The 55612-nt window shown below is 54.3% G+C and carries 59 protein-coding genes, 1 other RNA gene and 1 other annotated feature (1 of these 61 cut by a window edge); of the genes, 39 read left to right on the forward strand and 21 right to left on the reverse strand.

Annotated elements, in window-relative coordinates:
• The 6 genes from EPE01S_RS11285 to EPE01S_RS11310 form a co-directional block, all read left to right on the forward strand.
• Positions 1–221: ClpB D2-like domain containing protein (locus tag EPE01S_RS11285; RefSeq protein ID WP_506256251.1), on the forward strand; the 221-nt coding region annotated here is incomplete at its 5' end.
• Between the two features lie 190 nt (positions 222–411).
• Positions 412–2766 carry an endopeptidase La gene (gene lon, locus EPE01S_RS11290; RefSeq protein WP_062744951.1) on the forward strand — a complete coding sequence of 785 codons (2355 nt, stop codon included), beginning with the start codon at positions 412–414 and terminating at the stop codon, positions 2764–2766.
• A 224-nt stretch (positions 2767–2990) separates the two neighbouring features.
• Entirely contained in the window at positions 2991–3263 is a 273-nt protein-coding gene (gene hupB / locus EPE01S_RS11295; protein ID WP_062744954.1) for a nucleoid-associated protein HU-beta, read from the forward strand.
• A gap of 221 nt (positions 3264–3484) precedes the next feature.
• Positions 3485–5356 (forward strand): peptidylprolyl isomerase, encoded by a 1872-nt coding sequence (gene ppiD, locus EPE01S_RS11300; RefSeq protein WP_062744957.1) that lies wholly within the window; start codon positions 3485–3487, stop codon positions 5354–5356.
• Between the two features lie 140 nt (positions 5357–5496).
• A complete protein-coding gene (locus EPE01S_RS11305; RefSeq protein ID WP_062744960.1) occupies positions 5497–5835 on the forward strand; it encodes a helix-hairpin-helix domain-containing protein in 339 nt (112 codons plus the stop codon).
• A 107-nt stretch (positions 5836–5942) separates the two neighbouring features.
• A complete protein-coding gene (locus EPE01S_RS11310) occupies positions 5943–6353 on the forward strand; it encodes an acyl-CoA thioesterase (protein ID WP_062744962.1) in 411 nt (136 codons plus the stop codon).
• Between the two features lie 16 nt (positions 6354–6369).
• On the opposite strand, the gene queC is transcribed toward EPE01S_RS11310, so the two are convergent.
• Both queC and EPE01S_RS11320 read right to left on the reverse strand, forming a co-directional pair.
• The gene (gene queC, locus EPE01S_RS11315; RefSeq protein ID WP_062744964.1) at positions 6370–7065 is read right to left on the reverse strand and encodes a 7-cyano-7-deazaguanine synthase QueC; all 696 of its coding nucleotides are present in this window, start codon (positions 7063–7065) and stop codon (positions 6370–6372) included.
• Between the two features lie 186 nt (positions 7066–7251).
• The gene (locus EPE01S_RS11320; protein ID WP_255210145.1) at positions 7252–8052 is read right to left on the reverse strand and encodes an AraC family transcriptional regulator; all 801 of its coding nucleotides are present in this window, start codon (positions 8050–8052) and stop codon (positions 7252–7254) included.
• Between the two features lie 91 nt (positions 8053–8143).
• Between EPE01S_RS11320 and EPE01S_RS11325 the strand changes: the two genes are divergently transcribed.
• The 4 genes from EPE01S_RS11325 to EPE01S_RS11340 all read left to right on the forward strand — a co-directional run bounded on the left by EPE01S_RS11325 (position 8144) and on the right by EPE01S_RS11340 (position 10528).
• The gene (locus EPE01S_RS11325; protein ID WP_062744967.1) at positions 8144–8869 is read left to right on the forward strand and encodes a type 1 glutamine amidotransferase; all 726 of its coding nucleotides are present in this window, start codon (positions 8144–8146) and stop codon (positions 8867–8869) included.
• A 55-nt stretch (positions 8870–8924) separates the two neighbouring features.
• A complete protein-coding gene (locus EPE01S_RS11330; protein WP_062744970.1) occupies positions 8925–9545 on the forward strand; it encodes a LysE family translocator in 621 nt (206 codons plus the stop codon).
• 56 nt (positions 9546–9601) lie between these two features.
• Positions 9602–9985 (forward strand): hypothetical protein, encoded by a 384-nt coding sequence (locus EPE01S_RS11335; protein ID WP_062744972.1) that lies wholly within the window; start codon positions 9602–9604, stop codon positions 9983–9985.
• A gap of 93 nt (positions 9986–10078) precedes the next feature.
• Complete coding sequence (locus EPE01S_RS11340) at positions 10079–10528, forward strand: right-handed parallel beta-helix repeat-containing protein (protein WP_062744975.1); 450 nt, start codon at positions 10079–10081, stop codon at positions 10526–10528.
• On the opposite strand, the gene EPE01S_RS11345 is transcribed toward EPE01S_RS11340, so the two are convergent.
• Positions 10521–12221: an SgrR family transcriptional regulator gene (locus EPE01S_RS11345; protein ID WP_062744978.1), complete on the reverse strand. Its 1701-nt coding sequence runs from the start codon at positions 12219–12221 to the stop codon at positions 10521–10523. The genes EPE01S_RS11340 and EPE01S_RS11345 overlap by 8 nt on opposite strands.
• A 102-nt stretch (positions 12222–12323) precedes the next feature.
• Here EPE01S_RS11345 and cof point away from each other — a divergent pair, with 102 nt between their 5' ends.
• Entirely contained in the window at positions 12324–13142 is an 819-nt protein-coding gene (cof, locus tag EPE01S_RS11350) for an HMP-PP phosphatase (protein WP_062745366.1), read from the forward strand.
• Positions 13143–13190: 48 nt separating this feature from the next.
• Here the strand turns inward: cof and EPE01S_RS11355 are convergent, their stop codons facing one another.
• Positions 13191–14120, reverse strand: a complete 930-nt coding sequence (locus EPE01S_RS11355) for a DMT family transporter (RefSeq protein WP_174522424.1) — start codon at positions 14118–14120, stop codon at positions 13191–13193.
• Positions 14121–14225: 105 nt separating this feature from the next.
• Between EPE01S_RS11355 and EPE01S_RS11360 the strand changes: the two genes are divergently transcribed.
• The 5 genes from EPE01S_RS11360 to amtB all read left to right on the forward strand — a co-directional run bounded on the left by EPE01S_RS11360 (position 14226) and on the right by amtB (position 20180).
• The gene (locus tag EPE01S_RS11360; RefSeq protein ID WP_275065371.1) at positions 14226–14699 is read left to right on the forward strand and encodes an Lrp/AsnC family transcriptional regulator; all 474 of its coding nucleotides are present in this window, start codon (positions 14226–14228) and stop codon (positions 14697–14699) included.
• Between the two features lie 24 nt (positions 14700–14723).
• The gene (locus EPE01S_RS11365) at positions 14724–16493 is read left to right on the forward strand and encodes a SmdA family multidrug ABC transporter permease/ATP-binding protein (protein WP_062744984.1); all 1770 of its coding nucleotides are present in this window, start codon (positions 14724–14726) and stop codon (positions 16491–16493) included.
• Positions 16486–18249: a SmdB family multidrug efflux ABC transporter permease/ATP-binding protein gene (locus EPE01S_RS11370; protein ID WP_062744986.1), complete on the forward strand. Its 1764-nt coding sequence runs from the start codon at positions 16486–16488 to the stop codon at positions 18247–18249. Before EPE01S_RS11365 ends, EPE01S_RS11370 begins: the two co-directional genes overlap by 8 nt.
• A gap of 271 nt (positions 18250–18520) precedes the next feature.
• Positions 18521–18859 (forward strand): P-II family nitrogen regulator, encoded by a 339-nt coding sequence (glnK, locus tag EPE01S_RS11375; RefSeq protein ID WP_007886947.1) that lies wholly within the window; start codon positions 18521–18523, stop codon positions 18857–18859.
• Positions 18860–18878: 19 nt separating this feature from the next.
• On the forward strand, positions 18879–20180 hold the full coding sequence (gene amtB, locus EPE01S_RS11380) for an ammonium transporter AmtB (RefSeq protein WP_062744988.1): 1302 nt from the start codon (positions 18879–18881) through the stop codon (positions 20178–20180).
• Positions 20181–20261: 81 nt separating this feature from the next.
• Here amtB and tesB read toward each other — a convergent pair whose 3' ends face one another.
• On the reverse strand, positions 20262–21122 hold the full coding sequence (gene tesB / locus EPE01S_RS11385; protein WP_062744990.1) for an acyl-CoA thioesterase II: 861 nt from the start codon (positions 21120–21122) through the stop codon (positions 20262–20264).
• Between the two features lie 227 nt (positions 21123–21349).
• Here tesB and EPE01S_RS11390 point away from each other — a divergent pair, with 227 nt between their 5' ends.
• Positions 21350–21907, forward strand: coding sequence for a YbaY family lipoprotein (locus tag EPE01S_RS11390; protein ID WP_062744992.1), 558 nt, complete (start codon positions 21350–21352; stop codon positions 21905–21907).
• A gap of 28 nt (positions 21908–21935) precedes the next feature.
• On the opposite strand, the gene EPE01S_RS11395 is transcribed toward EPE01S_RS11390, so the two are convergent.
• Complete coding sequence (locus EPE01S_RS11395) at positions 21936–22250, reverse strand: MGMT family protein (protein ID WP_062744994.1); 315 nt, start codon at positions 22248–22250, stop codon at positions 21936–21938.
• Positions 22251–22384: 134 nt separating this feature from the next.
• Between EPE01S_RS11395 and ffs the strand changes: the two genes are divergently transcribed.
• An RNA gene (gene ffs, locus EPE01S_RS11400) (signal recognition particle sRNA small type) lies at positions 22385–22481 on the forward strand.
• Between the two features lie 60 nt (positions 22482–22541).
• Here the strand turns inward: ffs and hha are convergent.
• From hha to EPE01S_RS23625, 3 genes are all read right to left on the reverse strand, one after another.
• The gene (gene hha, locus EPE01S_RS11405) at positions 22542–22760 is read right to left on the reverse strand and encodes a hemolysin expression-modulating protein Hha (RefSeq protein ID WP_004156337.1); all 219 of its coding nucleotides are present in this window, start codon (positions 22758–22760) and stop codon (positions 22542–22544) included.
• Positions 22761–22789: 29 nt separating this feature from the next.
• A complete protein-coding gene (gene tomB / locus EPE01S_RS11410; RefSeq protein WP_062744996.1) occupies positions 22790–23170 on the reverse strand; it encodes an Hha toxicity modulator TomB in 381 nt (126 codons plus the stop codon).
• 147 nt (positions 23171–23317) lie between these two features.
• Positions 23318–23671 carry a hypothetical protein gene (locus tag EPE01S_RS23625; RefSeq protein WP_062744998.1) on the reverse strand — a complete coding sequence of 118 codons (354 nt, stop codon included), beginning with the start codon at positions 23669–23671 and terminating at the stop codon, positions 23318–23320.
• A 412-nt stretch (positions 23672–24083) separates the two neighbouring features.
• On the opposite strand from EPE01S_RS23625, the gene EPE01S_RS11420 reads away from it, so the two are divergent.
• Genes EPE01S_RS11420 through EPE01S_RS11430 form a run of 3 tightly spaced genes read left to right on the forward strand, consistent with a single transcriptional unit; the run spans position 24084 to position 26514 of the window.
• Complete coding sequence (locus EPE01S_RS11420; RefSeq protein ID WP_062745368.1) at positions 24084–24773, forward strand: metal ABC transporter ATP-binding protein; 690 nt, start codon at positions 24084–24086, stop codon at positions 24771–24773.
• Positions 24770–25639 (forward strand): metal ABC transporter permease, encoded by an 870-nt coding sequence (locus tag EPE01S_RS11425; protein ID WP_062745000.1) that lies wholly within the window; start codon positions 24770–24772, stop codon positions 25637–25639. Before EPE01S_RS11420 ends, EPE01S_RS11425 begins: the two co-directional genes overlap by 4 nt.
• The gene (locus EPE01S_RS11430) at positions 25636–26514 is read left to right on the forward strand and encodes a metal ABC transporter substrate-binding protein (RefSeq protein ID WP_062745002.1); all 879 of its coding nucleotides are present in this window, start codon (positions 25636–25638) and stop codon (positions 26512–26514) included. The genes EPE01S_RS11425 and EPE01S_RS11430 overlap by 4 nt, the downstream gene beginning before the upstream one ends.
• 40 nt (positions 26515–26554) lie before the next feature.
• Here the strand turns inward: EPE01S_RS11430 and EPE01S_RS11435 are convergent, their stop codons facing one another.
• The 5 genes from EPE01S_RS11435 to EPE01S_RS11455 form a co-directional block, all read right to left on the reverse strand.
• Positions 26555–27586, reverse strand: a complete 1032-nt coding sequence (locus EPE01S_RS11435; RefSeq protein WP_062745004.1) for a hypothetical protein — start codon at positions 27584–27586, stop codon at positions 26555–26557.
• A 260-nt stretch (positions 27587–27846) separates the two neighbouring features.
• Positions 27847–27990, reverse strand: a complete 144-nt coding sequence (gene ykgO / locus EPE01S_RS11440; RefSeq protein ID WP_062745007.1) for a type B 50S ribosomal protein L36 — start codon at positions 27988–27990, stop codon at positions 27847–27849.
• A gap of 9 nt (positions 27991–27999) precedes the next feature.
• Positions 28000–28260 carry a type B 50S ribosomal protein L31 gene (locus tag EPE01S_RS11445; protein ID WP_062745010.1) on the reverse strand — a complete coding sequence of 87 codons (261 nt, stop codon included), beginning with the start codon at positions 28258–28260 and terminating at the stop codon, positions 28000–28002.
• Positions 28261–28411: 151 nt separating this feature from the next.
• Positions 28412–31564 carry a multidrug efflux RND transporter permease subunit AcrB gene (gene acrB / locus EPE01S_RS11450; RefSeq protein WP_062745012.1) on the reverse strand — a complete coding sequence of 1051 codons (3153 nt, stop codon included), beginning with the start codon at positions 31562–31564 and terminating at the stop codon, positions 28412–28414.
• A gap of 16 nt (positions 31565–31580) precedes the next feature.
• On the reverse strand, positions 31581–32780 hold the full coding sequence (locus EPE01S_RS11455) for an efflux RND transporter periplasmic adaptor subunit (RefSeq protein WP_062745014.1): 1200 nt from the start codon (positions 32778–32780) through the stop codon (positions 31581–31583).
• A 141-nt stretch (positions 32781–32921) separates the two neighbouring features.
• Between EPE01S_RS11455 and acrR the strand changes: the two genes are divergently transcribed.
• Positions 32922–33560 (forward strand): multidrug efflux transporter transcriptional repressor AcrR, encoded by a 639-nt coding sequence (gene acrR, locus EPE01S_RS11460; protein WP_062745016.1) that lies wholly within the window; start codon positions 32922–32924, stop codon positions 33558–33560.
• Between the two features lie 8 nt (positions 33561–33568).
• Here the strand turns inward: acrR and rsmS are convergent, their stop codons facing one another.
• The 3 genes from rsmS to priC form a co-directional block, all read right to left on the reverse strand.
• A complete protein-coding gene (gene rsmS, locus EPE01S_RS22890) occupies positions 33569–33718 on the reverse strand; it encodes a pleiotropic regulatory protein RsmS (RefSeq protein ID WP_072277442.1) in 150 nt (49 codons plus the stop codon).
• A 36-nt stretch (positions 33719–33754) separates the two neighbouring features.
• Complete coding sequence (locus EPE01S_RS11465) at positions 33755–34000, reverse strand: GlsB/YeaQ/YmgE family stress response membrane protein (RefSeq protein ID WP_062745019.1); 246 nt, start codon at positions 33998–34000, stop codon at positions 33755–33757.
• A gap of 69 nt (positions 34001–34069) precedes the next feature.
• Positions 34070–34606: a primosomal replication protein PriC gene (priC, locus tag EPE01S_RS11470; RefSeq protein WP_062745021.1), complete on the reverse strand. Its 537-nt coding sequence runs from the start codon at positions 34604–34606 to the stop codon at positions 34070–34072.
• Between the two features lie 66 nt (positions 34607–34672).
• Here priC and EPE01S_RS11475 point away from each other — a divergent pair, with 66 nt between their 5' ends.
• The 5 genes from EPE01S_RS11475 to EPE01S_RS11495 all read left to right on the forward strand — a co-directional run bounded on the left by EPE01S_RS11475 (position 34673) and on the right by EPE01S_RS11495 (position 39273).
• Complete coding sequence (locus EPE01S_RS11475) at positions 34673–35050, forward strand: DUF454 family protein (protein WP_062745023.1); 378 nt, start codon at positions 34673–34675, stop codon at positions 35048–35050.
• A gap of 156 nt (positions 35051–35206) precedes the next feature.
• Complete coding sequence (gene apt / locus EPE01S_RS11480; protein WP_062745025.1) at positions 35207–35758, forward strand: adenine phosphoribosyltransferase; 552 nt, start codon at positions 35207–35209, stop codon at positions 35756–35758.
• A gap of 179 nt (positions 35759–35937) precedes the next feature.
• Positions 35938–36540, forward strand: coding sequence for an Ail/Lom family outer membrane beta-barrel protein (locus tag EPE01S_RS11485; RefSeq protein WP_084344196.1), 603 nt, complete (start codon positions 35938–35940; stop codon positions 36538–36540).
• Between the two features lie 407 nt (positions 36541–36947).
• Positions 36948–38891, forward strand: coding sequence for a DNA polymerase III subunit gamma/tau (gene dnaX / locus EPE01S_RS11490; RefSeq protein WP_062745029.1), 1944 nt, complete (start codon positions 36948–36950; stop codon positions 38889–38891).
• Positions 38230–38291, forward strand: a sequence feature (DnaX frameshifting element). It overlaps the preceding gene by 62 nt.
• A 52-nt stretch (positions 38892–38943) precedes the next feature.
• Positions 38944–39273: a YbaB/EbfC family nucleoid-associated protein gene (locus EPE01S_RS11495; protein ID WP_017799391.1), complete on the forward strand. Its 330-nt coding sequence runs from the start codon at positions 38944–38946 to the stop codon at positions 39271–39273.
• 44 nt (positions 39274–39317) lie between these two features.
• Here EPE01S_RS11495 and EPE01S_RS11500 read toward each other — a convergent pair whose 3' ends face one another.
• Entirely contained in the window at positions 39318–40220 is a 903-nt protein-coding gene (locus EPE01S_RS11500; RefSeq protein WP_062745031.1) for a LysR family transcriptional regulator, read from the reverse strand.
• Between the two features lie 108 nt (positions 40221–40328).
• Between EPE01S_RS11500 and EPE01S_RS11505 the strand changes: the two genes are divergently transcribed.
• The 4 genes from EPE01S_RS11505 (at position 40329) to htpG (ending at position 44612) form a co-directional block, all read left to right on the forward strand.
• Positions 40329–41198 carry a pirin family protein gene (locus EPE01S_RS11505; RefSeq protein ID WP_062745033.1) on the forward strand — a complete coding sequence of 290 codons (870 nt, stop codon included), beginning with the start codon at positions 40329–40331 and terminating at the stop codon, positions 41196–41198.
• Between the two features lie 56 nt (positions 41199–41254).
• On the forward strand, positions 41255–41932 hold the full coding sequence (locus EPE01S_RS11510) for an isochorismatase family protein (RefSeq protein WP_062745036.1): 678 nt from the start codon (positions 41255–41257) through the stop codon (positions 41930–41932).
• 100 nt (positions 41933–42032) lie between these two features.
• On the forward strand, positions 42033–42638 hold the full coding sequence (gene recR, locus EPE01S_RS11515; RefSeq protein WP_062745039.1) for a recombination mediator RecR: 606 nt from the start codon (positions 42033–42035) through the stop codon (positions 42636–42638).
• A gap of 99 nt (positions 42639–42737) precedes the next feature.
• Positions 42738–44612 (forward strand): molecular chaperone HtpG, encoded by a 1875-nt coding sequence (htpG, locus tag EPE01S_RS11520; protein ID WP_062745041.1) that lies wholly within the window; start codon positions 42738–42740, stop codon positions 44610–44612.
• Positions 44613–44702: 90 nt separating this feature from the next.
• Here htpG and EPE01S_RS11525 read toward each other — a convergent pair whose 3' ends face one another.
• Positions 44703–45578, reverse strand: coding sequence for a LysR substrate-binding domain-containing protein (locus EPE01S_RS11525; RefSeq protein WP_062745043.1), 876 nt, complete (start codon positions 45576–45578; stop codon positions 44703–44705).
• Positions 45579–45785: 207 nt separating this feature from the next.
• Here EPE01S_RS11525 and EPE01S_RS11530 point away from each other — a divergent pair, with 207 nt between their 5' ends.
• The 7 genes from EPE01S_RS11530 to EPE01S_RS11560 all read left to right on the forward strand — a co-directional run bounded on the left by EPE01S_RS11530 (position 45786) and on the right by EPE01S_RS11560 (position 51926).
• The gene (locus EPE01S_RS11530) at positions 45786–46490 is read left to right on the forward strand and encodes a hypothetical protein (protein WP_062745046.1); all 705 of its coding nucleotides are present in this window, start codon (positions 45786–45788) and stop codon (positions 46488–46490) included.
• Between the two features lie 53 nt (positions 46491–46543).
• The gene (locus EPE01S_RS11535) at positions 46544–46942 is read left to right on the forward strand and encodes an NUDIX hydrolase (protein WP_062745050.1); all 399 of its coding nucleotides are present in this window, start codon (positions 46544–46546) and stop codon (positions 46940–46942) included.
• Entirely contained in the window at positions 46942–47817 is an 876-nt protein-coding gene (locus EPE01S_RS11540) for a DUF6024 family protein (protein ID WP_062745053.1), read from the forward strand. The genes EPE01S_RS11535 and EPE01S_RS11540 overlap by 1 nt, the downstream gene beginning before the upstream one ends.
• Positions 47814–48716: a DMT family transporter gene (locus EPE01S_RS11545; RefSeq protein WP_062745055.1), complete on the forward strand. Its 903-nt coding sequence runs from the start codon at positions 47814–47816 to the stop codon at positions 48714–48716. Before EPE01S_RS11540 ends, EPE01S_RS11545 begins: the two co-directional genes overlap by 4 nt.
• A gap of 93 nt (positions 48717–48809) precedes the next feature.
• Positions 48810–49454 (forward strand): adenylate kinase, encoded by a 645-nt coding sequence (adk, locus tag EPE01S_RS11550; RefSeq protein WP_062745057.1) that lies wholly within the window; start codon positions 48810–48812, stop codon positions 49452–49454.
• Positions 49455–49572: 118 nt separating this feature from the next.
• Positions 49573–50532 (forward strand): ferrochelatase, encoded by a 960-nt coding sequence (gene hemH / locus EPE01S_RS11555; RefSeq protein ID WP_062745061.1) that lies wholly within the window; start codon positions 49573–49575, stop codon positions 50530–50532.
• A gap of 89 nt (positions 50533–50621) precedes the next feature.
• Positions 50622–51926 (forward strand): inosine/guanosine kinase, encoded by a 1305-nt coding sequence (locus tag EPE01S_RS11560; protein ID WP_062745064.1) that lies wholly within the window; start codon positions 50622–50624, stop codon positions 51924–51926.
• A 70-nt stretch (positions 51927–51996) separates the two neighbouring features.
• Here EPE01S_RS11560 and ybaL read toward each other — a convergent pair whose 3' ends face one another.
• Entirely contained in the window at positions 51997–53679 is a 1683-nt protein-coding gene (ybaL, locus tag EPE01S_RS11565) for a YbaL family putative K(+) efflux transporter (RefSeq protein ID WP_062745066.1), read from the reverse strand.
• A gap of 336 nt (positions 53680–54015) precedes the next feature.
• A complete protein-coding gene (locus EPE01S_RS11570) occupies positions 54016–55215 on the reverse strand; it encodes an MFS transporter (protein ID WP_062745068.1) in 1200 nt (399 codons plus the stop codon).
• A gap of 173 nt (positions 55216–55388) precedes the next feature.
• Between EPE01S_RS11570 and ushA the strand changes: the two genes are divergently transcribed.
• Positions 55389–55612: the 5' portion of a bifunctional UDP-sugar hydrolase/5'-nucleotidase UshA gene (gene ushA, locus EPE01S_RS11575; RefSeq protein ID WP_072277443.1), read on the forward strand. Its footprint extends 1531 nt past the window's final position; 224 of the gene's 1755 nt are visible here — the first part of the coding sequence; its start codon is at positions 55389–55391; the stop codon falls past the right edge of the window.

A 55612-nucleotide genomic window follows, 5' to 3' on the forward strand; every position in this document is an offset into this window, starting at 1 on the left:
AAGAAGCGCTGAAGGCGATCGCCAAAAAGGCGATGTCGCGTAAAACCGGCGCCCGGGGCCTGCGCTCAATCGTGGAAGGCGCGCTGCTGAACACCATGTACGATCTGCCGTCGGTCGATGACGTGGAAAAAGTGGTGATTGACGAGTCGGTTATCAGCGGCGACAGTGAGCCATTACTGATTTATGGCAAGCCTGAAGCACAGCAGGCATCTGGCGAATAAATAACCAAACCATTCCAGTCAGTTATCCGAAAAGGGGGAAAATGTTCCCCCTTTAACTTTTCTCGTAACCCCGACATTGAATCTATTCCGTTCATCCCCATATACTCAGATACCTGTGGGTCAAACTGCACTTTTTCTGGATGATGCGGTTCCCCTTACCCTGGCGGAAATTAAACTAAGAGAGAGCTCTATGAATCCTGAGCGTTCTGAACGCATTGAAATCCCTGTGTTGCCGTTGCGTGACGTAGTGGTTTATCCGCACATGGTCATTCCGTTGTTTGTCGGTCGTGAAAAATCAATTCGCTGCCTTGAAGCCGCCATGGATCATGACAAAAAAATCATGCTGGTCGCTCAGAAAGAAGCTTCAACGGATGAACCTGGCATCAACGATCTCTTCTCAGTCGGGACGGTTGCCTCTATTTTGCAAATGCTGAAACTCCCTGATGGCACTGTCAAAGTGCTGGTGGAAGGTTTGCAGCGTGCCCATATCACGACGTTATCCGATAACGGCGACCATTTTACTGCCCAGGCCGAATACCTGGAGTCGCCTGAAATTGAAGAGCGCGAGCAGGAAGTACTGGTACGCACGGCGATCAATCAGTTTGAAGGCTACATCAAACTGAACAAGAAGATCCCGCCGGAGGTACTGACTTCGCTGAACAGCATTGACGATGCGGCACGTCTGGCTGATACCGTCGCTGCACATATGCCGTTGAAACTGGCTGATAAACAATCTGTGCTGGAAATGTCGGACATCAATGAACGTCTGGAATATCTGATGGCGATGATGGAGTCGGAGATTGACCTGCTGCAGGTTGAGAAACGCATCCGTAACCGCGTCAAAAAGCAGATGGAAAAAAGCCAGCGCGAGTACTATCTGAATGAGCAGATGAAGGCGATTCAGAAAGAACTCGGTGAGATGGATGATGCGCCGGACGAAAATGAAGCGCTGAAACGCAAAATCGATGCGGCAAAAATGCCGAAAGAGGCGCGTGACAAAACAGAAGCCGAACTGCAAAAGCTGAAAATGATGTCACCGATGTCCGCAGAGGCGACGGTGGTTCGTGGCTATATTGACTGGATGGTTCAGGTACCGTGGAATGCCCGCAGCAAGGTGAAAAAAGATCTGCTGAAAGCGCAGGAAACGCTGGATACCGATCACTTTGGCCTTGAGCGCGTCAAAGACCGTATCCTGGAGTATTTGGCAGTACAGAGCCGCGTCAGCAAAATTAAGGGCCCGATCCTCTGTCTGGTGGGGCCTCCTGGCGTGGGTAAAACCTCTCTGGGCCAGTCCATCGCCAAAGCCACCGGTCGTAAATACGTACGTATGGCGCTGGGTGGGGTACGTGATGAAGCGGAAATTCGTGGTCACCGACGTACCTACATCGGTTCAATGCCGGGCAAATTGATCCAGAAAATGGCAAAAGTCGGCGTGAAAAACCCGCTTTTCCTGTTGGATGAAATTGATAAGATGTCGTCGGATATGCGCGGCGATCCGGCCTCGGCGCTGCTGGAAGTGCTTGATCCCGAGCAGAACATTGCCTTTAACGATCACTACCTGGAAGTGGATTACGATCTCTCCGATGTGATGTTTGTGGCGACCTCCAACTCGATGAACATTCCGGCACCGCTGCTGGATCGTATGGAAGTAATCCGTCTGTCCGGCTACACCGAAGACGAAAAGCTTAACATTGCCAAACAGCACCTCTTGTCGAAGCAGATTGAGCGTAATGCGCTGAAGAAAAGTGAACTGACCGTGGACGACAGCGCCATCGTCGGGATCATCCGTTACTACACCCGTGAAGCGGGCGTGCGTAGCCTTGAGCGTGAACTGTCCAAACTGTGTCGTAAGGCGGTGAAAACGCTGCTGATGGATAAATCGATCAAACACATCGAGATCAACGGCGATAACCTCAAAGACTATCTCGGCGTGCAGCGTTTCGACTACGGCCGTGCTGACAGTGAGAACCGCGTGGGTCAGGTCACCGGGCTGGCGTGGACGGAAGTCGGGGGTGACCTGCTGACGATTGAAACAGCCTGCGTTCCGGGTAAAGGTAAGCTGACTTACACCGGTTCTCTGGGTGAAGTCATGCAGGAATCTATCCAGGCCGCACTGACCGTGGTACGTGCACGTGCTGAAAAACTGGGTATCAATGCAGACTTCTACGAGAAGCGCGATATCCACGTTCACGTACCTGAAGGTGCGACGCCGAAAGATGGTCCAAGCGCCGGTATTGCAATGTGTACTGCGCTGGTTTCCTGCCTGACCGGTAATCCGGTGCGTGCCGATGTGGCCATGACAGGTGAAATTACGCTGCGTGGCCAGGTTCTGCCGATTGGCGGTCTGAAAGAAAAACTGCTGGCCGCTCACCGTGGTGGTATTAAGACGGTACTGATCCCCGATGAGAACAAGCGCGATCTGGAAGAGATCCCGGACAACGTGATTGCTGATCTGGAGATCCATCCGGTGAAACGCATCGAGGAAGTATTAGCCCTCGCCCTGCAGAATGCCCCATCCGGGATGCAGGTCGTGACGGCGAAATAGTGATTTAAGGCAAACTCACTGTAAAACTAGGGCTGGCAAGTGAATTGGTGCTTGCCAGCCTTTTTTTGTGCCGCTAAGTTAGGGGGCTGTTAAGTCAGTGATGGCAGAGGCTGTCGGGCAGTAAGGCTCAACGGGTCCGGTTGAATGGCAATAACAAATGATGCACGCACGTGTCCGGCAGAAAGTCCGTTCACGATGTATAAAATAAAAGAGGGGATGATTGAGTGAATAAGTCACAGTTGATCGACAAAATTGCTGCAAACGCCGATATTTCCAAAGCTGCAGCGGGACGTGTATTAGATGCATTTATCGGTTCAGTCACTGAATCACTGCAGGCTGGCGATGAAGTGGCGCTGGTCGGCTTCGGTACCTTCTCTGTGCGTGAGCGCGCCGAGCGTACCGGGCGTAATCCGCAGACCGGCAAAGAAATTACCATTGCTGCGGGTAAAGTGCCGGGCTTCCGTGCCGGTAAAGCGCTGAAAGACTCTGTAAATTAAATGTATTAAGCCGTCGCAGAAGCAGATTTCTTCGGCGTATTGAGGATCGCCAACGCGTTCTCATGTAACATACGGGGCACATCAGCATCTTGATGTGCCTTTTTTATGTTTGATTGACAAACGCGTGCTGCGGTTGTCTAAAATGGCTGAGTGCGTCCTCGGGAACGCGGGACGGCAGCGCAAGGTTATACATTCACACTACAGCGGAGTGTTGTCACACCATGATGGACAATTTACGCGCGGCGTCGAACCATGTCGTGCTCAAGATTTTACTGGGCTTGATCATCCTTTCCTTTGTCCTTACCGGTGTAGGCGGGTATCTGACAGGTGGCAACGGTGATTACGCCGCGAAAGTAAACGGCCAGGAAATCAGCCGTGCGCAGCTTGAGCGTGCTTTCAGCAGCGAACGTGCGCGTCAGCAGCAGATGCTGGGCGAGCAGTTCTCGGCTCTGGCGGGTAACGAAGGTTACATGCAACAGATCCGTCAGCAGGCCCTGTCACAGCTGATTGACGAAGTGTTACTTGACCAGTATGCCAAAGATATTGGCCTGGCTATCAGTGACGATCAGATTAAACAGGCGATTTTCACCCAGCCGGCCTTCCAGACGGAGGGTAAATTTGATAACGCCAAGTACATGAGCATTATCAGCAACATGGGCTTCTCTGCCGATCAGTACGCCGAGGCTCTGCGCAAGCAGTTGACCACTCAGCAGCTGATTCAGTCTGTGACCGGTACGGATTTCGTGCTGGGTAACGAAACCGATTCTCTGGCCGCGCTGGTTTCTCAGCAGCGTCTGGTGCGTGATGTGACCATCAATGTTAATGCCCTGGTGGCAAAGCAGACCGTCACGCCGGAAGAGGTTAACAGCTACTATGAGCAGAATAAAAACAGCTTTATGTCACCTGAACAGTTTCGTGTGAGCTACATTAAGCTGGATGCTGCCGCGATGCAGCAACCGGTGAGCGAGAGTGACATTCAGGCCTGGTACGATCAGCATCAGCAGGATTACACCCAGCCGCAGCGTAATCGTTACAGCATCATTCAGACGAAAACTGAAGCGGAAGCGCAATCAGTTCTGGACGCGCTGAAACAGGGCGGCGACTTTGCAGCCCTGGCGAAAGAAAAATCTGCCGACCCGATCTCTGCCCGCAATGGCGGTGATATGGGATGGCTGGAGCCTGACACGACGCCAGACGAACTGAAAGACGCGGGGCTGAAAGACAAAGGCCAGCTTTCTGGCGTGATTAAATCCTCTGTTGGCTTTATTGTCGCCCGTCTTGATGATACTCAGGCAGAAAAAGTAAAAACGCTGGCTGAAGTACATGATGACATCGCTGCTAAAGTGAAGCAGGAAAAAGCGGTAGATGCTTACTATAAACTGCAGCAGAAAGTTAGCGATGCTGCCAGCAATGACAATGAGTCGCTGGCCAGTGCAGAGCAGGCTGCTGGGGTGAAAGCAGTAGAAACGGGCTGGTTTAATCATGACAACCTGCCTGCCGAGCTGAACTTTAAAGCCGTACAGGACGCGATCTTTAACGGTGGTCTGGTCGGGGAAAACGGTTCTCCGGGCAGTAACTCAGACGTGATCACCGTCGATGGCGACCGTGCTTTCGTGCTGCGTATCAGCGAACATAAGCCAGAAGCAGTTAAACCGCTAAATGAAGTGACTGCGCAGATCACAGATACGCTGAAACAGCAGAAAGCACAGCAGGAAGCGAAAGCCCAGGCTGACAAACTACTGGCTGCGCTGAAAGCGGGCAAAGGCGATGAGGCACTGAAGGCGGCGGGTCTGAGCTTCGGACCTCAGCAGACACTGTCCCGTACCGGACAGGACGCTCTGTCTCAGGCGGCCTTTACGCTGCCGTTGCCTTCTGAAGGTAAGCCTTCCTTTGGCATCAGCGAAGATGCACAGGGTAACGTCGTGGTCATGGCACTGGATAAAGTTCAAAAAGGGACCATGCCGGAAGCACAGAAGCAGGCGCTGGTCCAGGGCATAACTCAGAACAATGCCCAGCTGGCTTTTGCTGCCATGTTAAGCAATCTGCGCAAAGACGCTAAAATCAAATACGGTGCGGCTGCACAGGCACAGTAAGCCTCGCAAAGTCACTGCAACTGATTGCAACATTCAAAGGCCGCTTATGCGGCCTTTTCCAATTCTATAATCCGCCGTTTGCCGGGTTGCCGCCATCACGTTAGGGTGGCCGTGCTGTCTAACACATGGAGGAAAACAGCATGTTTAATCGCACTTTGCAGGCCCTGACATTTGTATTATCAGCCGGTCTGTTTTTGCCGGGAATCGCTGGTGCTGAACCGGTAGCGGAGAAGCCCGCGACTGTACAGGCGGTACCGGAAACAGACGCTATCAGCCCGTCAACGTCACAGGTCAGTATTAACAGTGCCAGCGCCGAGGAGCTGGCGGCGGCACTGAATGGGGTAGGAATTAAAAAAGCGGAGTCTATCGTCAGCTACCGTGAAAAATACGGCCCTTTTACTCAGCTTGAGCAGTTAAAAGAGGTGCCGGGGATGGGCAATAAGCTGGTTGAGCGCAATCTGTCATCGCTGAAATTGTGATCTATCTCCAGTCACGGCTATCTGCGCAGCACATTGTGCGGACAGACTGCTAATCTCTTAGAGGTCATACCAGTTGGTATGGCCTTTTCTATTTATGAGGATCCTTTATGCAGACCACCATCAAAGTTCGCGGCTATCATCTGGATGTTTATCAGCATGTGAATAATGCCCGCTATCTTGAGTTTCTTGAGGAGGCCCGGTGGGCCTGGCTGGAACAGAGTCGGGCATTTCACTGGATGAATGAGCGCGGTCTGGCCTTTGTGGTGGTGAATATTAATATTAATTATCGCCGCCCGGCGGTGATGGGGGATGTGCTGAATATCGACAGCCAGCTGATGACGCTTGGCGGAAAAAGCGGGGTGATTGACCAGCGGGTGTCACTGCAGTCCGATGGCAGTGCGATTTCCGATGCGCTGTTGACCTTTGTCTGCATCGATCTGAAATCGAAAAAAGCCCTGCCGCTGGAAGGTGAGCTGAAGGCCCACCTTGAAACCCTGAACGCCGGGGCAGGGGCCTGACCGGTTTCGCGATGGGTTACACCAACCCGGTTTTGGTTTTCATTGCCTGCATCACAGTGGCCGGATGCTGCTGATACGCCTGCAGGCCATTGGCACGGAGATGACATGCCGCACAGGTACCGCAACCGTCGCCCTGAATGCCGTTATAGCAGGTCAGCGTCTGATGACGGATTAGCGGAAGCTGCTGCCAGTAGTCGGCCAGCGCCCAGGTCTCTGCCTTATTCAGCCACATCAGCGGTGTTTCGAAGCGGATGTCTCGCGCCATACCGAGACTGACGGCGTGATTGAGCGCCTTCACAAACTCGTCGCGACAGTCCGGATAACCGGAAAAATCGGTTTCGCAGACACCGGTAATCACCGCCTCGGCTTCAATCTGCCAGGCATAAATGGCTGCAAGGGTTAAAAAGAGGATATTGCGACCCGGTACGAAGGTGCTGGGCAGGCCGCTGGCATCCGGTTCGTAGGCAGGCACCGGGATGTTATCACGCGTCAGACTGCTGACGGCCAGCTCGTTAAGCATGGTCACATCCAGCACTTTATGCGCCCGCGCGCCGAGCGCGTGCGAAAGTTCCCGGGCAACATCGATTTCCGCACGGTGACGCTGGCCATAATCGAAGGTGACGCAATGTACCTCGTCATACTGCTGTAACGCCTGAATCAGACAGGTTGTTGAGTCCTGACCACCGCTGAATACCACCACTGCACGTTTCATACTTTACCTTCCCGGTTAATTTCTGCTGGCTATGGTAATACCTTGCGGTTCAGAAAGGTATCCCTTGTGCCGCCCGGGCGGGTGTGCAGTTGTGTGATGTGTCAATCAGGGAAGGGAGGTGCCAGATATGCAGCGGCGGCAAATAAGGTGTATCTGCCAGGGGTAAAGACCAGGCATGGGCCAGGACTAAGGAAGAAAATCGCGCGGCGTTGAATGCAGAAGGGAACGAAATGCAGCAGTGAACGCCGCCGGGCATGAGAAACCAAGCTGGTAAGCGACCTGTTTAACGGAGAGGCCATTGGCGAGAAGATCTAACGAAGCACAAATTCTTGCTCTTTGCTTCCAGGTCCTGAAACTGAACCCCGTGTCCTTAATGAACAGCCGCGAAAAGGTACGTTCAGACATGTTAGCGATAAAGGCCAGATCGCTCAGAGAGGCTTCCCAGCGATGGCTGACCAGTAACTCTCTCGTGGCGCAAAATAAGCGCTCATCATTTGGCACAGGCAACTCGGTAGCGAGGGGAGTTGCCTCACTGAGAATTTCCAAAATCAACAGCGCCATTTTACGCTGACTCGGGCCACTGTAGTCAGCATCGAAAAGCCCGGCTATCAACTCTTTCACCAGTGCTGTGGCTGTAATGACATGCACATGGTTACTTTTCGTGAAGTTCGGGCATTCTGCGATAAGACTGCGGCTGAAATAAATGGCCCGTAAGTCAGTATGGGAGAGCAGGTTGTAGCTGTGAATCTGGAGAGGCGGAAGCCACAGTGCACGCTGAGGGGGGATCACCCAACGATTGCCTTCTGTTTCAACCAGCATAACGCCTCTGGTCGCAAATAAGAGTTGTCCTTCAATATGATGATGAGGAGGATCGGTCTCTCCACGTTGATAGCTTATGGAGGTGCCAGACCAGCCTGTCGCATCGTCATGTCTTGGCGCTTTATCTATGCTACCTGGCATTTTAAATTCTGTTCCTGCACTTATCATCATTAAGTCGGACTCATCCGATCGGTCAATATCCTGAAAGGGTGAGGCTTGAAAATTAAGGTTATCATAAGCATCAGAGGAGCATATTAAAATGCACGTACATTTCCTCATCCATGAAAGTTTTGAGGCACCGGGTGCCTGTGAGAGCTGGGCCAGGAACCAGGGCCATCACGTGACCTGTTCCCGGGTTTATGAAGGCGAGGCGCTACCGTCCAGCGTGGAGAACATTGATTTTTTGATCGTCATGGGCGGGCCACAGGATCCGGCCACCACGCCGGAAGAGTGCCCACATTTTGATGCGAAAGCGGAGCAGGCTCTCATCGCGGCCGCGATTCACGCCAGAAAAGCCGTTATCGGTATCTGCCTGGGTTCCCAGCTGATCGGTGAGGCGCTCAAGGCTCCTTTCGCACACAGCCCGGAAAAAGAGATCGGCAAATTTCCCGTCTCTCTGACGGAAGCCGGGCGACAGCACCCGCTGTTTACGCATTTCGGTCACTCGCTTGAGGTCGGGCACTGGCATAACGATATGCCAGGCCTGACACCCGATGCCACCCTTATCGCTTACAGCGAAGGATGCCCGCGCCAGATCGTCGCGTACAGCGATCTGGTTTACGGTTTTCAGTGCCACCTGGAGCTGACTGCGGAAGTGGTTGAACGACTGATTGCACATTCTGAAAAGGATCTGAGCCGGGCAGCTGAATTTCGCTTTGTGCAGACCCCAGCGGAGCTGCGAGCCCATGATTACCGGGAGATGAATCAGGCACTGTTCACATTCCTGGATAAGCTGGCCGAGCATTACTGCCAGAGCCGCCAGTAACCCACTCCCTGCGCAGGGAGAAACCCTACTTAATGATGACAGAGCAGGTAAAAAAATGACTGACTCACCCGTCGCCCTGATGACCATCGCCGGCGCTATTCTGCTGGGGGCCATGAGTCCCGGGCCCAGTTTCATCATGATAGCCCGGACGGCCGTGGTTTCCTCACGTCTCAGTGCGCTGGCTGCCGCCGCTGGCATGGGCGTAGGGTGCATGATTTTTTCAGTCATTGCACTGGCCGGGCTGCATTCGCTGCTGACACTGGTGCCCTGGCTGTATACCGTGCTTAAAACCGCCGGCGGCGTTTACCTTCTCTGGCTGGGCGGCAACATGCTTTTCAGGACGGGCGACAGGGTGGCCTCAAGTCTGGTGGGCAATAACGCCCGGGGCCCGGGCCGCGCGTTTCTTACCGGCATGGCGACTCAGCTCAGTAATCCGAATACGGCGATCGTGTTCGGCAGTATTTTTGCTGCCTTACTCAGTCAGCATATTTCGCCTTATCTGTATCTGGTGCTGCCCATCATGGCGTTCTGCATCGATGCGCTCTGGTATGGTTTGGTGGCATGGCTGCTGTCGGCTGAAAGGCCCCGTCAGGTCTACATGAAATACACATCCAGGCTGGATAAAGTGAGTGGACTGGTGATGGGATATCTGGGGCTACGGCTCATTATGCGATAATTTCTGTTAGTCCGGACTGTCTTCCCTGCCTGTTAGTAAAGTCACTGTGAGCGAAAATGACTGTGAAAGCCCTGTTCCGTTATGCCGGTGTGATTGCTTTCTTCACATTGGCCTGTTACGCCCCCGCAGGGGAGGCTGCAGGCCGTGTGGCATGTCCGGTTACGCACAGCCTGTCTGAATGCATTAAGCGGGTGGCCGATGCCGGTGGCGGCACGGTGCAGCTGGGCAACGGCACCTATTTTCAGGACCGCAGTCTGTTACTGAGCAGCAATGTGGCGCTTGAAGGCAGGGGGCCGGGTACCGTTATCACCTGGCGTCCTGCGGTCAGCAGCACCATTAATGCCCCGCTGCTCTATACCACTGCCGCCATCCACGTCACGATAAAAAATATCAAGCTGGTCGGCACCATTGACCAACGGCCTGACAGTCAGGATCGGTGAAACCATCAGATAGGACTCTTCTTTAACTGTAGTGGGGATCCGACGGCCGGTGAAAAAACCGGTTGCAGTGATATCACCCTGCAAAATGTTGAGGTGGAGAACAGCAGCGACGGGATCCACCTGAAAGGCGTCAGTCGTATAACGGCGACAGACCTGAAGCTGCATAACAACGGCAACACCGAAAAGGACTATTTTCATAATATCTACCTTCGGCGCGTAGCTGATGTTCGGCTGATCCAGAGCGGAAAAAACAGCGGCGGTTATTATGCCAGCCCCCGTGGACACGGCATTCGTGGATCGCACATGATCAACGTTTATATGAGCGATCTGACGGTGTATGACAACGCCGATTACGGCATCCATATGGACAGGGTATTTAATGTCAGACTGCATAACCTGCATGTTTATCACAACTGCCTGAGCGGCAAGCCAGGCTGCCAGCAGATCAAATGCTTTGGCCTTCAGTGCGATATCCATCCCAATGCGCCGGCTGAACCGGCGCCTGATAGCAGCAGGCCGCTGCAGGAGCCTGTTCTCAGATGATTGCGACGGGCGGGGCAATCCAGGCCCGGGAAAAATCAAACCAGCCCCAGGCGTTCAGGCGGATCCCTTCAACATCTGGGGGCGCGCTGACCTGATAACGATAGTTAAACAGTGGGGTGATCACGGCATCCGCCATCAGCTGCAGATATAACGCCCTGAGACATTGCTGGCGCTGTTCCAGTTCAGGATGAGCCTGTAAATCCTCCAGATGATGCAGCAGTTGCGCCCAGCCGTCCGCCCCGGTCAGTATCGGCCACAGGGGATCCTGGCGCAGCCAGCTCTCAAGGGTAAACACCGGCGCCTCACCGATCAGCCTGTCGCCCATCACCAGATCTGCCTCTGCCAGTGCGGGATAATCCTGCCAGTTCTTGGCTGGGTGGAAATGCAGCGTCAGCTGACAGCCCTGGGTGGCCAGCAGGTGCTGTAACGTTGTCGCCATGGCATGCAGTTCTACCGGCAGGTGGTAATGCAGGCTGAGTCGGGCAGGCAGAGAAACGTCCGGATCAGGCTGCCAGTCAGGAATATGCCAGCCCGGCAGCATTTCCCGGCTGGGAGTGATCAGGCCTTCTTCAAGAGGCAGCGCTTCGATAATGCCAGACTGATGCACCAGCGACATAATATGCCTGGCCTGACGCGCGGATAGTCCGGCACGCCGCCCTCGCGCCAGATAACAAAATCCAAGGCTGATACGCTGGCTGACGGGCTGCAGAGCCTTCAGATCGTGCTGTGCGCCGATGGCAATCTTCACCGGATGACGGCAGCTGGTGCCCAGCCCCGGGTCAAACAGCTGCGGTGCGATCCAGTATTCAATGGCCTGCATCAGGGGGTGTGTGCCGTGATACCAGCCATGGCTTTCCAGGCGCAGTAGCGCCGGGGAGTTCACCATCAAGCGCCAGGGGCCGGCTCCGATATCCGCATTTTCCGGGTGCGGCAGCAGACACGGGACGCTGGCCAGCCGGTGTGCCAGCCAGTAGTCCGGCGTCAGCAGGTCGATACGCAGGCAAAGGGCATGGGCCCGGCTGACCGTCTTAACGCTGGCCAGCAGGCGCTTCCCGCCAGCGCTGGCAAGGATCATCTCCAGCCGCTGTTGCAGTTGTTCAGCGGTGACAGCCTCGCCGTGATGCCAGCGTAACTGAGGGCGCAGAAAGAAGAACCAGCTCAGTCCATCTTCACTGACCTGCCAGTGGTGCGCCAGGTCGGGAACGGCCTCATCTCCTGCCAGACGGCTTAATCCGGCAAAAACCTGCTGGGCCAGATGCTGCTCTGCGCGACCTGGCTGCATCAGCGGACGCAAGGGGTCCAGGGGACGATAATAAGGAATACGCAGCGTAGGCTGGTTGTTCTGCCACTGTCCGCCCATAAACGGCTGAAGCAGCTGGCTGAGCTGCTCCGGAGCAAGCGGCACCATCTGCAGCGCATGCTGCGGCTGGCCGTTATCGAGTTGCTGTAGCATCAGTTCGCTGCGCAGGGTGGCGGGAGATTGCAAGAAGGTCAGACTGCCGCGCCTTCCGCGCCCTGACGTCGCCTGCCAGTTCAGCCATCCGCTCTCCTGCCACTGACGCAGCAGCGTTCGGGCGTGGCGCTCACTGCAAAAACAGCAGGCGGCAATCTCGGCCACGCTGGTCGACTGCGGCTGGCCTGCGCTGTGTTGCCACAGGCGCTGATACTGATTTAACCGATTCAGTTTTCTCATGTCATCCAAACCCGGAACAGTTTAAAAAAAGTATTCACTATTAGTTCCGTAAATGCCAGAGGATACTCAGTGCAGATGAAAACCCCTTCAAGCGGAGAGAAAATGGTGCGTCTTGCTGCATTTGATATGGATGGCACGCTGCTGATGCCAGACCATCAGTTAGGGCAACAAACCCTGCTCAGCCTTCGTGCGCTTCAGGCACATCCCGTGCAGCTGACCTTTGCCACCGGTCGCCATTATCTGGAGATGCAGCCACTGCTACGCAATTACGATCTGCCTGCTTTTCTGATCAGCGGCAACGGGACACGCATCCACGATCCCGCAGGTGAGTTACTGCATGCCAGCGATCTTCCTCCGGCCGTGGCAAGGCAGGTGATCCACAGCCACTGGCATACCCGCGCCAGTCTGCATGTTTTCAATGATAATGGCTGGTTTACGCAGTATGACGTTCCGGAGATTTTACAGGCGCATCAGCTGTCAAATTTCCGCTATCAACTGACCGATTTGCGTACGCTGTCGGAACATCAGGTGACGAAAGCCTGCTTTATTGCGGATTATGAGACGCTTTGTGCGCTGAAAATCCAGCTTCATGAAGCGCTGGGCGATAGCGCCCACCTCTGTTTTTCGGCGCAGGACTGCCTGGAGGTGTTGCCTCTCGACTGTAACAAGGGGGCGGCCCTGGCGCAGCTAACGGATCGGCTGGGTATTCACATGGCAGAGTGCATGGCCTTTGGCGATGCAATGAACGATCTGGAGATGCTGGGAGGCGTGGGGCAGGGTTTTGTGATGCGCAACGCCATGCGTGAACTGAAAGCGAAACTGCCGCATTTACCGGTTATTGGCGACTGTGCGACACAGGGCGTGTCTCATTATCTCAACCACTGGCTTTCCACACCACACCGGGTTTATTCCCCCGAATAATCCGTTTTATTGGTCAGTGTGCCGGACCTGGACGTCCGGCTATTTTCTTTAGCGGCGCAGCGCCGCTTTGGTTGTCACCGCAGGCTGTCGGCTGCGTGCACCGCGATACAGCGTCAGCAATATCCCCAGCAGGAAAGGCAACAACAGCAGTAAAGATTCACGGCTGATACTGCTGCCATTCAACTGACTCTCCAGCGCCACCGCAATAAGCGGAAAGACCAGAAAGACCAGTGAAGCCTGGAAAGGTTTTGCCGTCTGTTGCAGAGCAAAGTAAGCCAGAATACCGCCCACGCCGGCCACCACGCCAAGATAGGCAATCGCCATCAGCGCCTCGGGTGCGAAGGCATGGACATCAGGTGATTCCGCCAGCCCGGCTACCGTCAGGAGTATGCCCGCTCCCAGACAGGGCAGGGCGTTATAGCTCAACACGGAAATACCCGCACAGCGCTTTTTACACTGGACGTACATCACCGCGTGAATTAGCACGGCAGCGACCAGCGCCAGGATCCCCTGGATTTGACTCTCTCCGCTGTGGCGGGTTTCGTGCCACAGAATTGTGCTTAGCGCGCCAATACTGATGGCCAGGCCCAGCAGCTGCTGCAGCGATGTTTTTTCACGCAGAAACAGCAGGGAAGCGGCCAGCACTGCCGCAGGCATAGTGGCAAAAATAATGGCTGCCAGGCTGGATGAGGTGTAACGCTCACCGTAGATCATCAGCGTAAACGGAATCGCGAAATAGAACAGCATGACACAGAGCTGAAAACCACGCTGTCCTTGTGGAAACAGTAAAGGTGCCTTTTTATACCCTGCGAGCAACAGCAGCAGCGGGGCAGCACAGAGGAAACGCAGCCCGGTGGCAAAAACGGGTGGAACGGTAGCCACAGTAATTTTCATTGCCATCCAGGTTGTACCCCAGGTGAGGGCGACAGCCGTGAATAATCCAATGATCAACAGGTTACGGTAAGCAGAACGCGGCATTTTCGTCATCCTTGAGTGAGAGACTGCAGGAGAACCAGATTAACGAAATACCCGGGGAAAAGGTTGCTATAATACTACTGTGTTTCTGATGCTATGGAGAAAATTTTGCTACCTATGCCGCTGGATAAAAAAGACAGGTTGCTGTTAAACCTGCTTCAGCAGGATTGTACGCTCTCTCTGCAGGCGCTGGCGGATGCCGTCAGCCTGACCACTACCCCCTGTTGGAAGCGCTTGAAAAGGCTGGAGGATGAAGGCTATATTCGCGGCCGGGTGGCGTTACTCGATGGTGAAAAACTCGGCCTTGGTCTGACTGCTTTTGTCCTGATCAAAACCCAGCAGCACAGCAGCGAATGGTTTAACCAGTTTGTTGATGTGGTTCAGGCTATGCCGGAAGTGATGGGGTTCTACCGCATGGCCGGGGAATATGATTATTTGCTGCGCGTTCAGGTGGCCGATATGAAAAGCTACGATGGCTTTTATAAGCGTCTGGTCAACGGCGTGCCGGGCCTGATCGATGTCACTTCGAGTTTTGCGATGGAAGAGATAAAATACACCACCGCTTTGCCGGTGACGCTTTAACCGGTCGATAATCAGGATATTTTTGTGCGACTTTTTAGCCAACTTAGCTGGTACTTTTTGCGTGAATGGCGCCGTTATCTTGGGGCGGTTTTGCTGTTAATCGTGATTGCCATACTGCAACTCCTGCCACCACATGTGGTGGGCAGGATCGTCGACGGCGTCAGCCGCGACGGCATGACTCACGCTCAGCTGATGATGTGGGTTGGCGTCATGCTGGCCACGGCCATTGTCGTTTATCTGCTGCGCTATGTCTGGCGCGTGCTGCTGTTTGGTGCCTCCTATCAGCTGGCGGTGGAGCTGCGTGAAGATTTTTACCGTCAGCTCAGTCGCCAGCATCCCGGATTCTATTTACGCCACCGGACCGGCGACCTGATTGCACGGGCCACCAATGACGTTGACCGCGTGGTGTTCGCCGCCGGTGAAGGCGTGCTGACGCTGGTCGACTCGCTGGTCATGGGCATGGCAGTGCTGATTGTGATGAGCACGCAAATCAGCTGGCAGCTCACGCTGCTGGCCCTGTTGCCGATGCCGGTAATGGCGCTGGTGATCAAACGCTACGGTGACCAGCTCCATCAGCGCTTTAAGCTTGCCCAGGCGGCATTTTCCTCGCTGAACGATCAGACGCAGGAGAGCCTGAGCAGTATTCGTATGATCAAAGCGTTTGGCCTGGAAGACCACCAGTCCGGGCAGTTTGCTGCCATTGCCAAAGATACCGGAGAGAAAAACCTGCGGGTAGCCCGCGTTGATGCGCGCTTTGACCCTACTATCTATATCGCTATCGGCCTGTCGAATCTGTTGGCTATCGGCGGCGGCAGCTGGATGGTATGGCACGGTACTATGACCCTGGGTCAGCTCACCAGTTTTGTGATGTACCTTGGGCTGATGATCTGGCCGATGCTGGCGCTGGCCTGGATGTTTAACATTGTTGAACGCGGCAGCGCGGCCTGGACCCGAATTAAGGCGCTGCTGGCGGAAGCGCCGGCCGTCGTTGACGGCGATAAAGTGCTGCCGGAAGGCCGGGGCGTGCTGGCGATCTCGGTCAGCGAGTTCTGCTATCCGGGGGCGCAACAGCCTGCGCTGCGCAATCTGCACGTTCGCCTTCAGCCGGGACAGATGCTGGGACTGTGTGGCCCGACCGGTGCGGGGAAAAGTACCTTGCTGAGTCTTATCCAGCGCCACTTTGATATCGACCAGGGCGACATTTGTTATCACGATATTCCGCTGCCACAGCTACGTCTGGACAGCTGGCGCAGCCGTCTGGCCGTGGTCAGTCAGACCCCCTTCCTCTTCTCCGACAGCGTGGCCAGTAATATTGCACTGGGCCGTCCGGGGGCGACACAACGTGAAATTGAACAGGCCGCCCGTCTCGCTTTTGTCCATGACGATATTTTGCGTTTACCTGAAGGCTATGAGACGGAAGTCGGAGAGCGGGGGGTGATGCTGTCCGGCGGTCAGAAACAGCGGATTTCCATTGCGCGTGCCCTGCTGCTGGATGCGGAAATTCTGGTGCTGGACGACGCACTGTCCGCTGTGGATGGCCGCACCGAGCATCAGATCCTGCATAACCTGCGCAGCTGGGGGGAAGGGCGCACGGTGATCATCAGCGCCCACCGCCTTTCTGCGCTCACCGAAGCCAGTGAGATCCTGGTACTGCAGCACGGCCAGGTGGCGCAGCGCGGCGACCATGAGCAACTGGCGGCAGAACAGGGCTGGTATCGCGATATGTACCGTTATCAACAGCTGGAAGCTGCACTGGACGATGATGAAACAGAACAGGGAGCTGTGCATGGCTAATGTCATCCAACTGTGGCCGACGATCAAACGGCTGCTGTCCTACGGTGCGCCGTGGCGTAAATCCCTGAGCCTGGCGGTACTGATGCTGTGGGTGGCCGCCGCCGCCGAGGTGCTGGGGCCGGTGCTGGTCAGCTACTTTATCGACAACATGGTGGCGAAACACCGCATGCCGGTTGGGCTTGCTGCCGGCCTGGTCGTCAGTTTCCTGTTATTACAATTGCTGGCGGCAGCGCTGCACTACGCTCAGGCACTGCTGTTTAATCAGGCGGCGGTGGGCGTGGTTCAGCGTCTGCGAACTGACGTGATGGATGCGGCGCTGCGCCAGCCCCTGGGAGCGTTTGATACGCAGCCGGTGGGGCAGATTATTTCTCGCGTGACGAATGATACCGAGGTCGTGCGCGACCTGTATGTCACCGTTGTCGCCACCGTACTGCGCAGTGCGGCACTGGTCGGGGCAATGCTGGTAGCGATGTTCAGCCTTGACTGGCGTATGGCGCTGGTGGCGATCACTATTTTTCCGGCCGTGCTGGTGGTGATGCTGATTTATCAGCGTTACAGCACGCCAATTGTGCGCCGCGTCCGCAGCTATCTGGCCGAGATCAACAACGGCTTTAATGAAGTGATCAACGGGATGAGCGTTATCCAGCAATTCCGCCAGCAGGCACGCTTTGGCGAAAGGATGGGCGAGGCCAGCCGTTCACACTATCTGGCGCGGATGCAGACGCTGCGGCTGGACGGCTTCCTGCTGCGGCCGCTGCTCAGTCTTTTTTCAGCGATGATCCTCTGCGGCCTGATGATGCTGTTTGGCTTTACCTCCGTCGGCACGATTGAGGTGGGCGTCCTGTATGCCTTTATTAACTACCTCGGGCGATTAAATGAGCCGCTGATCGAACTGACCACCCAGCAGTCGATGTTACAGCAGGCGGTTGTGGCGGGAGAGCGTATTTTTGAACTGATGGACGCGCCGCGTCAGCCCTATGGTGAAGACAGTGAGCCGCTACGCAGCGGCAGCATTGAGATCCGTGATGTGACCTTTGCCTACCGCAGCGGTCGTCCGGTGTTAACCGATATCAACCTGTCGGTGCCCTCGCGCCATTTTGTGGCGCTGGTCGGCCATACCGGCAGCGGAAAAAGTACGCTGGCGAATCTGCTGATGGGCTATTATCCGCTCAGTCAGGGGGAGATTCTGCTGGACGGCCGTCCGCTCGCTTCCCTCAGCCATGCGGCGCTGCGGGGTAGCGTGGCGATGGTACAGCAGGATCCCGTCGTGCTGGCTGACACCTTCTTTGCTAACGTGACCCTGGGGCGCGATATTGGTGAGGACGCTGTATGGCAGGCGCTGGAAACGGTGCAACTGGCCTCTCTGGCGCGTGAACTGCCGGAGGGGATCCATACCCGGCTGGGAGAGCAGGGGAACACCCTCTCTGTCGGGCAGAAGCAACTGCTGGCGATGGCGCGGGTGCTGGTGGCATCGCCGCAAATCCTTATCCTGGATGAAGCCACCGCTAATATTGATTCCGGTACTGAGCAGGCCATTCAGAAAGCGCTGCGGGCGATACGCGAGCGAACGACGCTGGTGGTGATTGCGCACCGGCTCTCCACCATCACCGAGGCAGATACCATTCTGGTGCTGCATCGTGGGCAGGCAGTGGAGCGCGGCAGCCATCAGGCGCTACTGGCCGCCCAGGGGCGCTACTGGCAGATGTATCAGTTGCAGTTAGCGGGTGAGGAGCTGGCGGCCGCTGAAAACGGCTGAAAGCTTACCGCTGCGCTGCACCAAATACAGGCGATCAAACCCGCGATCATCCCCCAAATGCACTGACTTAACGCACAGCGCACCTTTCTGGTGCGTTTTTTCTATACTCCTCATTGTGCCTCCCTTTTCTGTGTGATCTGTGTCTCAGCTACGGCTCAGACCAGGACTGACTAATCGTCTGAAAAATGCAGATTTTTCAACTCTGGCACAGCGTTTGCTTTAATCATTTCGTGTCGGTGAAACAACCTATTTTTTTACTGGAGGGGATCGTATGAAGCTGGTTACCGTGGTAATCAAACCGTTCAAACTGGAAGACGTGCGTGAAGCACTGTCGTCAATCGGCATTCAGGGTCTTACGGTCACTGAAGTCAAAGGCTTCGGCCGCCAGAAAGGTCATGCAGAACTGTATCGCGGTGCTGAATACAGCGTGAACTTCCTGCCAAAAGTAAAAATTGATATCGCGATTGCAGACGACCAGCTTGATGAAGTGGTCGATGTGATTAGCAAAGCGGCCTACACAGGCAAGATTGGTGACGGGAAGATCTTTGTTGCAGAACTGCAACGGGTCATTCGTATTCGCACCGGCGAAACTGACGAAGCAGCACTGTAATTCGGGGCTCAGAATTATGATGGGATGGGACAAAATGAAAAAAATCGCTAAGTTTGGCCTCGCCGGTGCTGCTTTTTTACCGTCGCTGGCAATGGCCGCTGCGCCTGCAGTTGCTGATAAAGCCGATAATGCCTTTATGATGATCTGCACCGCGCTGGTGCTGTTTATGACAATCCCCGGCATTGCCCTGTTTTACGGCGGCTTGATCCGCGCTAAAAACGTGCTGTCGATGCTGACTCAGGTGGCAATGACCTTCGCCATGGTCTGTGTGCTGTGGATGGTCTACGGCTACTCACTGGCGTTCAGCGAAGGGAATGCGTTCTTCGGTAACTTTAACTGGGCGATGTTGAAAAATATCTCACCGACCGCCGTGATGGGGTCTTACTACCAGTACATTCACGTTGCCTTCCAGGCCTCCTTCGCCTGCATCACCGTGGGGCTGATTGTGGGGGCTATCGCTGAACGTATTCGCTTCTCTGCCTTGCTGATTTTTGTCGTCATCTGGCTGACCTTTGCCTACCTGCCGATTGCGCACATGGTATGGGCAGGTGGTTTCCTCGCTCAGGACGGCGCGCTGGACTTTGCGGGCGGTACGGTTGTACACATCAATGCGGCGGTGGCGGGTCTGGTCGGCGCTTACCTGGTCGGTAAACGAGCCGGTTTTGGTAAAGAGGCGTTCAAACCTCACAACCTGCCGATGGTATTTACCGGTACAGCTATTCTCTACTTTGGCTGGTTCGGCTTTAACGCGGGTTCAGCCAGTGCAGCTAACGAAATTGCCGGCCTGGCATTCCTCAACACCGTGATTGCGACAGCGGGAGCGATGTTAAGCTGGACCTTCGGTGAGTGGGCCTTGCGCGGTAAGCCTTCTCTGCTGGGCGTCAGCTCGGGTGTGATTGCCGGTCTGGTCGCCATCACGCCAGCCTGTGGCTATGTGGGCGTAGGCGGAGCACTGATTATTGGTCTGGCCGGGGGGCTCGCCGGTCTCTGGGGCGTCACCATTCTGAAAAAATGGCTGCGTGTTGACGATCCCTGCGATGTCTTCGGTGTTCACGGCGTCTGCGGTATTGTTGGCTGCATCCTGACCGGGATCTTCGCCTCTTCTTCTCTGGGCGGCGTAGGCTACGCAGAAGGCGTGACCATGGGACATCAGGTCTGGGTACAGCTGTTCAGCGTGGGCCTGACGATTGTCTGGACGGCGGTGGTGGCGTTCGTCGGCTTTAAAGTGGCGGATATGATTGTTGGTCTGCGTGTGCCGGAAGAGCACGAACGTGAAGGGCTGGACGTCAACAGCCACGGCGAGAATGCTTACAACCAGTAAGCGGCTGTCAGCCTGAAAAGGCGGTGCGCAGCAAGCCGAAGAAACAGCGGGCCATCAGGCCCGCTTTTTTTATGGAGCCGGTTAAGATCGCTGGCGGATCACACCTTCCTGCACGGTAGAGGCGACGAGGACGCCCTGCTGATTCCAGAACTCACCGCGTACAAAGCCACGCGCACTGGAGGCAGAGGTGCTCTCTACGCTGTACAGCAGCCATTCGTTCAGGTCGAAAGGGCGATGGAACCACATGGAGTGGTCAATCGTCGCCACCTGCATTCCCGGCTCCAGGAAGCCTTTCCCATGCGGCTGCAGTGAGACAGGCAAAAAGTTAAAGTCTGAAGCATAGCCCAGCAAATACTGATGAATGCGTTTATCTTCCGGCATGGTGCCGTTCGCCCGTAGCCAGGTATAGCGCGCCGGTTCGCTGACGTGGCCTTTTAACGGGTTATGAAACTCAACCGGGCGGATCTCAAAGGGTTTTTCAGAAAGAAATTTATCGCGTGCCTTCTCCGGAATGTAGTGTGCCAGCTGGCGGGCAATCTCCGTCTCGTTGGGCAGATTGTCCGGCCCCGGGACATCAGGCATCTGTTTTTGATGTTCGAAGCCGCTTTCAGGCCCCTGGAAGGAGGCGGTCATATAGAAAATAGGTTTGCCGTTCTGTACGGCTTTGACCCGTCGGGCGCTAAAGCTCTGGCCATCACGCAGGTTTTCAACATCATAAATAATGGCTTTCTGACTGTCGCCAGGACGCAGGAAGTAGCTGTGGAAGGAGTGAATAATACGTGCCTGCGGTACCGTCTGTTTCGCTGCATACAGTGCCTGTCCAACCACCTGTCCGCCAAAGACCTGGCGCAGGCCCAGATCTTCACTTTGCCCTCGAAACAGGCCTTCTTCCAGCGTTTCCAAATCCAGCAGATTTAACAAATTTTGCAGCGCCTGGCCCATATGCGGTTCCTCAATAATTTTTCCTTTTCCAGTTTGCGAGATCCGACCAGTTAGCGTCAACGTCTGTTTATGCGATCTGTGGGGGAGGGGGGCAAAAGCAGATTATCAGGGGGTTGCAGGAAAAAATCAGGAACGTGTGCCAGAATTAAAGCTACCCAGGCAGTAGAGAACTGTCTTTTTTGCGGCGTAGTGATGGCCGTAAGCGTTGATTGGAAGGAGAACTATCAATGAAATACTGGCATGTATTAAGTAGTGCGGCGCTGGCTGTAGCCATTTCAGGCTGTGCTGATAAAAGCAAAGATGTGCCGACGCCAACCCTGGGTTCCCAGGTGAACGGGCAGCAGGCGGTGATTAAGCAGCCTAACGTGAGCGGGACAGTCTGGATCCGTCAGAAAGTGGCCCTGCCACCGGATGCCGTGCTGACCGTGACCCTGTCTGATGCCTCTCTGGCAGATGCACCGTCTAAAGTGCTGTCGCAGCGTGCCGTGCGTACCGAAGGCAAGCAGGCTCCGTTCAAATTTACCCTGCCTTTCAACCCGGCAGATGTCCAACCCGGAGCCCGTATTCTGTTAAGCGCAGCGGTGACTGTTGACGGTAAAATGCTGTTCATTACCGACACCGTTAAGCAGGTTGTGACCACGGGCGGGACGGAACAGGATCTGACGCTGGTGCCTGTGCCTTCTATGGCTATGCCAACGCAGAACGGTGCAGCGACCACGTTACCCTCCACGTCACCGACGCAGGTGACTCCGTCTTCAGCCGTTCCGGCGCCGACGTCTCTGTAAAAGATACAGCGCCCCGGAAGGGGCGTTTTTAAGGCTGCCAGCGGTAGCGCTTAAGATCGATATTGCCTTCCGCTGACACTGCGATCCCTTCCTTCAACAGTGCGTTGCGCTGTCTGCTGAGATCGTCACCCGCTAATGAGATCGCCCCTTTCCGGTTAATGACGCGATGCCATGGCAGCTTACTGCCCGCTGGAAGGCGTTTTAACACGCCACCTACCTGACGGGCCGCGCGTGGGGAACCTGCCATATGGGCAATGTCACCGTAGGTGGCAACGGAACCAGGAGGGATCGCGGCGACAATCTGATAGATGCGTTGCTGAAAGCTATCGTTTTCGAAGGTCATGATTATCTCTGCCGAAAGAAATATGCGGCTAATCGTGCAAGAAACCAACGGTCATGAGGGGGTGGCTTGCAATTGGCAAGGGCATCATTGATAATGCCTGCGCTCTGGTTATCCAGGGCACTCAATGGGGGCCCGGTTGGTTCTCCCGCAATGCTAATTTGTGAACTCGGTCAGATCCGGAAGGAAGCAGCCGTAACAGATGACGCGTGTGCCGGGATGTAGCTGGCAGGGCCCCCACCCAATTCTGCCCCCAGCCTCTCTCCACTTCCTCCAGCTTCAGTTGTCACACGCTTAACGAACAAATTTCCATACTGCCACAGGCACTTTGTCATAGAGCTTATTCATTGTCAGCTCAGCCAGGCGATGATCCGCAGCCGAATAGAATACAGCCAGTTCGTCATCAGATAATTCGTATTTGTTTTTTTCGATTACACGCTCAAGCGTGTCGATTGAACGACAGCGTCTCAGGCGCATAAGATAATCAGTTTTCGTTAAAAGTTTGTCTGTCATTATTAAACCGTAGAAAGAGTAATGGGTTACTAAAAGGAATGACTGGCCTGTGTACGTGCCGTTGAACACTCTTCTGCAAAAATGTTGAACAGCCGCTTTGCACATTTCTGCCATCGCTGTAAGTCCTGAACATTAATGCCATAATTACTGAACAATGTGAAAGTGTCATCAAGGTATTCATCAACCTGGCTTATCAGGTCAACATCCTCAATGTGCTTAATTTTGTAATTCATAGTAAAGGCTGCAATATGCTCGATAAGATCATTAAGCTGAAGATTAGCAACAGAAGTAGGATCGTTAACCCAGCCATGATGGCTGTCACCTAATGTCGCCAGGCTTTCATCGTACAGGTTCTCGCATAAGAATTTAAGCTGTGCAATATCATGCCTTCTCGGTGAGTATTCGTCCATCTTTTTCCCCTCCATAGCTTGCGAAACGTGCCATATGACTGCACTTTTAAACAGGGTGTGCCAGGAAGTGATAAATACATCTCAACTATGAATAGTATATACAAAATATAACTTAATTTAATTAGGCGTTAAATGCCTGACTCAATATTACAATTCATCTGACATTTCATGGCGATGGTTATCAGCAAAATCAAACGCCGGAGCTCCTGGGTGATAGCTAAAATTGACTGAATGGTTAGACGTTTCAAAGGCGTCTATATCCAGACAGGCATTGAACGGCTTCCAGCGAAAACGATAGTTAAGTTTATAACGCGATTGCTGCAAATGTTCCAGGGAAATAATTCTGTCGTCGTCGGGAACATATCGCGCATTCTGTGAATACCATTCCAGAGCACCTACAGAATTATCTTCTATTTTGGGAATTATCTGTTGTTTCACACCCATTAATTCTAGTGGGTCAGGAGGAGTTTGACGATATTTTAACGTTATCGTTTTGCGCATTTTTTCCTCACAGAGTTAATTTTTACTAATCAGGGCTATTGTTTCTGACTGTTAATAAAAGCATCTGCTTAATCCAGTGTAGCCTATGGTGATGATTTGTCAGTTGATTATTTTCACCTGAAATGCGCCTTTTGTCACAGCCTTTACGGCTTGTTGAATTTTATTTATATAAAAACGGGCGACTAACCTCACGTACCGTGAAATACCTGGATACATTTTTACTGTGCCGATGAGGCGCTTTTTACGATATTTTAATTGTTATGTTATAACATTTTATCTGGTTTTTTATGAACACATCCCCCATTTTTTTACGTTTCGGTACGCTTATAACCTGCCCGGCATGGCTGCGCGTGGTGCTCACGGCCATTCTGGTAATGATGCTGGTTATGCTGACGTGGTGGGCGGCGAGCTGATGATCCTGTTGAATCAACTGGTGGTAGGCTACCAGCATCGTGCTGTAACCCCCCCGCTGTCAGGAACATTTAGCCACGGCAGCATGACGGCATTAGTGGGGGCCAATGGATGCGGTAAGTCAACACTGCTGAAAACGTTGTGTGGAATGCTTCCAGCCATCAGTGGCTCCTTTCGTTATTCCCTACCGCGTCCGACCGTGGCCTGGCTGCCACAGCATTCCGAACTTGAAAAGAGCTTTCCACTCACGGTGTTTGATCTGGTCGCGATGGGATTCTGGCGTCGCTGTGGCTGGTTTCGCGGCATTTCCAGGCCGCAGAGGGAGGAGGCTCTGGTCGCGCTGGAACGCGTCAACATGTTGCCTTTTGTCAATGCCGCACCCGGCACCCTGTCGGGCGGTCAGCTACAGCGCGTTTTATTTGCCCGTCTGCTGATTCAGGATGCCGGATTGCTGCTGCTTGATGAACCCTTCACTGGAGTCGACAGCGATACCACAGCGTTGCTGCTGGCGCTGCTGGCAGAGCGCCATCGTGCGGGATGTACATTGATTGTCGTTCTGCATGATATGGCGACGGTGGCGGAACATTTCCCACAGGTATTGCGCCTGAAGGATCAGCATTGTGAATGGTCGTGCCGCGACAGCGGCGTAACCGGACTGGATTTCGTTCGCAATGCAGGGAGCCGGATATGATGCTGATACAACCTTTCATCGAGTTCGGTTTTATGCGCCGTGCACTGATCGCCTGCGTGGCGTTGTCGCTCAGTGCTACACCGCTGGGAGTTTTTCTTCTGCTGCGCCGCATGAGTCTGGTCGGCGACGCATTATCACATGCCGTGCTGCCCGGTGCCGCTATAGGTTATCTGCTTTCCGGGCTCTCGCTGGTGGCGATGGGTATTGGTGGGGCAATTGCCGGACTGACGGTCGCCCTGTTGTCGGGCGCGGTAAGCCGCTATACGCCACTGCGTGAGGATGCCAGTTTTGCAGGTTTCTATCTCGGCTCGCTGGCGCTGGGCGTCACTCTGGTCTCCTTACGCGGTTCCAGCGTTGATCTGCTGCACGTTCTGTTTGGGTCGCTTCTGGCGGTCGATACTCCCTCTATTGTGCTGGTCAGTACCATCAGCAGCGTGTCTTTGCTGATTTTAGCTCTTATCTACCGACCGCTGGTGATCGATGCTTTCGACCCAACTTTTTTACGCGCCCAGAACCGCTGGACCTCGCCGCTGGTGCACGGCATTTTTCTTGTGCTGGTGGTGGTGAATCTGGTCGCCGGGTTTCAGGTGCTCGGCACGCTGATGAGTGTCGGCCTGATGATGCTACCGGCCGCCAGTGCGCGCTTCTGGAGTCGCCATCTTTCCGGCACGCTGGCCGCCGCAATGATTCTGGCGACTATCGCCAGCTTCAGTGGTCTCTATGCCTCTTTTTATCTCTCATTACCTGCCGGGCCCGCTGTGGTGCTCAGTGCTGCAATTTTGTTTTTTATTTCTATTTTAATCGGGCCTTGCGGCGGCATTTTTGCCGGACGCAAAACATTGTCTATGGCAAAGGAGTCAAAATGAAAAAATTACCTTTAGTGCTGGCAGTGTCAGCAGTAATGGCCACCCCGTTAGCGATGGCAAAGACCGTGGAAGCGGTAGCCAGCTTTACCGTGCTGGCTGATATCGTAAAGAATGTCGGCGGTGAGCATGTGGTGGTAAAAAGTCTGGTGGGGCCAAACGGCGATCCGCATAGCTTCGAACCCACACCGAAAGACAGTCAGGCGCTCGCAAAGGCTGATCTTGTTTTTGTCAGTGGACTGGGTATGGAAGGGTGGATGGACCGTCTGATTTCGGCATCCGGCTATAAAGGGCAGACGGTTGTGGCTTCCAGCGGCATTAATACCCGCACCATGGAAGAAGATGGCAAGACCATCACCGATCCCCATGCCTGGAACAGTATGCAGAACGGTGTGACTTATGCCACTAACGTGATGAATGCACTGATTGCCGCCGATCCGCAGGATGCAGATTACTTCCGTCAGCACGGAAATGCGTATATTGCACAGCTGAAGCAGTTGGATGGCTGGGCGCAAAAGGCGTTCAGTGTGATACCGGTGGAAAAACGGAAAGTGCTGACCAGTCACGATGCTTTTGGCTACTTTGGACATCGGTACGGTGTGAAATTCCTGTCACCGGTAGGTTTTTCAACGGAGTCTGAGGCCAGTGCCTCTGATGTCGCTGCACTGATCAGGCAGCTAAAGCATGAGAAAATCCATGCGTACTTTATTGAAAATCAGACTGATCCGCGACTGGTTCAACAAATTGCTGCCTCCGGTGGGGCAACCTCCGGTGGGGAGCTTTATCCGGAAGCCTTAACAGCCCGTGGGGGAGCGGCTGACAGTTATATCAACGCCTTTAAACATAATGTGAATGCGATGGTCAGCAGTATGAAGTAAGGATTTTACTGACAGCCCCCTGAGCCGGGGGGGCTAAAAATCAGAAGGTACGGTGATAGTTCACCAGTGGCAGAACCGGAACGGCGGCGTTGGCGGCGATATTGATGACCCCAATTTGCAGTCCCTCAAGGTGTTGAGTCGCGTTAATCAGACCAAACTGAAAGGAGGTGGTATCGGCATAGTTAAAGGCGCCAATATCAGTGCTGCTTTCTCCGGCGGAAAAATTAACCGCACCGAAATTAAGCCCGTTAACGTGATGAGAGACGTTGACCACGCCCAGATTAGCGCCTTCCACATCGCGGGAAATATTGACCGCGCCCAGGTTCATCCCTGTCACATTATGCGCCATGCTCACCAGTCCGACGTTGGCCCCCGTAATGTCTCCCGAATAGTTAAAGGGGGCTAAATTTGCCCCAGTAATACTGCCGGAAACGTTGACGAGGCCAAGATTGAGACCGTTGATATCACCTTCACTCCAGTTGCCCAGCGCGCCAACATTGACGCCGTTCACATTCCCGGAGTGGTTCAGGATGCTGACATTCACCCCTGCCGTATCCTGCTGAGTCCAGTTAAAGGGGGCTACATTAACGCCATTCACCTGTCCGGTCGTGTCATTAGCAATGGCGCCAAGATTGACACCGTTCACGTCGCCCGTGGCAGTAAACACCCCGAGGTTTACCCCGTTAATACTTTTCGCCTCGCTGTAAATTCCCAGGCTCGCACCGTACAGATCGCCGACACGGTTAACGACACCCAGGTTGAAACCATTGTCTTCACCGCCGTGCCAGTTAAACAGGCTGATTGCGGCACCATTCATGCCATGCCGGATACGAGAGCCCGCTATCACGCCAAGCTGCAAACCGTTGAGCTGATCGAGCTGATCATAACCGAGAACAGGCAGATCCAAACCGCTGACGGTACCCGTATCGCTATAAAACAGCGTACCGTGAAAGCCATTCACTTCGGTGTCTTTCGGCAGGTTGCTGTACGCCGAAAGCTGGATGGGCGTGGCATGGCCTGCAACAGAATAGATCGCACATGTGCATAATAGAGCGAATGTTGAACGTTTCATTTGATGTCCCTATTAAAGTATTACCCGTAACATTACTAATGCCTGACTCTTTATTTGCTTTTTAAGCTACTGATTTTGATGTTTTTATCTTGGCTTAAAATGCCGGTAGCCGCAGCGAAGTAAGGGTTGACGTAATATGGTTTTCACTAACGCTCTGGAAGTATTAAGGATTGATAACGGTGAGGGGGATGTAGCAGAAAAAAGGCAAAAAAAGGGATAGCTTGTGCTATCCCTTTTACAGTCACCACCTGCGGGGGCGATCAGCGTTTTTTCCCCCCCGTGCCCTGTACGGCTTTAAAGCGGGGGTTACTTTTACAAATAACAAAGACGCGGCCATGGCGGCGAACGATCTTACAATCTTTGTGGCGTTTTTTGGCCGAAGCCAGTGAGCTTAATACCTGCATGATGACTCCTTACTTTTTCATCGCGCCAAGAAAACCGCCGAAGCGCTGGCTGAAGCGTGCGGCGCTGCCTTCTTTAGCAAATTCTTTCTGTTTACCGGTGTAATAAACATGTGATGCAGAAGAGACGTCCAGCAGGACATACGGCATCTGTTTACCTTCATGTTCAATCGTGCGGTCAGTTTTGATGGTGGAACCCACCACAAAGTAAGCATCAGCCGTGGTGTCATGGAAAACTACCTGGCGGTATGCAGGATGAATGCCCTGTTTCATTATTGGCCTCAAGTGTAATGTTATATTATAACATTAGTATGCGCTGCTGATTGTTAAATTGCAACTTCAGAAGGGGGAGGAGGAAGGCAAATAAGCAAAAAAAAAGAGGCCACCCGAAGGTGGCCTCTTAATCACATCAACTCAGCGTTGATCAGTGATGATGGGTATCAACAGGATGGCTGTGTTCCAGCTCCTCTTTGTTCTTACTGAAGCGGCGGCGTACCACCACAAAGAACACAGGAACAAAGAAGATAGCCAGTACGGTTGCCGTCACCATACCGCCCATGACGCCAGTACCGACGGCGTTCTGAGCACCGGAACCGGCACCGCTACTGATTGCCAGCGGCAGAACACCGAGGATAAAGGCCAGAGAGGTCATCAGAATCGGACGTAAACGCATACGTACCGCATCCAGGGTAGCCTCAACCAGTCCTTTCCCTTCTTTTTCCATCAGGTCTTTAGCAAACTCGACGATCAGGATGGCGTTCTTCGCGGATAACCCTATGGTTGTCAGCAGTCCCACGACGAAGTAAACGTCATTGCTCAGTCCGCGCAGGGTGGTGAAGATCAGCGCACCGACCACACCCAACGGAACCACCAGCATAACCGAGAACGGAATCGACCAGCTTTCGTACAGTGCAGCCAGACACAGGAACACGACAATCAGCGAGATGGCATACAGTGCCGGAGCCTGATTACCCGACAAACGTTCCTGATACGACATCCCCGTCCAGTCATAACCAATACCGGTAGGTAGCTTCGAGGCCAGATCCTGCATCAGATCCATCGCTTCACCGGAGCTTTTACCCGGAGCCGGTTGTCCTAACAGCTCCATTGACGGCAGGCCGTTATAACGTTCCAGACGTGGCGAACCGTACACCCAGTTGGCAGACGCGAAGGCATCAAAAGAGACCATCTCGCCACTGGAAGAGCGCACATACCAGTTACCGATATCGCCAGGCAGCATACGGTAAGGTGCATCACCCATCACGTACACTTTCTTCACACGGCCACGGTCAATGAAGTCATTGACGTAGGAGCCGCCCCAGGCCGCTGCCAGCGTGGTGTTGATATCAGACAGCGATACCCCCAGCGCCTGCGCTTTTTCCTGATCGATATTCAGTTTAAACTGAGGAGTATCTTCCAGACCGTTAGGGCGAACACCGACCAGCACGTCCGGATGTTGAGCAATCATACCCAGCAGCTGGTTACGCGCGGCAGTCAGTTGTTCATGGCCAAGGCCACCCTGATCGATCAGCTGGAAGTCGAAGCCGGTAGCCTGACCCAGTTCGACAATCGCTGGCAGGTTGAACGGGATGACCATCGCATCTTTAATCGCTGACAGTGCACCCATTGCCCGCCCGGCAATTGCCGGAACCTTATTATCCGCACCCGGACGTTCATCCCACGGCTTCAGGCTGACGAAGGCAAGACCGGTGTTCTGACCACGACCGGCAAAACCAAAGCCGTTAACTGTAAACACGGAGTTCACAGTGGCTTTTTCTTTTGTCAGATAGTAATCGGTCACCTGATCCAGCACCTTTTGAGTACGTTCCTGAGTGGCACCGGCAGGAAGCTGGGCCATGGTCAGGAACACACCCTGATCTTCTTCCGGCAGGAAGGAGGTCGGCAGGCGCAGGAACAGGAAGGCCATGCCCACGACAATCAGCAGGTAAATCACCAGGTAACGACCCGTACTGCGCACGATGTGGCCTACGCTGTCGGTGTAGTGATTGGTGCTCTTGTCAAACAGGCGGTTGAACCAGCCAAAGAAACCGGTTGTTTTACCGTGATCGCCTTTCGCAATCGGTTTCAGCATCGTGGCACACAGTGCCGGGGTCAGGATCAACGCAACCACCACTGACAGCACCATTGCCGAGACAATGGTAATCGAGAACTGACGATAGATAACGCCGGTTGAACCCCCGAAGAAGGCCATCGGAATAAATACTGCCGACAGAACCAGAGCAATCCCCACCAGGGCGCCCTGAATCTGATCCATCGATTTACGGGTGGCTTCCTTCGGCGGCAGGCCCTCTTCGGCCATCACACGCTCGACGTTTTCCACTACCACGATGGCGTCATCCACCAACAGGCCGATGGCCAGCACCATCCCGAACATCGTCAGCGTGTTTATCGAATACCCGAAGGCGCTGATAATAGCAAAGGTCCCCAGCAATACCACCGGAACGGCAATCGTCGGGATCAGCGTTGCGCGGAAGTTTTGCAGGAACAGATACATCACCAGGAATACCAGTACGATGGCTTCCACCAGCGTTTTCACCACTTCGTTAATGGAAATTTTAACGAATGGTGTGGTGTCATACGGATAAACCACTTTCATCCCGGAAGGGAAGAATGGTTGCAGCTTGGTTAATTCAGCTTTTACTGCGGCCGCCGTGTCCAGCGCGTTAGCGCCGGTAGCCAGTTTGATCCCCAGACCGGAGGCCGGTTGTCCGTTATAACGGGCGATGATCTCGTAGTTTTCACCGCCCAGCTCAATATGTGCCACGTCGCTCAAACGAACGCGTGACCCATCGCTGTTAACCTTCAGCAGGATCTTGCCGAACTCCTCAGCCGAGGTCAGACGAGTCTGCGCAATAATCGAGGCATTAAGCTGTTGGCCCTGCACCGGTGGTGAGCCACCGAGCTGACCCGCTGCAACCTGGGCGTTCTGAGTATTAATGGCGCTGATAACATCAACAGGCGTCAGCGAGTAGTTGTTAAGCTTATGAGGATCCATCCAGATACGCATGGCGTACTGCGCACCGAACAGCTGGGTGTCACCGACGCCGGATACTCGACTGATAGGGTCTTTAATGTTCGACCCGACATAGTCGGAGAGATCGTTCTGCGTCATGGTGCCGTTGTCATTAATGAAGCCGGCGACCATCAGGAAGCTACTGGAGGATTTTTGAACTTTAATCCCCTGTTGTTGCACTTCCTGAGGCAGCAGCGGCATCGCCAGTTGCAGTTTGTTCTGCACCTGCACCTGGGCGATGTCAGCATCCGTACCCGACTCAAATGTCAGAGTCAGCTGCAGCGTCCCGGAGGAGTCGCTGCTTGAACCCATGTACATCAGGCCGTCGATGCCGTTCATATTTTGTTCGATAACCTGCGTGACGGAGTCCTGCAGCGTTTTCGCATCAGCACCTGGGTAGGTTGCTGTGATCTCAATGGCCGTTGGAGCAACGTTAGGATATTGCTCGATCGGCAGTTTAAGAATCGACAGCGCACCCGCCAACATAATGATGATGGCGATTACCCAGGCAAAGATGGGGCGATCGATAAAAAACTTAGCCATGTCTCAGTGGCTCCTGTTAAGACTTCGGTTGTTCAGACTTCGCCTGAGACTCGGTACCTGCTTTGGCGCTGTCATCGCTGACTTCCTGAGGCGTTACCGCTGCACCAGGTTTCACGCGTTGCAGACCGGTCACAATCACACGGTCGCCATCTTTAAGACCTTCCGTTACCAGCCACTTATCACCGAATGCCTGATCGGCTTTCAGCGTGCGGACTTCAACCTTGTTATCCGCACCCACGACCATAGCGGTCGCCTGACCGGTTGGCGTACGGGTGACACCCTGCTGAGGAACCAGCAGTGCATTCGGATTGGTACCTTCATCGAGTCGGGCACGCACGAACATGCCAGGCAGGAGGCTGTGGTCCGGGTTAGGGAACACGGCACGCAGTGTGATGGAACCCGTGGTTTCATCCACGGTGACATCAGAGAGTTCTAATGTTCCGCTCTGGGCGTATTCGCTACCATTCTGCATCAGGAGCTTAACTTGTGCTTTACCGTCAGTTTGCTGAAGCTTGCCGGCATTCAGCTCATTACGCAGGCGCATAAAGTCTTCGCTGGACTGAGTCACATCGACGTAGATCGGGTCCAGTTGCTGTACGGTTGCCAGGGCAGTGGTTTGCCCACTGGCCACTAACGCGCCTTCCGTCACCGAGGATTTACCAATGCGTCCGCTGATAGGCGAGGTCACGCGGGTATAGGCGAGGTTGATGCGTGCCGTTTCTACTGCGGCCTGAGCAACCTGGACGGCTGCCGCGGTCTGACCCTGGGTAGACATGGCGGTGTCATAATCCTGCTGGCTGATGTACTTGGTGCCCAGCAGGGGCTTGTAGCGCTTAACGGTTAATGCAGCGATTTGCGCATTCGCCTGTGCCTGCGCCAGATCACCTTTCGCACTGTTATAGGATGCCTGATAGGTCGCCGGGTCGATCTGATACAAGGATTCGCCCGCCTTAATATCACTTCCTTCAACAAAGTTGCGTTTCAGAATAATGCCTGAGACCTGTGGGCGAACTTCTGCAATTCGGAACGATGAGGTACGACCTGGCAGGTCGGTAGTAATTTTAAGTGGGGCGCTTTTCAACGTTTTGATGCCCACTTCAGGTGCCTGTTGCTGCCCGGCCTGCTGCGAATCTTTGTTGTCACATCCCGCTAGCACTAAGCTTCCTGAAAGCATCAGAACGGCCGCCAGAGGCGTTAACCCTCTGTTTTTGTTCATAAATAAACCTCGAGTGTCCGATATCGATTGTTCAATGGATCACAAACCCATAAACCCATTGCTGCGTTTAAATTATGGTCGTGCTATGGTACATACATTCGGAAATGTATGTAAGTCTAACCCTTTGTAAATAACACCCTCATGGCACGAAATACCAAACAACAGGCGCAGGCAACGCGCAATCACATCATCGATGCAGCTATCGAGCGATTTTCTGAATATGGCGTTTCTAAAACGTCACTGGCTGATATTGCCTCAAGTGCTGGCGTGACGCGGGGTGCAATCTACTGGCATTTCAAAAATAAAACCGATTTACTCAATGAAATTTGGGCGCAGTCCGAATCCGGAATGGCGGACCTGGAGCTTGAGTATCAATCAAAATATCCTTCTGATCCACTTTCTGTGATGCGTGCTATGGTGCTGTATGTCCTTGACGCGACAGCCAGGGATCCAAGAAGACGTGCACTTATGGAAATTATTTACCACAAATGTGAGTTTGTTGGTGAAATGACCACCTTACAGCTGATGCAACAAAATCTCTATCTCGAATGTTACGAAAAGATAGAAGAAGTGCTGGCTCAGTGTATTGATGCAAAACAACTCCCCGAAAATCTGGACACGCGACGCGCGGCTATTGTGATGCGCGGTTATATCAGTGGCATCATGGAAAACTGGTTATTTATGCCAGAAAGCTTTGATCTGGCCGCTGATGCGCCACAGCTGGTGACGACCCTGATTGAGATGCTGGCTTTCTGTCCGACGCTGCGTAAACCGTCTTAACGTCGCACTCAGGACGGTGTCTCCACTTTCTTTTCGAAATCCCGCTGTACGATCGCCAGCGCCGCCAGCACGGTTTCTGGTGCAATCTGATGTTCTTCCAACAGCATAATTAAGTCGACGGCAAGCTTCACTTCTTCCGGCGCGGTTTCCAGCGACATAAACGCTCCTGTATTTTTCCAGCACGCAATGCGTGGTCAGATTCGTAAAATTTTGATTACCGCGATCATTATCAGCGCACCTGCCAGTGCAATCAGCAGGGCGCGGGGATCAAGCGTGGACAGCGTACCGTAATTGATATAGGTACTGATATAGCCGCCAATCAGCGCACCCACAGCGGCCAGCACCAGTGTTGGCACGCCACCGCCCGGACGGCCAGGGAAGAAATAGCGGAAGACAAAGCCCACCATTAAACCGATAACCAGCCAGGAGATCAGGCCCATCGCATTGCTCCACTGAAAAAAGGGATGATAAGAGTATAGCCCCTCCGTCCGGCATAAGGGCAGCAGGGACTAGCCCTGGCGCTCACGATTTTCGATGCCGCGCTCAATCCGTTTTAGTGCCTGCAGACAGCGCTGCAATCTGCCTTCAAGCGCGGCGATTTCTCTCTGCAATTGCTGCTGCTGAGCCAGGGTCTCCTGTGCTGACAGCAGGCTCTCACGGTCGCCGATCATCGCGCGTAAGCGCCGTTCGAAATCCTGATGCTCGGCCAGTTTTTCGTACAAATTTTCTTTCACCGGCATGGTGCGGGGTTCATTGTTGCGCAGCTTTTGCGTCGCCAGCTCGCGCTGCAGCGCACTCATTTGCAATACCACGCGCTCGGCCATCCACGCCACGCGCTCGGTACGATTATCCTTCACGCTTTGCTTAAGCTGCTCAAATGTCTGACGCACTTCCAGCAGGTAATCACCGAGTCGGGTGGTATGGCAATGAAACAGCTGCCTGTCGAAGCGCGCCTGTGCGGTTCGCTTGTTGGCATGGGGCTCCACGGCCTGCGCAAGCTGTTCCAGCTGGATATCGAGTTGTTGCAATAAACCTGCGCTTTTCATCTTGTTCTCCCGGGCAGAAATGCGCGCTATGATACCCTGATTCTGAGGCATTTTACCGGGCGAGCCATGCAACGTTACATACTTATTGTTTTAGGCTGGATTGCCGTGGTGCTGGCCACACTGGGCGTGGTGCTGCCGCTACTGCCCACGACGCCCTTTCTCTTGCTGGCTGCCTGGTGTTTTGCCCGTTCGTCGCCGCGCTTTCACCACTGGCTGCTGCATCGTTCCATCTTCGGACGCTATCTGCGTCACTGGCAGCAGCACCGGGCAATGCCGCCAGGGGCGAAGGGCAGGGCGATCCTGTTTATTCTTGTGACATTTGCGTTTTCGCTGTGGATGGTCAAGATCCTTTGGGTACGCCTGCTGCTGCTGGTCATCCTCGGCTGCCTGCTGATCTTTATGATCCGTTTGCCGGTGGTTGATGAAGGGCAAGAAAAACCGTGATTTTGCTAAACGCGGTTGCAATTGTCCGGCGCTTTGCATAGATTTGGTCGTTTTCGTGCGCGGCTTCCCCTCAACGTCTGAATTTCACCCGGTAATATGGCCGTCGCGTGAAATGAAGCTGCGCGAGTCAGATTTGTATTTACCAGGCATAACATTATGACCGCGACTGCGCAGCAGCTTGAATTGATTAAAAACAGTATCAAAAGCATCCCGGATTATCCTAAACCGGGCATTCTCTTTCGTGATGTCACCAGCCTGCTGGAAGATCCGAAGGCGTTTGCACTGAGCATTGAACTGTTGGTTGAACGCTATCGTGACGCTGGCATCACCAAAGTGGTGGGCACCGAAGCGCGTGGTTTCCTGTTTGGTGCACCCGTGGCACTTGGGCTGGGTGTGGGGTTTGTTCCGGTACGTAAACCGGGCAAGCTGCCGCGTAAAACCTTTGCGGAAACCTACGAGCTGGAGTACGGCACCGATACGCTGGAACTGCACTGTGATGCGATTCAGCCCGGCGACGTGGTGCTGGTGATCGATGACCTGCTGGCCACGGGCGGGACCATCGAAGCTACCGTGAAACTGATCCGCCGTGCGGGTGGCAGTGTTCAACATGCCGCTTTCATCATTAACCTGTACGATCTGACGGGTGAATCTCGCCTGGAAGCGCTGGGTATCGAAAGTTACAGCCTGGTGAACTTCCCCGGTCACTAAGGTTTTGGGGGCAGACCGATCTGCCCCTGCCATTATTTCACCCTTCCTCCCTCTACTGCCTAAAATGCCTTCCTTCACGCTTCGGCACAAAAAGCAGCGATGTCTCTATCCCTCTCATTAAACTGACCCGTTAAATACCGTCATGCAGCACACTGAAATAGCGATTAAGGACAATCGGGATGAAGACAGTCGCCACTACATTGATTGCATTTTCCCTGATAGCAGGGAGCAAAGCGGCGCTCGCAGACCAGAGTAGCTTGCCCCCTGATTATCACTATCAGGCCGGGAGTGACAGCGGAAAGCACACTTTTACCCTGGGTTATGCGCAAAGCCACGTGAAGCGTTTTAAAGATATGAAAGGGTTCAATTTTAAATATCACTATGAAATTCCTGAACTTCCTCTCAGTGCTGTGGCATCGCTGACATGGATGAACACGCGGGGAAGTCAGTCTCAGCATTTTGATGAGACAGCGGAGGAAGATCATCATCGTGTACGTTACTATTCCCTTATGGTGGGGCCGGCATATCGCGTAGCCACATGGGCCAGTATCTATTTACTGGCAGGGGCAGGTTGGGAGAGCAGTTCTAACAAAAACGAATATTATTCTCCTTCAGGCGATCGTTCCGGCCACTATAAAGTGTTCGATGCGCGTTTTGCGTGGGGCACAGGGATGCAGTTCAACCTGATTGATAATGTTGTGCTGGATGTCGGTTATCAGGCCGGACACGTGCAGAAAACATCCAGTAATGGCTTTACTGTCGGGGTAGGGTATCAGTTTTGATTTTCGGACCACGACTCCCCGTTGCACCCTGAGCGCTGCCTCTGCCGACGGAGCCCTTTGTACCCTTTTCTCCATCACGACCGCCCGCCCCTGGCCCCAGAGATGATGTGTTTACTCCCTGTTTTATCGTTTGAATTTCACGTAAACCGGGTAAAGACGTCGGCAAAAAGGAGGGCGGGGTAGGGTGCTGATTTTTTGCTCTTATAAAAGAAAAAGGGATGAACCCGGTCGGGAAAATAATGCATGCTTCAGCATGGCGGTAAGAAGGCCTTCTGTTATAGTACCCTTCCTAAATCTGCTTAACTGCCGTTGATACGGTTGATTTTGCCGATACTCGTCAACAGGCTAAACTGCGGTTTCTCACTGTTTAGGTTAATAAGCTATTAAAAAACAATGATGAAGTCTTAATGAGCTATCAGGTACTGGCCCGCAAGTGGCGTCCACAAGCATTTACTGATGTCGTCGGTCAGCAACATGTTCTGACCGCGCTGGCTAACGGTTTGTCCCTTGGCCGCATCCATCACGCCTATCTGTTTTCCGGCACACGTGGCGTCGGGAAAACCACCATTGCCCGGTTGCTGGCAAAGGGGTTGAACTGTGAAACTGGCATTACCGCTACCCCCTGTGGGCAGTGCGACAACTGCAGGGAAATTGAGCAGGGCCGCTTTGTTGATCTGATAGAAATCGATGCGGCTTCCCGAACCAAAGTGGAAGACACGCGCGACCTGCTGGATAACGTGCAGTACGCGCCGGCACGCGGCCGTTTCAAGGTTTACCTTATCGATGAAGTCCATATGCTCTCGCGTCACAGCTTTAATGCGCTGTTAAAAACGCTTGAAGAGCCCCCGGAGCACGTTAAATTTCTGCTTGCCACCACCGACCCCCAAAAATTACCGGTCACCATTTTATCGCGTTGTCTGCAGTTCCATCTGAAAGCCCTTGATCAGGAACAGATTCGCGGCCAGCTGGAACATGTCTTACAGGCTGAACAGATTGGCGCGGAGAGCCGCGCGCTGCAACTGCTGGCCCGTGCCGCGGATGGCAGTATGCGTGATGCCCTGAGCCTGGCCGATCAGGCGATCGCGATGGGACAGGGGCAGGTCACGACGGCCACCGTCAACGATATGCTGGGTACGCTTGATGATGAACAGCCGCTGGCATTGATTGAGGCACTGGTTCATGCCGATGGTAACCAGGTGATGGCGCTGCTCAGTCAGGCCGCCTCACGCGGCGTGGAGTGGGAAGCACTGCTGGTGGAAATGTTGACGTTGCTGCACCGTGTGGCGATGATCCAACTGCTGCCTTCTGCTTTGGGCGACGATATGGCCGCTATCGAACAGCGCTTGCGTGAGCTGGCGCGGGTATTGCCGCCAGCCGATGTCCAGCTCTATTACCAGACGCTACTGGTGGGGCGGAAAGAACTGCCGCTGGCACCGGACCGCCGCATGGGCGTGGAAATGACGCTGCTGCGCGCGCTGGCCTTTCATCCCAAAGCCGTTATCGCCGATCCGGTCGCACGTCCGACCATGACGTTGCAGGCGCCGGCAGAGGCTGCCGCGCCAGCACAGAACAGCGCACCGGTAGCGCATAGTGCATCCTCACCGCCACCGGCACAGGAATCTCCCCCTCCTCAGGGGTTATCCGGTGCCACCAGTCAGCTCCTGCAGGCGCGAACGCAACTGATGCGCCATCAGGGGGCGAGTAAGCCAAAAAAGAGTGAGCCGGCAGCGCAGGGTGCGCGGCCGGCGAGTTCGGCCCTGGAACGGCTTGCTGCAGTGACCGAACGTGGACAGCAACGCCTGCAACAGGCCGCAGCCGAAGCCGTCCCGGTAAAGGAAGAGGCGTATCGCTGGAAAGCGCAAAACCCAGCTGAAGTGAAAATTGCGCCGGTGGCTACGCCAAAAGCGCTTCGCACGGCCTTAGAGCATGAGAAAAACCCTGAGCTGATGGCCAAACTGGTGGCAGAGTCGCAGGCGCGCGATCCCTGGGCTGCGGAAATCGCGGCGCTGACGATGCCAAAACTGGTGCAGCAGCTGGCGCTAAACGCCTGGAAGGAGCAGACCGCGAACGGTATCTGTCTCCATCTGCGCACCAGCCAGCGTCATCTCAATTCCCCTTCGGCGCAAAAAGCGTTGGGGGAGGCCTTGAATGCGGCTGCCGGGCACCCCATTGAATTAAGTGTGGTGGAGGATGATAATCCTGCTGTGCTGACACCGCTGGAATGGCGGCAAAAAATTTATGAAGAGAAACTGGCGCAAGCGCGTCAGTCGATTATCTCAGATACGCATATTCAGACGCTGCGTCGGTTTTTCGATGCCGACGTGGACGAAGAAAGTATCCGACCTGTTTAACCCGCCGTATCGCAGTTACGTTGATGCGGCCTGAGCTGAAGAGAGAGAACTTATGTTTGGTAAAGCCGGATTGGGCAACCTGATGAAACAGGCCCAGCAAATGCAGGACAAAATGGCCCAGGTGCAGGAAGAGATTGCTGCGATGGAAGTAACCGGTGAATCCGGTGCCGGGCTGGTTAAAGTCACCATCAACGGTGCGCATAACTGCCGTCGCGTGGAAGTCGACCCAAGCCTGCTGGAAGATGACAAAGACATGCTGGAAGATCTGGTGGCTGCGGCTTTTAACGATGCAGCGCGCCGTGTGGCTGAAACGCAGAAAGAGAAAATGGCTGCGGTATCAAGTGGTATGCAGCTCCCACCTGGCTTCAAGATGCCATTCTGATAGCAGACCAGAGGCGATGCGTTGTGTCGCCTCTGGTAATTTTTCTATTCCACCATTGCCGCATAATTTTCCGCCAGAAAATCAATCAGTGCTCTTACCGCCGGTAACTGACCGCGCCGGGAGGGGAACACCACATGAATACTCTCGGGCCTGGTATGCCATTCAGGTAGCAGGGGAACCAGACTGCCGTTTTCCAACTGTTCTTCTAACACTAACCTCGGTAACTGCACCACACCTACTCCCGCCAGCGCGGCTGTGCGCAATGAGGCCATATCGGTGGTGACAAACCGCGGCTGGTGGAACAGCGTCACCTCTTGCTGATTAGGCCCGTATAAAAACCAGCGGTACGTTTGCTGGGGCCGGCCAACGGCGAGGCTCGGCCACTGCTGCAAGTCCATGGGCAGAGTGGGCATGCCGTGCAGTCTGACCAATGCCGGGCTCGCGACCAGGCACATAGGGCGCGTGCCCAGTTTACGCATCACCAGCTCACTATCTTCCAGCGGCAGAGGGCGTACACGGATCGCCAAATCGACGTTTTCGTTCAGCACATCCACACGACGGTTCGTCTCTTCAAGCTGAACGCTGGTCAGCGGGTACATCATCATAAAACGCGCCAGCATCGGCCCGATATGGGCGTGCAGCAGTGCGACAGGGCAGGTCAGCCGGATAAGCCCTCGCGGCTCGACCCGGAGTGCATCAATCGCTTCCTGGGCGGCTTCTGCTTCAATGATCATCGCCTTACAGTGTCGGTAATAAATCTGACCGGCCTCCGTCACGGTGAAACTTCGCGTTGAGCGCTGTAACAGGCGTGTCTCCAGCCCCTCTTCCAGCAGCGCAATGCGACGGCTTAGTCGCGACTTCGGTATGCCAATCGCACGGCTTGCCGGGGAAAAACCGCCATGATCCACCACCTGTACGAAATACCACAGGTCATTTAAATCCTGCATACGTATTGTCCTGTTGATAGAACGCTGAGTCCAGATTGACACTCTACCGGATTGTTTGTCTTGCGCATAAGATCACTCACATCGAAACAGGTCGTCTGGAGAAAAATCATGAAATCTATTATCGCTGTTCATTCTGCTCCTGCCTCTCATTGGGTCGGTGACGGTTTTCCGGTGCGGTCGATGTTTTCCTACTCAACAATGGCTCGTCAGCTGAGCCCATTTTTACTGATGGATTATGCCGGACCTGCAGTGTTCAGCGCCGGGCATAAAACACCGCGTGGCGTCGGTCAACACCCACATCGCGGTTTTGAAACCGTCACCATCGTGTACGCGGGAGAAGTAGCTCACCGCGATAATACGGGCAAGGGTGGCGTTATCGGCCCCGGCGATGTGCAGTGGATGACTGCGGGCAGTGGCATTTTGCATGAAGAGTTCCACTCGCCTGCCTTTAGCGCAGCGGGTGGCACGCTGGAAATGGTGCAGTTATGGGTCAATTTACCGGCAAAAGATAAGATGACCGCGCCGCGTTATCAGCCCATTACAGACAGTGATATCCCTGTGGTGGCCTTACCTGACCATGCCGGAAAGGTACGCGTGATAGCAGGGTCAATGGCGGGAAAAAATGGCCCCGCTCAGACCTTCACACCGATGCATATCTGGGACGTGCGCCTCAATGCGCATGCTCAAACGCACCTGGACGTACCGGAAGGTTGGAATACCGCCCTGATGGTGCTGAAAGGGACGGTACAGGTTAACGGTGAAGAGGTGGTCCGTGAGGCCCAGCTTGTGGTGATGGATGCCAAAGGTGACAGTGTGCAAATAGAAGCAAACAACGATGCGGTTGTACTGTTGCTGAGTGGCGAGCCCATTGATGAACCTGTGGTCGGTTATGGCCCGTTTGTGATGAACACGGATGAAGGCATTCGCCAGGCAATTGATGATTTTAATCAGGGTCGTTTTGGCGACGCTATTCAGTAAGACAGAACGGCTATCATGCGGATAGCCGGAACGCTTTAATTAACAGGAGCACGAAGATGATGCCAGCAAACTTTAATGGGCAAAAACCGATGATCGACGTTGATGACGCCGTGATGTTATTAATCGACCACCAAAGCGGTTTGTTTCAGTTGGTGCATGATATGCCGATGCCGACATTGCGTGGACATGTGACGATGCTTGCCAAAATGGCAACGATGGCTAACATCCCGGTAATTACTACGGCTTCCGTGCCACAGGGACCAAATGGTCCGCTGATCCCGGAGATCCATCAGTATGCACCTCATGCGCAGTACGTTGCCCGTAAGGGCGAGATCAACGCATGGGATAACGCTGAGTTTGTCGCTGCGGTTAAAGCTACGGGACGAAAAACCCTGATCATTGCTGGTACGGTTACCAGCGTCTGTATGGCTTTCCCGGCCATTAGCGCGGTAGCCGAAGGTTTTAAAGTCTTCGCGGTGATCGACGCATCAGGGACCTACTCGAAGATGGCGCAGGAAATTACCCTTGCACGGGTCGTGCAGGCGGGTGTGGTTCCACTGGATACGGCCGCCGTCGCGGGCGAAATTCAGGGTAGCTGGAACCGCGCTGATGCGATGGACTGGGCGGCACTGTGGCCTGCGGTCTTTACGGAATATGGGCTGCTGGCGGAAAGCTATCAAAAAGCCCAGGACGTGGTCAGCCACCATGAAACGCTCGATTCTGAACGTCGCTGATTAATGCTTCCCCGGATAAGTCCGGGGAATATCTTTTTCTATGCTCGTCCGCAGGGCAGATGTTAGGCTATAGCCCCCTCTTATTTCAGAAGTCTGAGCAATGCAAACCAGCCCTTTACTTACCGCCCTTATGGAATCTCTGCGCTGCCTGCCAGGCGTTGGACCAAAATCAGCGCAGCGTATGGCCTTCCAGCTGTTGCAGCGTGACCGCAGCGGCGGGATGCGCCTGGCGCAGGCACTGACGCGCGCGATGTCGGAAATTGGGCACTGCTCTGATTGCCGTACCTTTACCGAGCAGGACATTTGCACTATCTGCGCCAATCCGCGACGTCAAGAGAACGGGCTGATCTGTGTTGTAGAAAGTCCGGCAGATATCCATGCGGTTGAACAGACCGGGCAATTTTCTGGCCGTTACTTCGTGCTGATGGGGCATCTGTCACCGCTGGATGGCATTGGACCAAACGATATCGGCCTTGATCGTCTGGAGCAGCGACTCGAGAAAGAGAAGATTGTCGAAGTGATCCTCGCCACTAATCCCACCGTAGAAGGTGAGGCCACCGCCAACTATATTGCCAGCCTGTGTGAACAGTATGGCATTGAAGCCAGCCGCATTGCCCACGGTGTGCCGGTAGGGGGCGAACTTGAAATGGTGGACGGTACCACACTGTCGCACTCGCTGGCTGGACGTCAAAAGTTTAAATTCTGAACAATCAGCGGCACGAGCCCTTCGTGCCGTCTTGAAATCTTTTTTGTTACCCCCATTTAATACCTCAACGTTCATCATCTGTTTTTAGTTGAGGTAGCAATGACCATGAAAGGACAAGAGACACGTGGCTTCCAGTCAGAGGTAAAACAGCTTCTGCACCTGATGATCCACTCACTCTATTCAAATAAAGAAATCTTCCTGCGTGAGCTGATCTCTAACGCCTCAGATGCTGCTGATAAGCTGCGCTTTCGTGCGTTATCCACGCCGGACCTTTACGAAGGCGACGGCGATCTTCGCGTCCGGGTTTCCGTTGACAAGGAAAAGCGTACCCTGACCCTGAGTGATAACGGCATCGGGATGCGTCGTGACGAAGTGATAGAAAACCTGGGGACGATTGCCAAATCCGGGACGAAATCTTTCCTGGAATCACTGGGCTCCGACCAGGCGAAAGACAGCCAACTGATTGGACAGTTCGGTGTGGGCTTCTACTCGGCGTTTATCGTCGCGGATAAAGTGTCTGTGCGCACCCGTGCTGCAGGCGCTGCGGCGTCTGAGGGGGTATTCTGGGAGTCTGCCGGTGAAGGTGAATACACCATTGCCGATATTGAAAAAGCCGATCGTGGCACTGAAATTACCCTGCATCTGCGCGAAGGCGAAGACGAATTCCTCGACGCCTGGCGCGTGCGCAGCATCATCAGTAAATACTCTGACCATATTGCGCTGCCGGTAGAGATCGAAACCCACAACGAAGAAGACAACACCACCACGTGGGAAAAGATCAACAAAGCGCAGGCGCTGTGGACGCGCAACAAGTCTGACATCAGCGAAGACGAGTACAAAGAATTTTACAAGCACGTTGCCCATGATTTTACCGATCCGCTGACGTGGAGCCATAACCGCGTAGAAGGTAAGCAGGAGTACACCAGCCTGCTGTACATCCCGGCCCAGGCCCCGTGGGATATGTGGAATCGTGACCACAAGCATGGTCTGAAACTGTACGTACAGCGGGTGTTCATCATGGACGACGCGGAACAGTTTATGCCGAACTACCTGCGTTTCGTAAAAGGTCTGATCGATTCAAACGATCTGCCGCTGAACGTTTCGCGTGAGATCCTGCAGGACAGCCGTATTACCCAAAGCCTGCGTGGAGCGCTGACTAAGCGTTCCCTGCAGATGCTGGAAAAAGTGGCTAAGGATGACGAAGCAAAATATCAGTCATTCTGGCAGCAGTTTGGCCTGGTCCTGAAAGAAGGTCCGGCAGAAGACAGCAGCAACGCGGAAACCATTGCAAAACTGCTGCGTTTCGCCAGCACCAGCAGCGAAGGCCCGGCGCAAACCGTGTCGCTGGAAGACTATGTCAGCCGTATGGTGGAAGGTCAGGAGAAGATTTACTACATCACGGCCGACAGCTATGCCGCCGCGAAAAGCAGCCCGCACCTGGAGCTGTTCCGTAAGAAAGGTATCGAGGTTCTGCTGCTCTCCGACCGCATCGACGAATGGATGATGAGCTACCTGACCGAATTTGACGGGAAAAGCTTCCAGTCTGTCAGCAAAGCCGATGATGCGTTGAGCAAACTGGCGGATGAAGAAACCGAAGAGCAGAAAGAAGCGGAAAAAGCGCTGGAGCCGTTCGTAGAGCGAGTGAAAACGCTATTGGGTGAGCGCGTCAAGGAAGTGCGTCTGACGCACCGTCTGACCGATACGCCTGCAATTGTCACTACCGAAGCGAACGAAATGACCACCCAGATGGCGAAGCTGTTTGCTGCGGCGGGTCAGGACGTGCCTGAAGTCAAATACCTGTTTGAACTGAACCCGGACCATGCGCTGGTGAAACGTGCCGCTGATACCCAGGACGAAGCCCGCTTCGCCGAATGGATCGAGCTGCTGCTCGAACAGGCGCTGCTGGCAGAAAAAGGGTCGCTGGACGACCCGAATCAGTTTATTCGCCGTATGAACCAGCTGCTGCTGGGTTAACACCGCAGGGCGAACCGTCTGTTCCGGTTCGCCCGCCACGAGAGCAGCATGCCAGCACGGGGCAACCGTAAAAGGGGCCCCGTGCTGTTATTATCCCGCAATCGATGCCTCTTCTAACAGCCAGCGTCTGAAAAGCTCAATCTCCGTTTCCTCTTTACGTGCCGCTTTCACCATCATCCATGTCGCGCGATCCACTTCAGCAAACCCCAGCGGGGCGATCAGCGATCCCTCACGGATCTCTTTTTTTACCAGGATCTGCGGCGTCATAATAATTCCCATCCCATTACGGGCCGCCTGTATGGCCAGCGTCAGATTGTCGAAATGTCGACCCGCCCAGAAGTCCCCCTTTGCTCCGGTTTTTTTTGCCCATTCCGCCCACGCATGCAGCTTGGTGTCGGCATGTAACAGCGGCAGGGTGGAAAAATCCGTTTCATAGGTAAAGCGGTTGCTGAACTTCGGGGCACAGACCGGGCCGATATAGTCAACGGTAATCAGCGTAGCGGCAATATCTTCCTGTACAGACTGCTCATGGCTGACGATCAGCACATCCGTATGCTCGCTGCGCACTCGCTCTATATCGACATGGGTCTGAAAGGTGAGGGCAATTTCACTGTGGCGTTCGGTAAAGCGACTGATACGCGGGATAAGCCACTGTGCCAGAAAGCTGGGGGCGCAGGAGACGCTCAGACTGTGCAGGTTGCTCGCACGGATTTTTTCGCAGGTCACTTCAATCTCGCTGAAGGTCTGCATACAGCATACCTTCAGGCGTTCACCGTCGGGGGTAAGCTGCACGCGCCCGTTGATGCGTAAAAACAGCGGCTTGCCCAGCCACTCCTCTAACTGCTTGATTTGATGACTGACGGCGCTGTGCGTAACACTCAGCGACTGTGCCGCCAGGCTGAAGCTTTGGTGCAGCGCTGCCTGATGAAAATAACGCAGCGCGCGCAGGGAAGGGAGGCCAGACATAATCATACCTTGTTAGAAAAACTAACAGAGAGTGTCTGTTTTTATCATTTTCAAGTCCAGCGTAATTTCCCTACTCTGACTGGCAGGTCGGGGTCGTGTCCTGTCAGCCACCAGCAAACACCCCCTTCTGGTTTCTCTCGTTGCACAGCCGTATTTTCCCCTTGTCAGCCGACGATTACATTCAACATCTATGCGAAGGAAAGGAAAATGACCAATCAGCATTCTGTAAAAACACAGCTTGTTATGTTCACCGGAGGTCGTGATAGCACGCTGGCAGCATGTTATCTGATGTTACAAGGTATTCCCGTGCACCTCTGGTCTGGTAACAGCGGATGTTCACTGCACCGGGGTATTTTATCTCATCGTGTTGATGAGCTGAAAAGCCGGTTTGGTGACCTTGTGGTCGCCCATACCATTGCCGATATCAGCGGCGCTTTTCGCTCCATCGCCATCGAGCACCTGGAAAGTGACATTCTGAAATATCGCAAAAACCTGGTACTGCTGGGAGAGAAACTGGCGATCCACGCCCATCTGGTGGATTTCTGCCACCGCAACGACATCAATACCATCAACGATGGCATCACCCATTATCAGATGGAGTTTCCGGAACAGCGCCAGGTGGCCAAGACGTTTCTGATGGAGATGATGGCCCGATACGATATCAATTATCAGTCACCCATTTATGAGTTTGCCCAGTCGGCAGACGATGTGAAGTACCGCCTTCTGCAACTGGGGATCTCCACCAAGTCTCTGGAAGGCATCAGCATCTTTGCCGACAGCTTCTCAACGCCGAATGATGAGGTGATCCTCGCCTATCTGCATGACAAAGCCCCGCTGGCGCACAATATTGTGCGTTTCCTGTCGGGTGAGACCCTGATGACGCCTGTGCTGAAAGCCAGCGCGGCAGCCTGAATCTGACTGTCAGAGGTGGCGTAACCAGGGGGTTACGCCACCCGGAGCCTGAGATGAAAATAATCGTTAAATGTGCAGCCATTATTATTTATCAGCGTTCGCTCTTGCTGACCCGCAAACGCGGCACCGGAATTTTCATTTCTCCAGGCGGTAAGCCGCGGGTGGGGGAAGACCATCTGAGCTGCCTGAAGCGTGAGCTACAGGAGGAACTGGGCGTGCAGATTAACAGCTTCCGACCGTTTGGCCTGTTTCATGGCAAGGCGGAATTCGAAGCGATGGCCATTGAAAACCACGTCTACCATGTAGAAATCGCCGGCCAGCCGCGTGCCGGCAGCGAGATAGAAGAGATTGCGTGGGTGAACTACCGCCAGCCTCCTTGTGAAATCGCGGTCGGCTCGATCTTCCGCGATAACGTTATGCCACTGCTTTACCAGCAAGAGTTGATCAACTAATGGACGCATCTTCACTTTCCCCCCAGTTACAACAGGTCCACGGCGATCGGTTTTATAAGCGAGTTGCTATGCTGAAAGACGAACTCCGGGAAGAACTGACCCGCATCTACCAGCTGGAAGAGTACGATCTGTTTTTCGTCCAGTCAGTACGCGTCGGACTGGTGATCCTGTCCCACCTCTTTCATAAGCAGGAGACCACGCTCTGTCTGGCAAAACACGCGCATTATCAGCCGATCACTGCGCTTTTCAGTCCGCCGGCTTCCCATTATACCGGGCCTGGTAGCGTGCCGATCATTACCCACGTTAATCCCTATACCGGTGAAGTCAACAGCCTGAAAGACAGCAAAGGCAAAGGGGTTGTCGATGCCTCCCACAGTTTTGCGACTAACCGCCATCGCGAACTCATTGCTGACAGTTCCATCTTTGTTGCTCCTCTGCACAAACATGCCTCGCTGACCATCGGACTGGCGGTCATTGCCCTGCGTCCGGAGGATTTCAGTACTCTGATGCGTAGTGAACTGCGGTTGTTTGAAGAATCAACGTCATCGGCCAAACCGCTGATCGAAGCGCTGGATAACGTGCGTAGTCCGGGCTGGCAGCCTTATAACGTGGCGAAGGTCGGAGCGGTAGCGTTGAAGGATGTCGCCGGCATGGACTTTACTTCCATCAGTGCCGCAGATTTACCCTTTAGTTGTTTTCCGGTGCCGGCCCTTAGCGAGGGGTTACAGCAGCAGGTGAAAGCGGCAGAAGCCTGCTATTTTCCGCATGCCAGCACCCTGCGCATCTCTTGCTGGGTGCGGGGCGACGGCAGTAAATCGGTGGACATGACGCAGCAGGTTGAACAGAAGCTTTGCACCCTGTGGGAGGAAAAATGAAAAGTCGCTTTGCTGTGAATGGCAATATGATTGGCCTGCTGGGCGGGGTGATCCTCAGCACCGACTCCGTATTTATCCGTATGATGGGGATCGAAAACTCGTGGCTGATCGTGATGCTGCGTGGCTTCTGTATGTGGGGCGTCTGTCTATTGATGTGGGCTGTCTGGCGACAGAGTCGCTCCACGCTGGGTATGCCCTGGCTGACCAAAGACAACGTCCTGTCGGTGCTGTTTTTTTGCATCGCTTCCGCCTGCTTCGTTAACGCGCTGAACCGGGGCAACGTTGCCACCGTTCTGGTCATCATCTCTTCAACGCCGTTTATCTCCGCAATGATCAGCCGCCTGTTCTTTAAAGTGACTATCGACCGCGGCGTGATGCTGGCCTCGCTGGCGGGGATCGTTGGCGTGGTGATTGTGATGTCAGGGCGCGGCCTTGGCCATAGTGGTATTGCCAATGTTTATGCGCTGGGCACGGCCGTATCGATGGCGCTGGCGTTTATCTTTACGTCCCGTGTCAGCGGCGGCACAGCGGGATTACCCTCACTGGGGGCGGTACTGGCCTCGGTGTTAATCGTACTCTGGCCCGACGCCAATATGGCAGATAGTCTGAAAGTGTTGTCCGCCGCGCAATATGGCTGGGTGATTGCGGAAGGGGCGCTGATTATGCCGCTGGCCATGGGTTTAATCACCTTATCCACGCGTTTTGTCTCACCGGCCAATGCCGGACTGTTTTTACTGCTTGAAACGGCCCTGGCCCCCTTGTGGATGTACCTTTTTATGGACGAAGTGCCTACAATTCATGCAGTTATTGGCGGTGCGGTTATCATCATTGCGGTAATTTCTCAGTCCCTTTATGTTCGTCGTCAGGGGGCGCTGCAAGGCTATGCGGATGCAGGTTAACCGCGCCCTTCCTTGTGGATAGCGGGCCAAAATGGTATGTTCTTGCGCTCAGATAAAGTGATCAATTAAGCGATTCGCAAGGGGATTTACGCAATGCGTATTATTCTGCTCGGAGCTCCGGGTGCAGGTAAAGGGACTCAGGCTCAGTTCATTATGGAGAAATACGGTATTCCGCAAATCTCCACGGGTGACATGTTACGCGCCGCGGTTAAAGCCGGTTCGGAACTGGGTCAGAAAGCCAAACAGATTATGGATGACGGTAAACTGGTGACCGACGAGCTGGTCATTGCGCTGGTTAAAGAGCGTATTGCTCAGGAAGACTGCCGTAATGGTTTCCTGCTGGACGGTTTCCCACGCACCATTCCTCAGGCTGATGCCATGAAGGAAGCGGGCATTAAAGTGGACTACGTGCTGGAATTCGCCGTACCTGACGAACTGATCGTGGATCGTATCGTGGGCCGCCGGGTTCATGCGCCATCCGGTCGTGTGTACCACGTCACCTACAATCCACCGAAAGTGGAAGGTAAAGATGACGTGACCGGTGAAGAACTGACCATCCGCAAAGACGATCAGGAAGCGACCGTACGTAAACGTCTGGTGGAATACCACGAGATGACCGCACCGCTGATTGCTTACTACAGCAAAGAAGCGGACGCCGGTAACACCGCGTACCACAAAATTGACGGCACCCGTAAAGTGACTGAAGTCAGCGGCGAGCTGGCTAAAATCCTCGGTTAATGCCGCTGAGCCAGGGTTCCCCCCTGGCTCAATTGCAGCAATTGGTTTATCCCCCGCTTTTTTCCGCTAGAATAAGTCTCGTTTTCATCCCCCGACGATGCCGTAAAAAGGAATAACAATGAGGCAAGATAAGCCTGGCGTATTACTGGTTAACTTAGGCACACCTGATGCCCCAACGACACCTGCCGTAAAACGTTACCTTAAACAGTTCCTTAGCGATAAACGCGTGGTCGATTCCCCGCGCTGGCTATGGTGGCCAATCCTGAATCTTGGGATCCTTCCGATCCGCTCTCCTCGCGTGGCGAAGCTGTACGCCTCCGTATGGATGGATGATGGCTCTCCGCTACTGGTCTTCAGCAAGCGTCAGCGCAATGCGCTGGCTGCCAGACTGGATATGCCGGTAGAGCTGGGGATGAGCTACGGTAATCCAAGCCTGAAAAGCGCCATCGACAGCCTGATGCAGCAGGGTGTAACGCGGTTGATTGTGCTGCCGCTCTATCCGCAGTTTTCCTGCTCGACGGTGGCCGCGGTATGGGACGGCATCACCGAGGTCTTTGCCGGTTATCGCAGCCTGCCCTCCGTGCACTTTATCCGCGACTATGCAGAGCACCCGGCCTACATTGCCGCGCTGAAAGCGTCGGTGGAGCGATCCTTTGCGCAGCATGGCAAGCCCGACCTGCTGGTCACCTCTTTCCACGGTATCCCGCAGCGTTTTGCCAATGAAGGCGACGACTATCCGCAGCGCTGCTACGACACCTTTAACGCGCTGACCGCATCACTGGGGCTGGGCAGCAGCGAAGCCATGCTGACCTTCCAGTCGCGCTTCGGTCGTGAGCCGTGGCTGATGCCTTATACCGATGAAACCATGAAATCACTGCCTGCTAAAGGCGTGAAGCACGTGCAGATTATGAGCCCGGGCTTTTCCTCTGACTGCCTGGAAACCCTGGAGGAGATCAATGGAGAGAACCGTGAAATCTTCCTGCATGCAGGCGGCACGCGTTTTGAGTACATCCCGGCGCTGAATGATGATGACGCTCATGTCGCGATGATGCAGGAGCTGGTGAACCAGTACCGCTAAAATCATGGGGCATCTGTTGTCCCATGATCGTCACAGAGCGCAATTGTTGCTATGATTGCGCCCTGATCCCCCTCTTGTAGTCTGCAATTATGAAATTCCCCGGTAAACGTAAATCCAAACACTATTTCCCCGTCAGCGCCCGTGACCCCCTGCTGCAGCCGGTTCAGCCGGAAAATGATGCTGCAAACAGCTGGATTGTCGGTATCGACCAGATCCTGGTCGACATTGAGGCGAAGGTGGATGATGACTTTGTGGCGCGTTATGGTCTGAGTCTCGGCCACTCGCTGGTGATTGAAGATGACGTTGCCGAGGCGCTTTATGCTGAGTTGGTTGCCCATAATCTGATCACCCACCAGTTTGCCGGAGGTACCATCGGCAATACGTTGCACAATTATTCGGTTCTGGCTGATGACCGTTCAGTGCTGCTGGGCGTGATGTGCAATAACGTCCAGATTGGCGGCTACGCATACCGTTACCTGTGTAATACCTCCAGCCGCACCGACCTGAACTATCTGCAGGGTGTGGACGGCGCCATAGGCCGCTGTTTTACCCTGATTGGCGATAACGGTGAGCGCACCTTCGCTATCAGTCCGGGGATGATGAACCAGTTGCATCCACAGAGTATTCCGGAAGAAGTTATTGCCGGGGCCTCAGCGCTGGTACTGACGTCGTATCTGGTGCGCTGTAAGCCGGGCGAGCCGATGCCGGCGGCCACCATGCAGGCTATCCAGTGGGCGAAGAAGCATAACGTCCCGGTGGTGCTGACGCTGGGTACCAAATACGTCATTGCAGACAATCCGCAGTTCTGGCGTGACTTCCTGCGCGAGCACGTCTCTGTGGTGGCGATGAACGAAGATGAAGCGTTTGAGCTGACCGGTGAGCAGGACCCGCTGCAGGCGGCAAATATTGCCCTCGACTGGGTGGACCTGGTACTTTGTACGGCCGGCCCCAATGGCCTGTATATGGCTGCCTTTACCGAGGAATCCGGCAAGCGCACCACGCAGCATCCTTTATTGCCGGGGGCGATCCCTGAGTTCAACCAGTATGAGTTCAGCCGTGCTATGCGTCATCAGGACTGCACCCAGCCCCTGCGTATTTTTTCCCATATCGCACCCTATATGGGCGGCCCGGAGAAAATCATGAATACAAATGGGGCAGGGGATGGCGCGCTGGCGGCGCTGCTGCACGATATTACGGCCAATAACTTCCACCGCTCCAATGTGCCGAACTCGAGTAAGCATGCGCGCAATTATCTGACCTACTCCTCGCTGGCGCAGGTATGTAAATATGCTAATCGCGTGAGCTATCAGGTATTAAATCAGCATTCGCCGCGTCTGACGCGCGGGTTACCGGAGCGGGAAGACAGCCTGGAAGAGTCTTACTGGGAGCGGTAAGAGGCAGAATGACGGATTGTGCCCATCACCGGGTTGGGGCGACCGGAGAAAAGGTCGCCCCAACCGGGGTTCAAATCGGGCATTCGGCCGGGGTTTCCACCGGACTCAGCAGCAGCAGATTCAGCATGCTGTTAGCAATCTCCCGCTCGCCCATCACCACACGGTCTGCACCGCGCTCCATGATGTAATCCACTTCATCATCATAATGTGCGCGGGCGATAATCTCGATATTCGGGCGCGTTTCCCGCGCGGCAGTGACAATTTCCCCGGCTTCATAACCGTTCGGGATCGTCAGCAGCAGCCAGCGCGCACAGTCCAGACGGGCGAGTGCCATCGTGTCACTGCGTGCGGCATTGCCCAGTACGGCTTTGATCCCCTGTTCACGCAGCGCCTCAACGCGCGGCCGGCTGTTTTCCACCACCACAATGGGAATACCGGCTTCCATCAGGCGGCTGCCCAGCAGGCTGCCGACGCGGCCAAAACCAACAATCACGGCGTGATTGCACAGGTCCACCGGGATCTGTTTCTCTTCTTCGATAGCTTCTTCCATCGTCTGCTCTTCGATGGTTTCTGTTTTTTGCAGATAGCGCTCCAGTATGGCGAACAGGATCGGGTTCAGCATGATCGAGAGGATAGCGCCTGCCAGCACCAGGTTACGCCCGCTCTCCGGTAAGATATTCAGCGAAATGCCCAGTCCGGCAAGGATAAAGGCGAACTCACCGATTTGGGCCAGGCTGACGGAGATGGTCAGCGCGGTGCGTTTGGAGTGGCCAAACAGCATTACCAGCGCCAGCGCGACCAGGGATTTGCCGAAGACGATAATCGCCAGCGCGCCCAGGACGGCCAGCGGCTGCTGGACCAGGATCATCGGATCAAACAGCATGCCGACGGAAACGAAGAACAGGACGGCAAAGGCGTCGCGCAGGGGCAGCGTATCGTGCGCCGCCCGATGGCTCAGTTCAGATTCGTTCAGCACCATACCGGCGAAGAAGGCACCCAGTGCAAAGGAAACATCAAAGAATTCGACGGCACCAAAGGCAATGCCCAGCGCCAGTGCCAGCACTGAAAGAGTAAACAGCTCGCGTGAACCGGTGGCCGCGCTGCGGGCGAGGATCCACGGCACCACGCGGCGTCCGACGACCATCATCAGTACCATAAAGGCGACCACCTTGCCGATGGTGATCAGCAGGTCAATCATGATGGTGGTAACGCTGGCGTTTCCTTCTTCGAACAGTCCGGCGAGAGCAGGCAGCAGCACCAGCGCCAGTACCATCATCAGGTCTTCCACAATCAGCCAGCCAATAGCAATCTGTCCACGCTGGCTGTCAATCAGCTGCCGCTCTTCAAGCGCCCGCAGCAGCACGACGGTGCTGGCGGTGGAAAGGCACAGCCCGAACACCAGACCTGTCATCATTGGCCATCCCAGCGCCCACGACAGCCCCATGCCTAACAGCGTGGCGGCGGCGATTTGTGCAACAGCACCAGGGATGGCGATCGACTTTACCGCCATCAGGTCTTTCAGTGAGAAGTGCAGACCCACGCCAAACATCAGCAGGATCACCCCCAGTTCAGCCAGCTCCGGGGCCAGATTCGTGTCCGCCACAAAGCCCGGTGTAAAGGGTCCGGCAAGGACGCCAGCCAAAAGATAACCAACAAGAGGAGAAATGCGCAGACGATTGGCCAGCATACCGAAGAGGAAGGCGAGAACTAAGCCTCCTACGATAGTGGTGATAAGCGGTGTGGTGTGATGCATGCCTGTCTCCTTTGTGTGCATACTCTTGATACATCAAGTTGCGGAGGCGTTGGCGACAACCGGGTCATTTCGCTGACTGTAGCTCCAGGAGACCCGCAGGTTTGCCGTTATCGAGCAACTCAAATCATTCAGAGTGTAATTGTGTCCAGTTGTAAGTTTTTAGTGTATGGCATATTCCGGGATGACGCTTGTCATTATTAGTAATAACGGCAAAAAAAGTGATTCATTGAGATAAAGTTGTCAGAGAGTGCGATTTTATACACTTATCAGAATGTAAGGCAGACATTGCAGGAGGATGAACCGGTGCTAAAAACAGTGATTAGCACCGGGAAGGGACTATTTAGGGCGGTTATCGGGCAGGAAAGCCGTAAGAATGCCCAGAAGGGGAAGGTAAGCACAAATTTGATAGACCAGCTCGATGCCATGATGATCGGCCACCCCCCCCAGCACGGCGGCACCCAGGCCACCCATTCCGAAGGAGAAACCGAAAAACAGGCCGGAAACCATACCGATACGTCCGGGCATCAGCTCCTGGGCATACACCAGAATAGCGGAAAATGCTGAGGCCAGAATAAAGCCTATCACCACCGACAGCGCACCGGTCCACCACAAGTTGACCCAGGGCAGCATCAGGGTAAAGGGGGCAACGCCCAGAATCGACACCCAAATGACCCGCTTACGGCCAATTTTGTCGCCAATCGGGCCTCCCACCACGGTACCGGCCGCCACGGCAAACAGGAACATAAACAGGTGCAGCTGTGCATTCTGCACGGAAAGCCCGAATTTATGCATCAGGTAGAATGTGTAATAACTGCTGAGGCTGGTGAGATAGAAATACTTCGAGAATACCAGTACCAGCAGAATGGTAATGGCAAACGCCACCTTGCGACGCGGCAGCGTGCTGACCACCGGAGCAGTATGCCCTTTAGTCACGCGATTCTGATGCTGATACCAGCGACTGATCTGCAACAGCACAATAATGGCCAGCAGTGCTGCCAGCGAGAACCAGGCTACATTACCGCGACCGTACGGCGCGATGATCAGTGCTGCCAGCAGGGGGCCAAGCGAGCTGCCCAGATTACCACCGACCTGGAACAGTGACTGTGCCAGGCCATGCCGCCCCCCGGAGGCCATGCGAGCCACGCGCGATGACTCAGGATGGAACACGGAGGATCCGGTGCCCACCAGCGCCGCCGCCACCAGGATCATCGGGAAATTACTGGCCATTGCCAGCAGAACCAGACCACACAGGGTGAACCCCATGCCGACAGGCAGTGACCAGGGCTGAGGATGCTTATCGGTATAGTAACCAATCAGCGGCTGTAACAGCGAGGCGGTCATCTGATACGTCAGCGTGATCAGGCCTATCTGAACAAAACTCAGTGAAAAGTCCTCACGCAGCAGCGGATAAATCGCCAGAATCAGGGACTGGATCATATCGTTGAGTAAATGCGCCACGCTGATGGCACCAAGCACCTCAAAAGCGGTGCGCCTGACGGGGGGTTGTGGGGAAGAGAGAGTTCGATCGCTTGCCATTAATTTAACCTGTCATTGTCTTATGTTTTTATTGTGCGGAGAAAAGCCGTTAGCTTGCCCACAACATAAGCTGGAGTAATTATCTTTTAGAGCTAATCCTGCGGCATAATCAGGTCAGTGTCACAAAAATTATTATTTTGTTAAGTCCGGGTTGTTCAACAAGGAGGGTCAGAGTGCCAGTATTCAAAAAAAGTCTTGCCAGCGTCATGACGGTGGCGTTATTAAGCGCGCCGCTGATGGCTCAGGCGTGGGTCAAAGATCGCACCTATAAATTTACCGTGTTGCATACCAACGATCACCACGGCCGTTTCTGGAATAACGAGCAGGGCGAATATGGCCTCGCGGCGCAAAAAACCATGATGGACCAGATACGTTATGAGGTGCAGGCGCACGGCGG

This window comes from Erwinia persicina NBRC 102418 (assembly GCF_001571305.1).
Lineage (GTDB): Bacteria > Pseudomonadota > Gammaproteobacteria > Enterobacterales > Enterobacteriaceae > Erwinia > Erwinia persicina.

Bases quoted from the DNA above. Each gene is read 5' to 3' on its own strand.
- EPE01S_RS11330 (WP_062744970.1), top strand. From the start codon at position 8,925: ATGACTGACTCACCCGTCGCCCTGATGACCATCGCCGGCGCTATTCTG.
- EPE01S_RS11475 (WP_062745023.1), top strand. From the start codon at position 34,673: ATGCAACGTTACATACTTATTGTTTTAGGCTGGATTGCCGTGGTGCTG.
- EPE01S_RS11420 (WP_062745368.1), top strand. From the start codon at position 24,084: ATGATCCTGTTGAATCAACTGGTGGTAGGCTACCAGCATCGTGCTGTA.
- EPE01S_RS11305 (WP_062744960.1), top strand. From the start codon at position 5,497: ATGTTTAATCGCACTTTGCAGGCCCTGACATTTGTATTATCAGCCGGT.
- ykgO (WP_062745007.1), bottom strand. From the start codon at position 27,990: ATGCAGGTATTAAGCTCACTGGCTTCGGCCAAAAAACGCCACAAAGAT.
- htpG (WP_062745041.1), top strand. From the start codon at position 42,738: ATGACCATGAAAGGACAAGAGACACGTGGCTTCCAGTCAGAGGTAAAA.
- EPE01S_RS23625 (WP_062744998.1), bottom strand. From the start codon at position 23,671: ATGCGCAAAACGATAACGTTAAAATATCGTCAAACTCCTCCTGACCCA.
- EPE01S_RS11485 (WP_084344196.1), top strand. From the start codon at position 35,938: ATGAAGACAGTCGCCACTACATTGATTGCATTTTCCCTGATAGCAGGG.
- EPE01S_RS11500 (WP_062745031.1), bottom strand. From the start codon at position 40,220: ATGCAGGATTTAAATGACCTGTGGTATTTCGTACAGGTGGTGGATCAT.
- EPE01S_RS11540 (WP_062745053.1), top strand. From the start codon at position 46,942: ATGGACGCATCTTCACTTTCCCCCCAGTTACAACAGGTCCACGGCGAT.
- EPE01S_RS11535 (WP_062745050.1), top strand. From the start codon at position 46,544: ATGAAAATAATCGTTAAATGTGCAGCCATTATTATTTATCAGCGTTCG.
- rsmS (WP_072277442.1), bottom strand. From the start codon at position 33,718: ATGTCGCTGGAAACCGCGCCGGAAGAAGTGAAGCTTGCCGTCGACTTA.
- EPE01S_RS11310 (WP_062744962.1), top strand. From the start codon at position 5,943: ATGCAGACCACCATCAAAGTTCGCGGCTATCATCTGGATGTTTATCAG.
- EPE01S_RS11465 (WP_062745019.1), bottom strand. From the start codon at position 34,000: ATGGGCCTGATCTCCTGGCTGGTTATCGGTTTAATGGTGGGCTTTGTC.
- hemH (WP_062745061.1), top strand. From the start codon at position 49,573: ATGAGGCAAGATAAGCCTGGCGTATTACTGGTTAACTTAGGCACACCT.
- EPE01S_RS11345 (WP_062744978.1), bottom strand. From the start codon at position 12,221: ATGAGAAAACTGAATCGGTTAAATCAGTATCAGCGCCTGTGGCAACAC.
- EPE01S_RS11355 (WP_174522424.1), bottom strand. From the start codon at position 14,120: ATGCCGCGTTCTGCTTACCGTAACCTGTTGATCATTGGATTATTCACG.
- apt (WP_062745025.1), top strand. From the start codon at position 35,207: ATGACCGCGACTGCGCAGCAGCTTGAATTGATTAAAAACAGTATCAAA.
- EPE01S_RS11510 (WP_062745036.1), top strand. From the start codon at position 41,255: ATGATGCCAGCAAACTTTAATGGGCAAAAACCGATGATCGACGTTGAT.
- hha (WP_004156337.1), bottom strand. From the start codon at position 22,760: ATGACAGACAAACTTTTAACGAAAACTGATTATCTTATGCGCCTGAGA.
- EPE01S_RS11425 (WP_062745000.1), top strand. From the start codon at position 24,770: ATGATGCTGATACAACCTTTCATCGAGTTCGGTTTTATGCGCCGTGCA.
- acrR (WP_062745016.1), top strand. From the start codon at position 32,922: ATGGCACGAAATACCAAACAACAGGCGCAGGCAACGCGCAATCACATC.
- glnK (WP_007886947.1), top strand. From the start codon at position 18,521: ATGAAGCTGGTTACCGTGGTAATCAAACCGTTCAAACTGGAAGACGTG.
- priC (WP_062745021.1), bottom strand. From the start codon at position 34,606: ATGAAAAGCGCAGGTTTATTGCAACAACTCGATATCCAGCTGGAACAG.
- EPE01S_RS11570 (WP_062745068.1), bottom strand. From the start codon at position 55,215: ATGGCAAGCGATCGAACTCTCTCTTCCCCACAACCCCCCGTCAGGCGC.
- EPE01S_RS11545 (WP_062745055.1), top strand. From the start codon at position 47,814: ATGAAAAGTCGCTTTGCTGTGAATGGCAATATGATTGGCCTGCTGGGC.
- EPE01S_RS11370 (WP_062744986.1), top strand. From the start codon at position 16,486: ATGGCTAATGTCATCCAACTGTGGCCGACGATCAAACGGCTGCTGTCC.
- tomB (WP_062744996.1), bottom strand. From the start codon at position 23,170: ATGGACGAATACTCACCGAGAAGGCATGATATTGCACAGCTTAAATTC.
- EPE01S_RS11455 (WP_062745014.1), bottom strand. From the start codon at position 32,780: ATGAACAAAAACAGAGGGTTAACGCCTCTGGCGGCCGTTCTGATGCTT.
- ybaL (WP_062745066.1), bottom strand. From the start codon at position 53,679: ATGCATCACACCACACCGCTTATCACCACTATCGTAGGAGGCTTAGTT.
- queC (WP_062744964.1), bottom strand. From the start codon at position 7,065: ATGAAACGTGCAGTGGTGGTATTCAGCGGTGGTCAGGACTCAACAACC.
- EPE01S_RS11445 (WP_062745010.1), bottom strand. From the start codon at position 28,260: ATGAAACAGGGCATTCATCCTGCATACCGCCAGGTAGTTTTCCATGAC.
- EPE01S_RS11495 (WP_017799391.1), top strand. From the start codon at position 38,944: ATGTTTGGTAAAGCCGGATTGGGCAACCTGATGAAACAGGCCCAGCAA.
- EPE01S_RS11325 (WP_062744967.1), top strand. From the start codon at position 8,144: ATGCACGTACATTTCCTCATCCATGAAAGTTTTGAGGCACCGGGTGCC.
- cof (WP_062745366.1), top strand. From the start codon at position 12,324: ATGGTGCGTCTTGCTGCATTTGATATGGATGGCACGCTGCTGATGCCA.
- EPE01S_RS11335 (WP_062744972.1), top strand. From the start codon at position 9,602: ATGACTGTGAAAGCCCTGTTCCGTTATGCCGGTGTGATTGCTTTCTTC.
- acrB (WP_062745012.1), bottom strand. From the start codon at position 31,564: ATGGCTAAGTTTTTTATCGATCGCCCCATCTTTGCCTGGGTAATCGCC.
- EPE01S_RS11560 (WP_062745064.1), top strand. From the start codon at position 50,622: ATGAAATTCCCCGGTAAACGTAAATCCAAACACTATTTCCCCGTCAGC.
- EPE01S_RS11505 (WP_062745033.1), top strand. From the start codon at position 40,329: ATGAAATCTATTATCGCTGTTCATTCTGCTCCTGCCTCTCATTGGGTC.
- EPE01S_RS11430 (WP_062745002.1), top strand. From the start codon at position 25,636: ATGAAAAAATTACCTTTAGTGCTGGCAGTGTCAGCAGTAATGGCCACC.
- ppiD (WP_062744957.1), top strand. From the start codon at position 3,485: ATGATGGACAATTTACGCGCGGCGTCGAACCATGTCGTGCTCAAGATT.
- amtB (WP_062744988.1), top strand. From the start codon at position 18,879: ATGGGATGGGACAAAATGAAAAAAATCGCTAAGTTTGGCCTCGCCGGT.
- tesB (WP_062744990.1), bottom strand. From the start codon at position 21,122: ATGGGCCAGGCGCTGCAAAATTTGTTAAATCTGCTGGATTTGGAAACG.
- EPE01S_RS11530 (WP_062745046.1), top strand. From the start codon at position 45,786: ATGACCAATCAGCATTCTGTAAAAACACAGCTTGTTATGTTCACCGGA.
- EPE01S_RS11395 (WP_062744994.1), bottom strand. From the start codon at position 22,250: ATGACCTTCGAAAACGATAGCTTTCAGCAACGCATCTATCAGATTGTC.
- recR (WP_062745039.1), top strand. From the start codon at position 42,033: ATGCAAACCAGCCCTTTACTTACCGCCCTTATGGAATCTCTGCGCTGC.
- EPE01S_RS11390 (WP_062744992.1), top strand. From the start codon at position 21,350: ATGAAATACTGGCATGTATTAAGTAGTGCGGCGCTGGCTGTAGCCATT.
- EPE01S_RS11435 (WP_062745004.1), bottom strand. From the start codon at position 27,586: ATGAAACGTTCAACATTCGCTCTATTATGCACATGTGCGATCTATTCT.
- dnaX (WP_062745029.1), top strand. From the start codon at position 36,948: ATGAGCTATCAGGTACTGGCCCGCAAGTGGCGTCCACAAGCATTTACT.
- EPE01S_RS11525 (WP_062745043.1), bottom strand. From the start codon at position 45,578: ATGTCTGGCCTCCCTTCCCTGCGCGCGCTGCGTTATTTTCATCAGGCA.
- EPE01S_RS11320 (WP_255210145.1), bottom strand. From the start codon at position 8,052: ATGATAAGTGCAGGAACAGAATTTAAAATGCCAGGTAGCATAGATAAA.
- lon (WP_062744951.1), top strand. From the start codon at position 412: ATGAATCCTGAGCGTTCTGAACGCATTGAAATCCCTGTGTTGCCGTTG.
- adk (WP_062745057.1), top strand. From the start codon at position 48,810: ATGCGTATTATTCTGCTCGGAGCTCCGGGTGCAGGTAAAGGGACTCAG.